The sequence below is a fragment of the uncultured Gilvimarinus sp. genome (assembly GCF_963972205.1).
GTDB classification, from domain to species: Bacteria; Pseudomonadota; Gammaproteobacteria; order Pseudomonadales; family Cellvibrionaceae; genus Gilvimarinus; species Gilvimarinus japonicus.
The window spans coordinates 57,672-115,342 of sequence record NZ_CAXAUC010000004.1; the positions used below are offsets into that span (position 1 = coordinate 57,672).

Here is a 57,671-nt window from a genome sequence, read left to right on the forward strand (position 1 = left end):
TGCGTCCATTGCGTTTTGTAATGTGCGCGCTTGTGACTCGCTGAGCGCTTTTAGTGCGGGAAGACACAGCTCGAGCAGCGCTAGGCGGTCAAGTTCATCGACTTGGGCGGCGTGCTTTACCGTGTTGCGCCACTGCTTTAAGGTCGCTTTGGTGTAGTGGTTTGTCAGTAGTTGCCACTGCTGGTTGCGCATCTCGCTGCTTGTGGGGTCGAGTAATAACCCGATGATAATCGCGCAAGCACCGCTGGGTGAATGTGCCTCATCGCGCAGCGCGTCGCCAATGTCTTCTAGCTGGCCCCGGGCCTGCGCGAGGGCGTCGCTATTGGTGTGGCCGATCTGCTCCACAGCCGCGGCGAGCACGCTGGCCTGAAAAAAGCGCTCGCGGTTATGGTTTGCGTTGTCTTGGGCTGACGCTGTGGTTGGCTGATCAGGCTTGGCGGACGAGTCGTACTCGCCATCCCAGTTGGGTTGCAGGCGTTTAATGCGCTCTGCTAGGGGCGGGTGAGTGGCCATTAAGCTGTTAAACGCGGTGCTTACGCCTTGGCCGAAGTACATGTGACTAAACTCGGCGCTGTGGGAGGCATCGAGTTTACTGCCGGCATCAAGCCCGCCGATTTTTTTTAACGCACCGGCAATGCCGTTATTGTCGCGGGTAAACTGCACCGCCGAGGCGTCGGCCAGAAACTCACGCTGGCGGCTAACGGCGGCCTTAATAATGTTGCCAAAAAAAGTCCCGGCGTAACCGATAATAATTAAACCAATACCGGCGATGGCAATGCCGCTGCCCTTGTTGTCGCGATTAGATCGTCCGACGCTGCTATACATACCGCCGCGCACCATAAAGTGCCCGATCAATCCGAGCAGTAAAATGCCATTTAACAGCGCGACTAAGCGCATGTTAAGCCGCATGTCGCCGTGAAAAATATGGCTAAATTCGTGGGCAATAACACCTTGCAGTTCGTCGCGGTTGAGCTGCTCGATACAGCCTCGCGTTACCCCGATGACCGCGTCTTGCGGCGTGTGTCCGGCGGCAAAGGCGTTAATCGCGGGCTCCTCTAGTAAGTACACGGGCGGTACCGGCGCGCCAGAGGCAATTGCCATTTCTTCGACGACATTAAGCAGCTTGCGCTCGTTTAAGTCGCGAGTATCAATATTAATAAGGTGGCCACCTAAAGACTCTGCGACAACGCGTCCACCGCGCCGTAGCTGCTGGTATTTATACAGCCCACCGATGAGCGCAACCGTTATGACTAGCATGGATATACCGCTAACGGTTTGCCAGTCGAGCAGCGTTGCGAGGCTGGACCAAAACCCCATGCCGGCGGTTTCCAGATGGTGGGCACTGTTGCCGGTTTGCAGGTAAAACATGATGCCGGCAAACAGTACGGTGGTTACCGCGATAAGGGAGATTATGGCAAGTATCAGCAGCATCACCAGACGCTTGGTGTTGCGTCTGGCAATGTCTTGTTGCTCGAAGAAGTTCATTGGCGCTAGGCTTGTATGGGAGGCGATTAAAACGAAACTTTGGGGGCTTCGGCGATTGCCTCGCTGTCGTCAAACTCCAGCAAGCTGGCGTCTTGCGCGTGACCGAACATGCCGGCTAATACTACGGGCGGAAAGCCTTGCTTGTAAGTGTTGTAGTTCATCACTGAGTCATTAAAAGCCTGGCGAGCAAAGGCAATACGGTTTTCGGTGCTGGTTAGCTCTTCGGATACCTGTTGCATATTGGTCGAGGCTTTTAGGTCGGGGTAGGCTTCCATAACCACATTTAAACGCCCAAGTGCGCTGCTGAGTGCACCTTCAGCGCCGGCTAATTGGCCCATGGCCGCCGCGTCGCCCGGAGCCGCAGAGGCGGCTTGTAAACCCGACATGGCTTGGTTGCGTGCCTGAGTTACCGCCTCCAGCGTTTCGCGCTCGTGGGTGATGTAGGCTTTGGCGGTTTCGACCAAGTTGGGGATCAGGTCGTAGCGTCGCTTAAGTTGTACCTCGATTTGGGCAAAGGCGTTTTCAAAGCGGTTTTTAAGTGCGACGAGTTGGTTGTAAACACTGATAATGTAGAGCACCAGTGCGGCGAGAATAACGAGTACAACAATTGTGCTTATGCTCATATGGCAATCCCTTTAAACAATTAGTCGATGTATTCAAATACTCGTACAACTTTTTGGACACCACCAGTGTGACGCGCCACGTCGGTGATGGTTTCGGCCTCGGCGCGAGTCACCAGCCCCATTAAATAAACCGTATTGTTCTCGGTAACGATTTGTACCCGGCCGCTTTCGATGTCGCGATTGGTGAGTAGCTTAGAGCGAATTTTAGTGCTTAGCCAGCTATCGTTGGCACCGGCGAGTAAAGAAATGGGCGCTTGCACTTGCAGCTCGTTGTGCACTTGGCGCACGTTGGGCATTTTGCGCACAGTATTGCCGGCCAGCTCGCGAGCCTCGTTGGTGGGCACTTGGCCGATCAGCAGAACCACGGCATTAAAGCTGTGAACGCTGACGGGGGCGTTGTCCAGCGCCTTGCTGGCTTTGTCGATATTCACCGAAGCGATGGTCTCGATTTGGTTGTCGTCGATTTTTACCCCTAACGAGCGTTTGCCGGGGTCGATTTGGATGGGCTCGTCGGTGGTGGCACTAATGATACTGGTGCAGCCGCTAAAGGCAGCGATAAAGGTGCCAAGCAGTAACCAGCGGGCAAACATGTGAGGCATTATTCGTGGCTCCCAAACAGTTGTTCTTCAATTAAGTCGCACAGGCAAAACAGTGTGAGCAGATGCACTTCGTGGATGCGGGCAAAACTTGCATCGGGTGTCGGGAGTTCGACATCGCGATTGTCCAACAGTGCAATAACGTCGTCACTGTCGCGTCCGGTAAGCGCAATAACGGTGATGTCGCGGTCGTGGGCGGCGCTGATTGCTTGCAGTAAATTGCTGGCACTGCCGGAGGCGCTGAGCAATACCAGCACATCGCCCGGTTGGCCGATTGCACGAATTTGTTTGGCGTAGATCTCGTTGTAGGTGTAGTCGTGGGCGATGGCCGATTGGGTAATAACGTCGGCGCCGATATTAATGGCCGGTAGGCTGGGGCGCTCGTGCTCAAAACGGTTAATCAGGCTGGCGGTAAACGTTTGCGCGAGTGCGCCACTGACACCGTTACCGCAGGTGATGATTTTACCTTCATTGAGCAGTGTTTCGACAATCAATTCGCTGCTGTGGGCAATGAGAGGGGCGAGCTGCTCGCCCGCCTGCATTTTGGCTTCGATACTTTCGTGAAAGAGGGTAATAACCCGCTGATCCATAATGTTCTCTTTATCGTCAGACATTTAAGCGGCGCCAAAGGCATTTTTGATCCACTCGGGCGGCTGCGCCGAGTCCAGTGATTGCAATGCTACCACATCAAATCGACAGGGGACTTTGTCGGTGAGTTTTTCGCGCTGTAGGTAGTGTTGGGCGGCTTGGATAAGTTTGCGCTGCTTGGCGCTGTTAACGCTTTCACTGGCACTGGCAAAGTGTTGATTGCCTCGCAGCCGAACCTCGACAAAAACCACGGTGGTTTGGTCGCGCATAATAAGGTCAATTTCGCCGCCACCACCAGTGACGTTAGCGGCTACAAAGGTTAAGCCGGCGCGCTGTAAAAAGTCGCGCGCCTGCCGCTCGGCCTGTTGGCCGCGATTGGGTTGCGGTTTTAGTGTGCGCAGCACTCGGCTGATCACGGAGCGTTGCCGGCGCGCTGGATGGCGCTGCTGGTGATTGGTTTGGCAATGCCGTCGTCAAACTCGGCCCAAATTTGCTCGCGCACAATGCGGCCATCTTGCAGCATGCTTAGCATGCCCGTCGCGCCCAGCACCCGGGTTTGCGGCAAATGTTTTAACTGCGGTAAGCGCGGGTAAAGATGATAGGCGTCGGCGCCCATGGCGTGCAGCCGCTCATAGGCAGGCGGCGCATCGGTGTTGGCGTCTATCGATTGGGTTTCGACGTTGTCGGCAAACAGCCACGGCAGCGTGTTAAAGCGTATACCGTTTAAATCGCGGTCGGCCTTGGGGCTGTCGGTGCCGTTGTAAATCTGGCTGGTGGCAAATACAGGTATATCGCCGGCGTAGTGAAACGCCAGAGTCGGTTTAATTTGTCGCGCCTGAGGTGGGTTGGCGATTAAAAAAATCATCTCGATATCTTTGCGCCGGCGCGGTTCAAAGTGGCTGTTGGTGTAAATAATTTTGCGCAACTGGCTGTGGCGCTGTTCGCTATCGTCCACCAATAGCGAGCGCTTAAGAACGTCCGAGTAATCGCCGGCGCCAATATAGCGGCTTAGCGCGACGACTTCGCCATCCAGTTGTTGCCACTGCTGAATAAACGCCTCGACACTGCGCTCGGCCCAATCGATATCGGGGGCGATAATCATGGCCCGACGATGGCCTTGCAGGTGTGCATGGCGGGCGATTTGCCGGGCTTCGTCCTCGGCGGCCAAACCAAATTGATAGAGCGCTGGCGCAAACAGTGAGTTGTTGGCTGTCGGTTGATTGCCTGTGAGTGTCGGGTTGCTCGTGTTTATGGGTATTACGCCTGGCAGCTTGGCTTGCAGCGGCGGCACTTTTAAATCGGCAATATTAAGGTTGGTCGTGTTTGCGCTTTTATCGGAGTTTTGCTCGCGATAATTTAAAGCGAGTACTGGCACGCTAAGGCTTGATCTTTGGGCCAGCGCGTCGACATTGTCTTTTGCCAGTGGGCCGATAATTAATTCGGCGCCTTCGCTAACCGCTTGGTCGTATAGCTGATTGATATCACCAGTGTCGGTGTCGTACTGCCGAATAGTAGGGTTTTGCTCAGCGCTGCGCTCGGCAAAGTAGGCCGCTAAAAAGCCATCTCTTACTGCGTTGGCAGCGCCGGCCAGGCGACCGCGCTGGGGTAACAGCAGGGCAATGGTTTGCGGCTGCTGGGCAATCAGCTGACCCAGCAGCTGTAAATCGCTGGGTAGCTCTAAGTTGGCTGGATGGCTGGGGTGCTGCATGCGCCATAGGTCGACCCGCTCAAGCTGGCGATTAAGGTTGGCGGCGCTATCACGCGTTACCTGCGCCAGCGTTGCCCAGCTACTTAGGGTGGCGTTGTCGGCACTGGTGGCCAGCTCGTCCAGTTCGGGAGTTGTTAAGCTCATTAGGTCTTGCCAAATGGCCTCGTTGTTAAGGTAGAGCTCATCGCGGCCTAGGAGGTAGCCCAGCTCCACGCGAGTGGCGAGGCTGGATTGATAATCGCCCAGCAACGAGCTGGTTTGGGCGCGCCGCTCTAGCAGCGTGCGTTGCTGCTCGGGCCGCAGTGTGCTCCAAAGTTGCTTGAGTCGGGGGCTGCTGAGTGCGTCGCGAGCCTCAAAGAAGTGGTCGCTGGCGTAGGCGATAGCACTGTAGCTTTGTAGGTAGTTGAGGTAGACCGCATCGCTCATGGATTGCGCTGATAGTGGTTGCAGCAGTGAGTAAGCCCAATCGGTTTGTCCTTGCTGTTGCAGCAGCTCGGCAGCTTGTAGCAAATAATCGGTACGTTCGCTGGGGCTGCCTTGGCGAGCTTTGTCTACCAGCTTATTAACTTGCCGTTCGAGTGCCTGGCTGCTGGCATTGCCCTCGTCAGTACTGCCTGTACGCGTAGATTGTGGTGCGCAGGCCGTTAACAGTAGGCCCAGGCTTAAAACAGACAAAACTCGTGCTAGGTTGTTGCGCATGGTTCGACTCTTGTTGAGGAGGGCAGCGATGCAGTGCCGGCGGTGTTAAACTGCGCCTTTTGTAACTCAGGTGCAATCATGTCGCAGTCGCTCGGTACACTTTATGTTGTCGCTACGCCCATAGGAAACTTGGGTGATATGGTACCGCGCGCGGTGCAGGTGCTCCAGTCCGTTGCGTTAATAGCGTGCGAGGATACTCGCCACAGCGCTCGATTACTGGAGCATTTTGCCATAACGGGCCGCTGTGTTGCCTACCACGATCACAGTGATGATAAGCGCACCGAGCAGATTTTAGCGCAATTGCAGGCGGGCGAGGAGGTGGCGTTGATCAGTGATGCCGGTACGCCGCTGGTGTCCGACCCAGGCTACCGGCTTGTGCGCGCTGCGCGCCAAAGCGGTATCCGGGTAGTGCCGATCCCGGGTGCCTGTGCGTTTGTTGCCGCCTTAAGTGCCGCGGGCTTGCCTTCTAATCGTTTTACTTTTGAGGGTTTTTTGCCGGCCAAAGCCGGCGCTCGGCTAGCGGCGCTAGAGGCACTCGCTGATGAGCCGCGCACGCTTATTTTTTACGAGGCGCCCCATCGGGTGCTGGCCTGTGTCAAAGACATGGCGACGGCGTTTGGCGCCGAACGTGAGCTGGTGATCGCCCGCGAAATCACGAAAACCTTTGAGACTATCCATACGGCTCCCGCGGCGCAAATGGTGCAGTGGATCAGCGCCGATAGCAACCAAGAGCGCGGCGAGATCGTGTTGTTGGTGCACGGCGCACCCGAGCGCAAAGTGGGGCTGAGCGCTGAAACCGAGCGGGTAATGCATTTGCTGTTGGAGGAGTTGCCAGTAAAACAGGCGGCCGCGCTGGGGGCAAAGTTAACCGGCGCCAAGAAGAACGAGTTGTATCAGTGGGCGCTTGCGCAGCGGCAGTAACGGCCCTTATGGCTCTGTGGGTGTGGGGCCGCTTAACTTTGCTTGACTTTTTGGGGCGCTACGCTAAGGTGTTCGCTCGGAGTCGGCTCGGCAGTCGCTGCTCGCTTTAGCGGGTGGAGGAAAGTCCGGGCTCCATAGGGCAGAGCGCCAGGTAACGCCTGGGAAGTGCGAGCTTACGGAAAGTGCAGCAGAGAGTAGACCGCCTAAGCAACCTCGGTTGCCGGTAAGGGTGAAAGGGTGCGGTAAGAGCGCACCGCGCGTCTGGTAACAGTTCGTGGCATGGTAAACCCCGCTCGGAGCAAGACCAAATAGGAATCCATTGGTGTGGCCCGCACTGGATTCGGGTAGGTTGCATGAGGTGTGTGGTGACACGCATCCCAGATGAATGACTGTCCCAGACAGAACCCGGCTTACAGGCCGGCTCCGAACTACTTCTTTTGAGTTGCGCTTCTATATGTCGCAATCGTCTATAGTTACCCCTCTTTTAATTCTAAACAGTCCCACACTTAAAGTAACTTCTTAAGAGTTGTTTGTATCTCTTTGTAATATAAAGTTATTGTTTGTGTTTTGCTGCATTCTTCTTCGCTAGATGTCTACCAGTTAACGAACTTTTCCCCCGCTTTTGTGAATTTTACCTGCATTTTCCCGCGTGCTTGCTTGACTTTGTTCCTGCCGGATTTATAGTGTGCAATGTGGAAAAAAGTGGGTAATAGTGGTTTTTTGTGGAATCAAACCCCTAATAAGTGGTGAAAAGTGTTTACAGGTAGTCATGCCATCAATATGGACGCCAAAGGGCGTATGGCGATACCGACCCGGGTACGTGAGGGGTTGGTGGAGTCGTGTGCCGGGCGTTTGGTGGTGACGGCTCATACTGAAGACCGCTGCTTGTTGGTGTTTCCCGAGCCCAAGTGGCAGGAAATTCTACCTAAGATTCAAAGCTTGCCCACCATGAATAAGGCGTCGCGCCGGGTTCAGCGTCTGCTGATCGGTTATGCCTGTTCCCTCGAAATGGATGCCAACGGACGAATATTGGTGCCGCCAACGCTGCGTTCTTACGCTGATCTGGACAAAAAACTAATGCTTGCAGGGCTTGGTGACAAGCTGGAGTTGTGGAGTGAAAGCAGCTGGTTTGCCCAGATGGAAGAGCCCGGCGACGACGACATGCCCGAAGAACTGCAGTCACTGGTGTTATAGGAGTCAACATGGGTGAGCAGCCACATATAACCGTGCTTCTCGATGAGGCGGTGGACGCGTTGGTGGAAAATGCGTCCGGCTTTTACGTCGACGGTACATTTGGGCGCGGTGGGCACAGCGACCGAATTCTCGAGCGTTTGGATGCCGATGGCCAGTTGCTGGCGATCGATAAAGATACCAGTGCAATTGATGTGGCGCGTCACCGCTTTGGCAGTGACGCGCGCTTTGCTATTGAACACACCAGCTTTGCTGAGCTGAGCCGTTTAGTAGGCGAACGCGAGAAGGCGGGCAAGGTAGATGGCATTTTGCTGGACCTTGGGGTGTCGTCCCCGCAGCTGGACGAGCCCGAGCGCGGCTTTAGTTTTTTAAATGATGGCCCGCTCGATATGCGGATGGATCAAACTCGAGGCATGAGCGCGGCCGAGTGGGTTAATACCGCCGCTGAATCTGAGCTGGCCCGGGTAATGAAAGAGTATGGCGAAGAGCGCTTTGCCAAGCGCATGGCCAATGCGGTGGTGCGCGAGCGTGAGCAGTCGCCCATTACCCGCACCGGGCGTCTGGCGCACATATTAAAAGAGGCCAACCCGGCCTGGGAAAAAGGTAAGCATCCGGCTACCCGAGCGTTTCAGGGGATTCGCATTCATATCAATAATGAACTGGGCGACCTTGAGAGTGTATTGGATCAGGCGTTGGAGATGCTGGCGGTTGGCGGGCGCTTGGTGGTGATCAGTTTTCACTCGCTGGAAGATCGCTTAGTGAAGCGTTTTATTCGTCGTCATGAAAAAGGCGATCCGGTGCCGCGCGGTGTGCCCTTGATGGAGTCGCAGCTAAACCGACGTTTACGCAGTCGCTCTAAGGCCGTTAAAGCCGGGGGCGATGAGTTGGGTCGCAATGTACGCGCACGCAGTGCTGTGATGCGCGTCGCCGAAAAACTTGCGTAGTTGCTGTGAATCGCGGGCCGTCAAACGGGGCGAGCAACTGGCGCTGGTTAGTGGTGGTGGGCTTGTGGCTCACCAACATAGTGTCGGCTCTGGCGGTGGTGGCGGTGACGCAGCAAGTGCGCCGCGATACCAATGAGCTTGAAACGCTGCGGCGCGAATCGGCCGATTTAGAGGTCCAGTGGGGCCAGTATTTGTTAGAGCAGAGTACTTGGGCGTCGTATACCCGGGTAGAACAACAAGCGGCTGAGCAGTTGGGCATGAAAGTGCCAGATGCCAGCCAAATAATTTTAATTGAGAAGGAGCGTTAAGTGCGGCCACTCACGCTAAAGTCCTGGCGTTTTTACAGTGTGGTACTGGCTTTGCTAGTGCTCGCTGTCGCGCTGCTTGGGCGAATAGCGTCACTGCAAGTGCTGCCCGATGCCGATCGTGGCTTTGAGTTTTTGCAGGGCCAGGGTAACGCTCGCACTTTGCGCACTGAGCCAATCAGTGCTTATCGCGGTGTTATCACTGATCGCAATGGTGAGCCCTTGGCGGTGAGTACGCCGGTAGAATCTATTTGGGCCAACCCGCAAGTGTTGTTGCAAAAGCCGCAGCAGTGGGCAGCGCTGTCGCAAAAGCTGGGCTGGAGTCAGGCCGAGTTAGAGTCGCGCTTGTCGCGCTTTTCTAATAAAGAGTTTATGTATTTAGAGCGCCACTTGCCGCCGCAAGAGGCGCAGGGCATTTTGGCTTTGGGTGTCGATGGCGTTTACTCCCAGCGCGAGTATCGTCGCTATTACCCCGCCGGCGAAGTGGCAGCGCAGTTAGTGGGTATTACCGATGTGGATGATCGCGGCCAAGAGGGTATGGAGTTGGCCTACGATGCGTGGCTGACCGGCGAGAGTGGCGCCAAGCAAGTGATTAAGGATTTGCGCGGCCGCACGGTTAAAGACCTAGGTTTAACGAAAGCGGCGCGCAGCGGCCGCCCTTTGGCGTTGAGTATTGATTTGCGCTTGCAGCACCTTGCTCATCGCGAGCTGAAAAAAGCGGTGCAAGAGTTTGGCGCCAAAGCGGGCTCAGTGGTGGTCCTGGATGTGCGCACCGGTGAAGTGTTGGCGATGGTCAATCAGCCCTCCTACAACCCCAACGACCGGGCGAGCATTAAAACGGCTAGCTTGCGCAACCGCGCGCTGACCGATGTCTTTGAGCCTGGCTCTACCATGAAGCCTCTGGCCATGGTGGCGGCACTTGAGACGGGGCGCTTCGAGCCTTACACCGTGATTGATACCACCCCCGGCTACGTGCAAGTGGGGCGTAAGGCGCTTTATGATCCGGTGGATTACGGCAAGCTGGATTTAACCCATGTTATTTCCAAGTCCAGCCAGGTGGGTATGACCAAGCTGGCTCTTAAGCTTGAGCCGAACATTATTCGCAATATGTATTACCGTTTAGGTTTGGGGCAAGGGACTGGCACGGGGTTTCCCGGTGAGGCCGTCGGTGTGCTGCCTTCTTACAATAAGTGGAAGCCAATCCAGCAAGCGACTTACGCATTTGGCTACGGTCTAAATCTAACCATGGTTCAGCTGGCGCAAGCTTACAGTGTGCTGGCGACAGGCGGCATTAAACACCCTGTGTCTTTATTGCGCAAAGAGGGAGAAGAGATTCCGGGTGAGCAAATTGTGGATAAGCAATACACCCACAAAGTGATGAAAATGCTGCGCAAAGTCGTCGCCACCGGTGGCACTGGCACGCGCGCCAATGTCGACTCCTACAGCGTCGCCGGTAAAACCGGTACCGCCCATAAGGCGGATGCGGGGGGCTACTCCGAGAACCGTTATGTGGGCTCGTTTGTGGGCGTTGCGCCCGCGCAAGATCCGGCCATAGTGGTGGCCGTTATGATTGATGAGCCGCGTGATGATAAATACCACGGCGGCCAAGTGGCGGCGCCAATTTTTTCCAGTATTACCGGTGGCGCTTTGCGGCTTTTGCAAGAGCCCCCCGAGAACGAAGGCGCGCGGGTCAGTGTCAGAAAGCTGGAGTCGACGCCTGCCTTGGCTCAGCACGGAGGGACGTTGCTGTGATGGCTGCCCGCATGAATGAGCGCGCTATGACCCTGGCCCAGGTGCTGGACGATGAATCCTTGCACGAGTTGGATTCAGTGCGTTGGTCCGTGTTGCAGGCTGATAGTCGTCGCATTATGCCGGGCCATGTTTTTGTCGCGCTGCAGGGAGCGACAGTGGACGGGCGCGACTATATCAGTGACGCGATTCATCGTGGCGCCAGTGCTGTGGTCATGGAGGCCGAAGCGAAAGCGCCGGCGGTGGAATATCGTGGTTCGGTGCCGTTAATCTCGGTGGTGGGGCTAAGCGCAAAAATGAGTGCTATCGCCGCTCGTGCTTACGCTGACCCCAGCGCGGAGCTAAACATTATTGGCGTGACTGGCACGAACGGTAAAACTACGTGCAGTTTGTTAATTGCCCAGTTGCTTGAAGCGCTTGGGCAGCGTGCGGCGGTAGTTGGCACGCTCGGTTACGGCCGGGTAGGCGAGCCACTGCAGGCGACCGGCTTTACAACGCCCGACGCCATCTCCAGCCAGGCGTTGTTGCGTGATTTAGCTGAGCAGCGTATTGGCTCAGTGGTGATGGAAGTGTCTTCCCATGCGCTGGCGCAAGGTCGTGTTAAAGCCGTGCGCATGTCGACGGCGGTATTCACCAATTTATCCCACGATCATTTAGATTTTCACGGTGATTTAAAAGCGTACGGCAAAGCTAAGGCGCGTTTGTTAAAAGCGCGTGATTTGCAGTGCGCGATTATCAATCGCGATGACAGTTGGTGTAAGTCACTACTGAAAAAAGCCGAAACGCTGGAGCAAGTGTTCAGTTATTCCCTTAGCTCAAAAAAAGCTGATGTTTATTTCGAGGCGTTAACCTATTGTGCCGATGGTATCACCGGTACGGTGCACACGCCGAAGGGAAGTGCTGAGATTACCTCATCACTGATTGGCGATTTTAATGCCAGTAATATTTTAGCCACGATCGCGGTGGCGATATCACAGGGTTACGCGTTGGATAAAATCGCAGCGGTCGTCCCTAGGTTGCAATCCGCCCCAGGGCGAATGGAACAGGTTCGTTTGCGCGCCGATCAAGGGGTTCAGGTGGTAGTGGATTATGCTCACACGCCCGACGCGCTAGAAAAAACCTTACGAGCACTGCGACGCCACACCGAAGGCAGCCTTTGGTGTGTGTTTGGTTGTGGCGGTGATCGCGACCGTGAAAAACGTCCGGCTATGGGGCGAGTGGCTGAAAAGTCAGCGGACTACACTATTGTGACCAACGATAATCCGCGCGGTGAAGACCCGGCTAGTATTGCCGGTGAAATCGTCCGTGGTATGCATCACCCCGAGCGCTGTCTAGTAATTGCCGAGCGAGATAAAGCGATTGATCTAGCAGTGCAGCAAGCACGTGCCGGTGACACCGTTTTGCTGGCTGGTAAAGGGCATGAGGCGGTGCAAATTTTTGCGCAACGTCAGCTGCCGTTTAGTGATGTGCAGCAAGCGCGTGCCGCCCTAGTGAAGCGCCTTGAAAAAGACGCTCAAGGGGGGCAAGCATGATCGGCAGTATGACGATCGCGCAGCTGCAGCGCGAACTGGCTTATAAGTTGATGACTAGTGCCAGCGGTGAGTCCCGTAGCTTTACCCGGGTCTGTACCGATTCGCGCAAGATTCAAGCGGGCGATTTTTTTGTCGCGCTGCGCGGACCTCGCTTCGATGGGCATCAGTATTTGGCTGCGGTGCAAGACGCCGGCGCCGTCGGGGCTTTAGTGGACACTCCCGTGCCGGGGTGCACTTTGGCGCAGTTGCAGGTAGACGATACCACGCTCGGCTTAGGTGAGATCGCCCGTTTAAACCGCGAGCGCTTTGAGGGGCCGGTCGTCGCCATTACCGGCTCTAGCGGTAAAACCTCGGTGCGCTCCATGGTTGACGGTATTTTGCGTTGCGAGGGGGAGGTTATGTCCACCCAAGGCAACTTTAACAACCACATTGGTGTGCCGTTAACCTTGCTGCGCCTCGAGGGGACGGAGCAGTATGCGGTGATCGAAATGGGCGCCAGTGCTATCGGCGAAATCGCTTATCTATGTGAGCTGGCCCAGCCTGATGTGGCGCTGGTTAACAATGTAATGCCTGCGCACTTAGAAGGGTTTGGCTCGATTGAAGGTGTGGCCGATGCCAAAGGTGAAATCTACCAAGGCGTTGCAGCCGATGGTTGCTGTGTGATTAATCTGGATGATCAGTTTGCCCCTGTGTGGTTAGCACAGCTACACAATCGTGCGCATATTGGTTTTTCGTTGTCCGACTCCGCCGCCGATTGTTACGCCAGTGATATTACGCCATGCGGTATGACCACCCGCTTTAATCTGCACTTGCGGGGCCGGATATTGGCGATAAATTTGCCGGCATTTGGGCTGCACAATGTACGCAATGCTCTGGCTGCTGCCTGTTGTGCTCAGGCGGTTGGCGCGAGCGACGAATCTATTTGTGCCGGGCTAAATGCATTTGCCCCAGTGTCGGGGCGCATGAACGTTAAAGCTGGGGCCAATGGAGCCCGGGTGATCGACGATAGCTACAACGCCAATCCGGGCTCCGTGCGTGCGGCCATCGATGTTTTGGCCGAAATGCCCGGTGACAACATTTTGGTGATTGGCGATATGGGTGAGTTGGGCGAAGAGGCTTACTTGCTGCACGCCGAGATCGGCGCCTATGCGTCTAACAAAAATATTCAAGCGGTATTCAGTTGTGGCTCATTGGCTCAGGCCGTTACCGATAATTTTTCGGGCACCGCTAAACATTTTGATGAGCACGGTGATTTGATCGCGCATCTGCAAGAAGTGACGATAGGTGCCGACCATACTGTTTTAATAAAAGGCTCGCGCAGTGCCCGAATGGATATCGTGGTTCGGGCTTTGACTGACGAGGAGAACCAATAAATGCTGTTATGGCTGGCCGAACAACTACAAGAATACTTTCGCGGCTTTTTCGTGTTTCAGTATTTAACACTGCGCGCCATCCTGAGTGTGATGACGGCACTGGGGATTTCGTTACTGCTAGGGCCCTGGATGATTCGCAAACTGAATCAGTTGCAAATTGGCCAGTCGGTTCGCGATGACGGTCCGCAATCGCACTTGAGTAAATCAGGCACCCCGACGATGGGGGGCACCTTAATTCTGGCAGCCATATTTATCAGCAGTTTGCTGTGGTCCGATTTAAGTAACCGTTACGTGTGGGTGGTAATGGCGGTGACCGCAATATTTGGTGCGGTGGGTTGGGTCGATGACTACCGCAAAGTCGTTAAGAAAAACTCCCGTGGTTTACCCGCGCGGTGGAAATATTTTTGGCAGTCTGTCGGTGGCTTGGGTGCGGCTATTTATCTGTACATGACGGCGACATTGCCGGTTGAGACACAGCTGTTCTTGCCGTTCTTAAAAAGCTTTGCATTACCGTTGGGGATTTTTTACATCGTGCTGAGCTACTTTGTGGTGGTTGGTGCGAGCAATGCGGTTAATTTAACCGATGGTCTTGATGGTTTGGCCATTATGCCCTCGGTTATGGTGGCCGGCGCCCTTGGTGTTATCGCTTATGTCACCGGGCACTACGAGTTTGCCCAGTACCTGCATATTGCCCATGTGCCTGGTAGTGGTGAGTTGGTGGTCTTTTGTGCCGCGCTGTGCGGTGCCGGCTTAGGTTTTTTGTGGTTTAACACCTACCCCGCACAAGTCTTTATGGGTGATGTTGGCGCTTTGTCGCTCGGCGCAGCACTGGGCATTATCGCCGTTATTGTTCGCCACGAAGTGGTGTTCTTTATTATGGGTGGGGTCTTCGTGGCGGAGACAGTCTCGGTGATTTTGCAGGTGGGCTCTTACAAGTTAACCGGTCGCCGAATCTTTAGAATGGCGCCGTTGCATCATCACTTTGAATTAAAAGGTTGGCCTGAGCCACGGGTTATCGTGCGCTTTTGGATCATTACCGTCATGCTCGTATTGTTTGGGCTGGCGACACTGAAGTTACGTTAGGTAAGGCTATATAAACGTGAGCAATTTAATCGCATCCAGCAGAATGATCGCCGTTGTGGGCACCGGAGTCTCCGGTCTGTCTACGGCGCGTTTTCTGCGCGAGCAGAATATGCCGTTTGTATTGTTTGATACCCGGGAAAATCCACCGGCGCAGGATGCTATAGCGGCCGAGTTCCCCGATGTGCACTGCGAGTTTGGTGTGTGGGATGAGGGGCTGTTGCAAAGCGCTGACGAGATCGTTCTAAGCCCGGGGCTGCCGCTGAGTATGACCGCGATTGCCACCGCGCACGATTTGGGTGTGCCGGTTGTCGGTGATATTGAGTTGTTTGTGCGCCATGCTAACGCGCCTATTATTGCTATTACCGGGTCTAACGGCAAAAGCACAGTAACCACCTTAGTGGGTGAGATGGCCAAGGCGGCGGGTATTGATGTAGCTGTCGGTGGCAATTTAGGCACACCAGCGCTGGATTTACTGGCGCAAAATGCTCAGTTGTATGTGTTGGAACTGTCGAGTTTTCAGTTGGAAACAGTGACTAAACTGGGCGCTGATGTCGCCTGTATTTTAAATATCAGTGCCGATCATCTTGATCGTTACGATGGTATGCCGGCCTATCATCGAGCCAAACAGCGTATTTACTATGGCGCTAAACACGTGGTGGTTAACCGTACCGATCCGCTTACCCAGCCGCCGCTCGCCGATGATGTGTTACGCACCTCATTTGGTGGCGGGGCCGATTTTAAAAATATGGGACTGCGCGAGCAAGAGGGTAAAAGTTGGTTGTGCGATGGGATAACAGCGTTAGTGCCAGCGTCAGCTTTAAAGTTACCGGGGCGGCACAATATCGATAACGCTTTAGCGGCACTGGCTATTGGCAAAGCAGCGGGTTTTCCGGTCGATGTGATGCTGTCGGTTCTTACCTCGTTTAGCGGCCTTGCGCATCGCTGCGAATGGGTTGCCGATGTCGCTGGGGTGAGTTATTACAACGATTCCAAAGGCACTAATGTTGGCGCAACGCTGGCGGCTGTTAATGGTCTGGCACGCGAAGACGGAAAACTGGTTGTTATTCTCGGTGGTGTGGCAAAAGACCAAACCTTTGCGGCGCTGTTGCCCGCACTTAAAACGCATGCCCGTAGCTGCGTGTTAATTGGTCAAGATGCCCAATTAATTGCCTCGTTACTCGACGGCGAGGTGAGCTACCAGTATGCCGACTCTATGGCCCAGGCTGTGGCCCAAGCACAGGCTGTCGCCGCGGTAGGTGATGGCGTGTTGTTAAGCCCCGCGTGTGCCAGCTTTGATATGTTTAGCGATTATCAAGCCCGTGGTGATGCGTTTCGTCAGGCGGTAGGAGGGTTGCAATGAAGTCGCAGCCCTTAGCTATTTATTCCCGCACCTCTGTGGATGGCACACTGATTTGTCTATGGCTTGCGCTCTTGTCTATTGGGTTGGTGATGGTTGCCTCGGCGTCGGTGGCGTTTGCCAATGCTACCTACGATGACAGCTGGTACTTTTTAAAACGTCATTTAGTCTTCTTGCTGATGAGTGCCGCAGGTGCCAGTGTGGTTTTGCTGTTGCCGAGTGATACTTGGCGGCGCTTTAGCGTGCCTTTGCTAATTATCGCGGTTGTTTTGTTGGCGGCGGTTTTGATTCCAGGGGTGGGCAAGCGGGTTAATGGCTCGCAGCGCTGGATTAGTTTTGGTTTTTTTGCGGTGCAAATATCAGAAGTCGCTAAGTTTGCGGTATTGATGTTTTTTGCTAACTATTTTGCGCAGCGTTATCCGCAAGGGTTAAGTGGCTGGCGTGAGTTTGGCAAATTAATTTCGTTGTTGGCGCTGGTGTTATTACTGTTGGTGTTAGAGCCGGATTTTGGCAGTACCGTGGTGATTGCGGTTACCGTTATTGCGGTCATGTTTATTGCCGGCCTTAAGCTGCGTTACTTTTTTCCTTTAGCCCTTGGCGCGGTGGCTGTTATGGCTGCTATTGCGATTATGAGTCCGTATCGGTTGAAACGTTTGGTCACATTTATGGATCCATGGGCCGATCAGTTTAACGCCGGCTACCAGCTTACCCAATCCCTGATTGCTTTTGGCCGAGGCGAGTGGCTTGGTATGGGCTTAGGTAATAGCTTGCAAAAGCTTTTTTACCTGCCGGAAGCTCACACCGATTTTATTTTTGCGATATACGCTGAAGAGTTTGGCATGCTTGGTGGGGCTTTGCTGATTGCCGTATTCGGTGCCTTAGTCTTGCGTATTTTAGGAGTGTTTCGTACTTGCATGAGCCGCGACAATTACTTTTTGGCGTTTGCGGTGTTTGGTGTCGCTGTGCTTTTTTCTCTGCAAGTGTTTATTAATATTGGGGTTGCCTCAGGCTTGTTGCCGACTAAAGGGTTAACCCTGCCATTTATTAGCTATGGTGGCAGTAGTTTGATTGTCAGTTGTGCCCTTATGGCGTTTGTCGTGCGCGCTGATATTGAGATGCGTGCGATTCCCGAGAAAAAAACGTCAGTCACTAATCCGTCTCGCGTTAAACACTCTGCACCAGATGCAGCCGAGGTGGGCGCATGAGCCGGGTGGTGATTATGGCGGGCGGTACCGGCGGCCACGTGTTTCCGGCACTGGCATTGGCTCGTCGTTTGAGCGCAGATCAGGTGCAGGTGTCTTGGTTGGGCACGCGCAAAGGGATTGAGGCGCGTGTTATCCCCGACGCCAAGATCGACATTGATTATATCCGTATTGAAGGTGTTCGCGGTCGTGGCGCTTTAGGTTTGCTTAAGGCTCCGTTTTTAATTGTGGCGGCACTCTGGCAGGCCATTAGTGTTTTGCGCAAGCGCCAGCCCGATGTTGTGGTGGGTTTCGGTGGTTTTGCTTCTGGCCCCGGTGGGTTGGCCGCCTGGCTGTTGCGTATTCCTTTGGTTGTCCATGAACAAAACGCAATTGCTGGTACAACCAACAAAATTTTAGCGCGGTTTGCCCGCGTTGTTGCCTCTGGCTTTGCCGATGTACTGCCCGGCTGCCGCTGGGTGGGCAACCCCGTACGCGATGAGATTGTCGCTTTACCTGCTCCGGCTGAGCGCTTTGCCGAGCGTGAAGGTGAGCCGCTACGATTGCTGGTGCTGGGAGGTAGCTTGGGCGCGCGCGCGATTAACGAGCTAGTGCCAAAAGCCTTGGCCGGCTGCGCGCCAGCGCTTACGTTTAATGTTTGGCACCAGTGCGGTGCCCGCCACGAAGAGGCGACGCTAGCAGGTTATCTTGAACATCAAGTAAATGCGCGGGTCGAGCAATTTATCGATGATATGGCATCGGCTTACGCGTGGGCTGATGTCGTTATTTGCCGTGCTGGCGCCTTAACGGTGGCCGAGTTGGCGGCCGTAGGGCTCGGTGCTTTGTTTGTTCCGTTGCCCAGCGCGATTGATGATCATCAAACGCACAACGCGGCCGTTATGGCGGGCGCAGGCGCTGGTATCAGTATTCCTCAGGCTCAGTTAAATGCTGAGAGTCTGGCTCGAGTGCTTTATGAGCGCTTGTCCGATCGCCGCACCTTGGAGCAAATGGCAAACGCTGCTCGGACATTGCATAAAACCGATGCGGCCGGCGCGGTAGCCCAGCTTACCGAGGAGCTTATCAATGGATAAAGTTATGAAGTATTACGAAGTGCCCGAGATGCGCCGTATTCGCCGAATACATTTTATCGGCATCGGTGGCGCGGGTATGAGCGGTATTGCCGAGGTGTTGATTAATCAGGGCTACGACATCTCGGGCTCGGATTTAAAAGAATCTAGTGTGACTCAGCGCTTAGCGGGGCTCGGCGCGCGTATCTTTTTTGGTCACGGCGCCGATAACGTGATGGGTGCCGATGTGGTGGTAAATTCCAGCGCAGTGGATGAGTCCAACCCGGAAATGAAAGCGGCGCGGGATAACCGTATACCAGTGGTGCGACGCGCCGAAATGTTGGGCGAGTTGATGCGTTACCGCCACGGTATTGCGGTCGCAGGTACCCATGGTAAAACAACGACTACAAGCTTGCTGGCCTCGGTGCTGGCAGCGGCTGATCGGCACCCCACCTTTATTATCGGTGGGTTGGTAAATAGCGCCGGCAGTAACGCACAGCTGGGCGAGAGTCGTTACTTAGTGGCTGAAGCTGATGAGAGTGATGCATCTTTTTTGCACTTGCAGCCGATGGTGGCGATTGTTACCAACATTGATGCTGATCACATGGATACCTATGAAGGTGACTTCTCTAAACTGAAGCAAACCTTTATCGAGTTTTTACACAACCTGCCTTTTTATGGTTTGGCGGTAGTGTGTGGTGATGACCCTGTGGTGCGAGATATTTTGCCCGAGGTGGCACGCCCGGTTATTACCTATGGTTTGGGTGAAGATTGCGACTTACGCGCGGTTAATATTCGCCAAGATAAAATGTTTAGCGAGTTTGGTGTGGTGCGTCGCGATGAAGCGGAGGTGTTATCGGTACGTCTTAATATCCCCGGTGTGCACAATATTTTAAATGCCTTGGCGGTAATCGCGGTGGCGCGGGACGAAGGCGTTAGCGATGACGCTATTGTGGCCGGGTTAGGTAACTTTGCCGGGGTTGGTCGTCGCTTTCAGGTTTACGGTGACTTTCCTGTCGAGGATGGCACCGCCATGTTGGTGGATGATTATGGGCATCATCCACGCGAGGTGGGTGCAACGATCAAGGCGATTCGCGATGGTTGGCCTGAGCGCCGTTTAGTAATGGTGTATCAGCCGCATCGTTACACCCGCACCCGTGATTTATTTGAAGATTTTGTCGATGTTCTCTCGGGTGTTGATGCGCTGGTGTTGTTGGAAGTTTACAGCGCCGGAGAAGAGGCGATTCCCGGTGCGGATGGGCGTCAGTTATCGCGCAGTATTCGCAATCGAGGACAGGTGGACCCTATTTTTGTTGAGGGCATCGATGGTGTGCCCGCCGTGGTCAAAGATATCGTTCGTCCAGGTGACATTGTTATCACCCAAGGTGCGGGCAACGTGGGCGCATTGGCGATCGAGCTCGCTAAACGTCAATTAATTCAGTAATGGGTATTAGCGTTAAATGAAAGCTGAAAACAGCCAACTTATTAAACAGTTAGGTCGAGTCGGTGTCTTGTTTGGTGGCCGCTCGGCTGAGCGCGATATATCCCTGCGCAGCGGCGCGGCGGTGGTGTCTGCTTTAGCCGAACTGGGTGTCGATCATGTTGCGATTGATATTGGTGAGCACAGCATTGATCACCTGCAAAAGGCCGGTATTGATCGTGCGTTTATTGCGCTGCATGGTCCCGGCGGTGAAGACGGCCGTATTCAGGCGGTGTTGGAATATTTGGACATTCCCTACACCGGTAGCGATGTTCAGGCATCCGCGATTGGTATGGATAAGCTGCGCACTAAGCAATTGTGGCGTGGTATTGGTGTCGCTACGCCAGACTTTTTAGTACTCAACAAAGATTGTGATTGGTCCGATGTGTTGGCCTCACTGGGCGGTGAAGTCATGGTTAAACCCGCCCATGAAGGCTCAAGTATTGGCATGGCCCGGGTTAGCCACGTTGCTGAGTTGCAAGCGGCTTACGCCGCGGCCGCTAAGTTTGATGCAGTGGTAATTGCCGAGTGTTTAATTCGCGGTGAAGAGTACACCGTAGCCGTTTTGGGCGAGCGAGCTTTGCCGGCAATCAAGCTCGAAACCGATCATAGTTTTTACGATTATGATGCGAAGTATTTGGCCGATGATACGCGCTATTTGTGCCCTTGTGGATTAGATGCAGCGGTTGAGCAAGAGCTACAGGCGCAAGCGTTACAAGCGTTTCGTAGCATAGGCTGCCGTGGTTGGGGGCGAGTTGATGTGATGCGCGATGGGGCCGGAAAGTTTCAGATGTTGGAGGTCAATACCGTGCCGGGGATGACCGATCACTCCTTAGTACCGATGGCAGCGAAAGCCGCAGGGCTGGGGTTTTCAGAATTGATACTGGCGATTTTGGCGGAGAGCTTAGGGTAATGAGCAAGCGGGCGGGGCGGGCCAAAGGTTACCGGCAGGCGACGCCGCGAGGCGCGAGCCGTTCGTCGAGTGCCGCCGTTGTGGCACGTTTGCTCTCGCTTGTGTCACGGGTTGCGCTAGTGGTGTTTATTGGCGGGGTGGGCTTTTCGGTTTATCACTATGGTGGCGCGGCGATCAATGGCGTATTGCAACACCCGGTCGATGAAGTACGGGTCGAAGGTCCGTTTCATTTTGTCAGCCGAGAGGCGGCGACAGATTTGATCAGCTCGGCCATTGATAACGAGTTTGTCGATTTAGATATCGCGCAGCTAAAGCAGAAAATTGAGCAGCACGGCTGGATCGAGCGCGCGGTGATAACCCGCAGCTTGCCCAGTGCCCTGGTGGTTACCTTGGTAGAGCAAGTGCCTATCGCACGCTGGGGTGACAACGGTTTTTTAAACCAACGCGGTGAGGTTATTTATACCCCCGAGACGCAACTGCTGAGTGATTTGCCGGAGCTGAACGGTCGCGAGCAACAGTCTGCCCGCATTATGCAGCAGTACCAAGACCTGTCGCGTTTGCTGCGTTCGCGCAACTTGAGTATTGCCCGGCTCTGGGTCGATGAGCTGAGCACATGGCGTATTACTCTGGCGCGTGGCGCCGAGCTGGTGTTAGGGAAAGACGACTTGGCGGAAAAAATACAGCGTTTTTTGTTGGTGTACGACGAACATTTAATGCAGCAGTTTGAAGCCGTAGTGCGGGTTGATCTGCGCTATACCAATGGCCTTGCGGTAGCTTGGTCCGATGAATATGAAGTGCTGGTGCAAGAAGCCAGTTAACTCACACACTTTTAGCATTGGGGAAGAGGTCCATTTACATGGCGGGCTCAAACGACAACAAAATGATAGTGGGCTTGGATATCGGCACATCCAAAGTGGTTGCCATCGTCGGCGCCATCACCCCTGACGGGGATTTGGAGATTGTCGGTATTGGCTCGTGTCGCTCAAACGGCTTAAAAAAAGGCGTGGTAGTGAATATTGAGTCGACGGTGCACTCTATTCAGCGCGCCGTTGAAGAGGCTGAGTTAATGGCAGGCTGCCAAATACACTCGGTGTATGCCGGTATTGCGGGCAGCCATATCCGCAGCTTGAACTCTCATGGCATCGTTGCCATTAGAGATCGCGAGGTTTTTTCACAAGACGTCGACCGGGTGATTGATGCAGCGCAAGCGGTGGCGATTCCCGCCGATCAAAAAATTCTGCACATTTTACCGCAGGAGTTTTTGATCGATGATCAAGAGGGCGTGAAAGAGCCTTTGGGAATGTCGGGGGTGCGGCTTGAAGCTAAAGTCCACTTAGTGACCTGCGCGGTGAATGCAGCGCAAAATATTGAGAAGTGTATTAAGCGTTGTGGTTTAGAAGTCGAAGACGTCATCCTGGAGCAGTTGGCGTCAAGTTATTCGGTGTTGACCGATGACGAGCGCGATTTGGGAGTATGCATTGTCGATATTGGTGGTGGCACTACCGACATTGCTATTTTTACAGATGGTGCGATTCGCCACACTGGTGTTATCCCGATCGCTGGTGATCAAGTGACAAATGATATTGCCATGGCGTTGCGTACGCCGACGCAAAATGCCGAAGAGATAAAAATTAAATACGCGTGTGCGCTGGCTAAACTGACCGGCCCTGATGAAACCATCAAGGTGCCGAGTGTAGGGGATCGGGCTGCCCGTAATTTATCTCGCCAAGCTTTGGCAGAAGTCGTCGAGCCGCGCTATGACGAGCTGTTTACCTTAGTGCAGGCCGAGCTGCGCCGTAGCGGTTTTGAGGACATGCTGCCCGGCGGCATTGTGTTAACCGGCGGCACCGCAAAAATGGAAGGTGTGGTCGAGCTGGCCGAAGAGATTTTTCATATGCCGGTGCGTTTAGGTGCACCACAAAATATTACCGGCTTGTCCGACATAGTGAACAACCCAATTTACTCCACCGGTGTGGGGCTTTTGCAGTATGCTCTAAAGCAACATCTTGGCGACAACCATGCAACACCGGCCAAAGATAGCGAGCTTGGTTTGCTCGCAAAGCTGAAAAGAATGTTTCAAGGCGAATTTTAATTTCTTATTTTTAACTTTTTAAATTTTACTTTACGGACGAGAGGATAAAGCCATGTTCGAACTCGTAGACAGTATGCCACAAAATGCAGTGATCAAAGTTATCGGCGTTGGCGGTGGCGGTGGCAACGCCGTGAAGCACATGATTGAAAACAACGTTGAAGGCGTAGAGTTTGTGTGTGCTAACACCGATGCGCAAGCGCTTAAAGACGTCGATGCGCGCGTTGCGTTGCAGTTGGGCAACAGCATGACCAAGGGGTTGGGCGCTGGTGCTAACCCAGAGATCGGCCGTCACGCGGCGATGGAAGATCGCGAGCGGATTGCCGAGGTGCTGCAAGGTGCCGATATGGTGTTTATCGCCGCTGGCATGGGTGGTGGTACCGGTACCGGTGCCGCCCCGATTGTTGCCGAGGTTGCGCGCGATATGGATATTTTGACCGTTGCGGTTGTTACTAAGCCGTTCCCGTTTGAAGGCCGTAAGCGTATGCAAGTCGCTGAAGCGGGTATCAAAGAGCTTCAGGAGCGAGTCGACTCGTTAATTACGATCCCTAACGAAAAGCTGCTGTCGGTACTCGGCAAAGCAACTAGCCTGCTGGATGCCTTTAAAGCGGCAAACAGTGTGCTGCAAGGCGCGGTGCAAGGTATTGCCGATCTGATTATCCGTCCCGGCATGATCAACGTCGACTTTGCCGATGTGAAAACCGTTATGTCGGAAATGGGCATGGCAATGATGGGTACCGCTCACGCCACCGGTGATAACCGTGCTCGCGAAGCGGCCGAAGCGGCTATCCGCAGTCCGCTGCTGGAAGATGTTAACTTGCAGGGCGCGCGCGGGATTCTGGTGAATATTACCGCAGGTATGGATTTGTCCTTGGGTGAATACGGTGAGGTAGGTGAGACCATTGCTGAGTTCTCGTCTGACGATGCGACCATTGTAGTGGGAACCGTTATCGACCCCGAACTGTCTGATGAGCTGCGGGTTACGGTTGTGGCGACCGGTCTCGGTGTTGCCGAGCAGGCCGCTAAGTCCCCGACCAAAGTGGTTGTGGATAATACGCGACGCGCGGATGGTCAGTTAGATTACTCTGCGTTGGATCGTCCGACTGTAATGCGTAATGCCGGGGGGCAAGCAGCGGCAGCCGCACCGGCCGCCGATAAGGATATGGAATACTTAGATATTCCGGCCTTTTTGCGTCGCCAAGCCGATTAAGCGGTTGCTCGTATAAGCCCGCCGAGCCGCCTGATACGTAGCTCGGTGGGCGTTGTGCCCGTCGCACCAAGTGTGTGCGACAGGTCGGCAATTGCTGGTGAATTGTGCCTTTTTTTGCTATAGTTCGCCGCTTTACGCAGCCAGAAAAGATGGGCGATATCGCTGTGCCGAGGTTTTGTTGGGGCCTAGTTTGTTGTTTTGGGTCAAAACTGTTGGCAAGTTGCGGGTTAATGTTGGTAATTGTTGTTAATTAACCCCGACCTGTGCGATCAAATATAACGCCTGCACGGGATGTTTGTTTACACCATCTATTAGAGCCATACCCAACAATGATCAGACAGCGTACCCTCAAAAATGCGATTCGCGCCACTGGCGTGGGTCTTCACACCGGCCAAAAAGTGTATCTAACTCTGTTGCCCGCAGAGGTAGACTCCGGAATCATCTTTCGTCGCGTCGACCTCGATCCTGTGGTTGAGATCGAAGCTAAGGCTGAAAACGTCGGCGATACCACCTTGTCGACCAGCTTGGTCAAAGGCGATGTAAAGGTATCGACGGTAGAGCATTTGCTCTCGGCCATGGCCGGGCTCGGCATCGACAATGCGATTGTCGAGGTAAGCGCCCCTGAAGTGCCTATCATGGATGGCAGTGCCGGCCCTTTTGTGTTTTTGATCCAGTCGGCGGGGATTCAAGAGCAGGCGGCTGCGAAGAAGTTTATCCGCATTAAGCGTCCTGTTACCGTTCAAGATGGTGATAAAACCGCCAGCTTTATTCCTTTTGATGGTTTTAAAGTGTCGTTTTCGATCGAGTTTGATCACCCTGTATTTCAAGGGCGGGCGCTCGAGACGTCGGTCGACTTTTCTAGCACCTCGTTTGTGAAAGAGGTCAGTCGCGCCCGCACCTTTGGCTTTATGCACGAGATCGAGTACTTACGCTCAAAGGGCTTGGCCAAAGGCGGCAGCGTCGATAATGCGATTGTGGTGGACGAGTACCGCATCCTTAACGAAGACGGTCTGCGTTACGAGGACGAGTTTGTTAAGCATAAAGTGCTGGATGCGATTGGTGATTTGTACTTGCTGGGTAATAGCTTGATTGGTGAGTTTAAAGCGCACAAATCAGGTCATGCGCTTAACAATAAGTCGCTGCGTCAGTTAATTGCACAGAAAGACGCTTGGGAAGTAGTGACCTTTGATGACGAGAATGCGGCGCCTATCTCTTATATGAAGCCTCTACTCGCGATATAGCCCTCGCCGGTTACTTTAGTGACGCAATCGGCGTCAAAATGAGGCTCGCAGATTGTACTCTGCGGGCCTTTTTTATATAGTTGGCAGAATTTGCAGTGTAAATAACAAAATCGAAATATAAATACTTACGCAATATAACGATGATTTTTAAGCTTCGGTGTATGAGCCTTCTGTTTTTCAGAGGGGTGTGAGGCTAGTAAGTGCTCACTAGTGCTGCGCCGTTGCTACCTGTGTTCGCTATTGCTGCACAAGTTTAGCGAAAAGACATGACATATTGAATAAAGGTTAAATGACAAACACGCCACTATGAAGATTATTCTCGTCAGTAAACGCCACGGTCACGCGCGCAGCATTACGCTGGGCGGCTGGACGCGTGCTTTATTGTCGGTGTGTATTCTGGGCTTGCCTGCGGTAGCGGGGGTTTTGGGTTATCACCTGTTGGTAGCACAAAACAACAGCGATTTATTTACGGCGGAGTCTCGGCGCGCTTGGGATACCGCACTGGCCGAGCAGCAAAGTCAAGTGCAGGAAAGCCGCCAGCGCGCACGGGCTGACGTTGCCGCGCTAACGTTAAAGGTTGCCGAGTTGCAGGCGCGGCTGGTGCGTTTGGACGCGCTAGGTGAGCGCCTAACCAACATAGCCAAACTTGATTCCGGTGAGTTTGATTTTAGCCAGTTGCCGGCGCTGGGAGGCCCAGAAGAAGCGGAGTTTGGTGATGCTTACTCGCCGCCAAGCTTTATTGATGCCATTGATGAGCTGTCTCGCCAGATCGCAAATCGTGAGCAGCAGCTTGAGACGCTTGATGCACTGCTGGTAAATCGGCGTTTAAAAGAAGATATTTTTGTGGCGGGGCGCCCAATCGAAAAAGGCTGGATGTCGTCGCGCTATGGGCGCCGCACCGATCCATTTACCGGCAAAATTGCGTGGCACGGAGGTGTCGACTTTGCCGGTAAAGAGGGCGCCAATGTCGTTGCTGTCGCGGCTGGTGTAGTGACTTGGTCCGCCGATCGCCACGGTTACGGTCATTTGGTTGAGGTAAATCACGGCAGTGGTTTCTCTACCCGTTACGCGCACAACAAAGAAAATAAAGTTAAGGTTGGCGATGTCGTTAAAAAAGGCCAAGTAATCGCTTTAATGGGCTCTACTGGTCGCTCGACAGGCCCACATGTGCACTTTGAAGTGTACAAAAACGGTCGCTCGGTTGACCCCGCCTCTTATATACATCGTACCTTGCGATAACCCCTTTCTGTTTTTTTACTCCTCTCGCACCTGTCACGACAGGTTGTAGCGCTGTTGCCAATGGGCAGCAGCGTTGATGTTTATTGATTTGATGGATTTATTTCATGCTAGCTAAAGTAACCAAATGGGTCTTAGGCTCTAAAAACGACCGTGTGTTGAAACGTATGCGTAAAACGGTCGCACGTATTAATGAGTTAGAGGAGTCGATGCAGGCGCTGTCTGATGCCGACTTACAAGCAAAAACCGCGGAGCTTCAGCAACGCTCTCGCGATGGCGAAAAAGTGGATGCGCTTTTGCCGGAGGCGTTTGCCGCTGTGCGTGAGGCGAGCCACCGAGTACTGGGGATGCGCCATTTTGATGTTCAGTTGATTGGCGGCATGGCGTTGCACGAAGGCTGCATTGCCGAAATGCGCACCGGTGAAGGTAAAACCCTAATGGCTACCTTGCCCAGTTATTTGCGCGCCATTACCGGCGGCGGTGTGCATATTGTTACGGTAAACGATTATCTGGCGAGCCGCGATGCGGCTTGGATGCAGCCTTTATATGAGTTTATGGGGCTCAGTGTCGGCGTTATTCAGTCGGGCCAAGGTACCGAGGCTAAGCGCGCCGCCTACGCCGCCGATATTACCTATGGCACCAATAATGAATTTGGGTTTGATTACCTGCGTGACAACATGGCGATGCGCAAGGAAGACAAGGTTCAGCGCGATTTGTATTTTGCCGTGGTGGACGAAGTGGACTCGATTCTGATTGATGAATCGCGCACGCCCTTGATTATATCGGGACCCACGCAAAACAGTGCCGAGCTGTATCAGCGTATGAACAAGCTGATTGGTAGCCTGAGTCGCCAGCAAGAGGACGAGGATGACGGCGATTATTATGTCGATGAAAAAACTCGCCAGGTAGAGCTGACCGAGCAAGGGCATCAACATGTCGAGCAACTGTTGATTGATGCCGAGATGCTGTCGGAGTCTGATACTTTATATTCAGCCGCGAATTTGGGCTTGTTGCACCACGTAAATTCAGCCCTGCGTGCCCACGCTTTGTTTCATCGCGATGTCGAGTACATTGTACAAGATAGCGAAGTTGTACTGATCGATGAGCACACGGGCCGCACGATGGCCGGACGTCGTTTGTCCGAGGGCTTGCATCAGGCGATTGAAGCCAAAGAAGGTGTGCGTATTCAAAGCGAGAGTCAAACGTTGGCCTCGACCACCTTTCAGAACTACTTCCGTTTGTATCCAACCTTGTCTGGCATGACCGGTACGGCAGACACCGAGGCGTTTGAGTTTCGTGAGATTTACGGTTTGGATGTGGTGGTTATCCCTACCAACCGGCCAACTCAGCGGATCGATAAAAACGATTTAGTGTACTTATCGGTGCCGGAAAAATTTGACGCCATTGTGCGCGATATCGAAGAGTATCGCAAAAACAATGCCCCTATTTTGGTGGGTACAGCGTCGATTGAAACCTCAGAGGAAATGTCCAAGCGCTTAAAAGCCGCCAACATTCCGCACCAAGTGCTAAACGCTAAATTCCACGAAAAAGAAGCCGAGATTATTGCTCAAGCGGGGCGTCCGGGCACCGTGACTATTGCCACGAACATGGCGGGCCGGGGTACCGATATTGTGTTGGGCGGCAGCTGGGAGGCCGAGGTCGCCTCACTTGCTAACGCCACCGAAGCGCAGATAGAAAAAGCTAAAAGCGACTGGAAGGTGCGCCATCAACAAGTGATCGAGGCGGGCGGTTTGCATATTATTGGTACAGAGCGACACGAATCGCGCCGTATTGATAATCAGCTGCGTGGCCGTGCTGGCCGTCAAGGTGATCCGGGTCTGACTCGTTTTTACTTGTCTTTAGAAGACAGCTTGATGCGAATTTTTGCCTCCGATCGTGTGCGTAATTTAATGCAATCACTGGGCATGGAAAAAGGCGAGGCCATCGAGCACCGCATGGTAAATAACGCCATTGAAAAAGCCCAACGCAAAGTGGAAGGGCGCAACTTCGACATCCGCAAGCAGTTGCTTGAATACGACGATGTTGCCAATGATCAGCGTCAGATTGTCTATCAGCAGCGTAATGAGCTGCTGGAGGCCGAGGATATCTCGGAGACGATCAATAACGTGCGTGAAGATGTGGTGGGAGATCTGGTCAGCGCGCACGTGCCGCCTCAGTCCATCGAAGAGCAGTGGGATATTAACGGCCTTGAGAAGCAATTAGAGGCTGACTTCGCCTTGCAGTTACCTGTACAGCAATGGCTGAATGAAGACGACAACCTTCACGAAGAAACCCTTCGTGAGCGTATTCAGCAGACCGTGCAGCAGTCTTATCAAGAAAAGTGCGAACGCATCGGCGAGGTAATGCGCGAGATCGAGCGCCAGGTAATGTTGCAGGTGCTGGATAATTCCTGGAAAGAGCAGCTGGCCAGTATGGACCATCTGCGTCAAGGAATTAACTTGCGCTCTTATGCTCAGAAAAACCCCAAGCAAGAGTATAAGCGCGAAGCCTTTTTCTTGTTTCAAGAAATGCTTGAAACCGTCAAGCGCGAGTCGATTAACTTGTTGGCACGGGTAGAGCCAGTTAGCCGTGAGCAAATGGAAGAGATGGAACGTCGCCGCGTGGAAGAGCAGGCGCAAGCGCAGCGTAAAATGCAAATGACTCACGATCAAGCCTCAGCCATGGCGCCCGAGCGTCAACCGCGCCCGGAAGCGGGTCAAGCTGGCGCTGCACCTGTCACCCGCGAAGGCCGTAAAGTCGGTCGTAATGATCCATGCCCTTGCGGCTCGGGCAAGAAATACAAACAGTGTCACGGTACGCTGACCTAAGAGTGAATTAATAATATGGCTGTAGGTGATTACCCATTTCCGTCGATGCCACCAGTTGCAGGCGTTGCGATTGCCGCCGCCGGTGCCGGTATTAAAAAGCCCGGGCGCGATGATGTACTACTATTTGCCTTGGCGCCGGGCAGCACCGTGGCTGGCGTGTTTACGCAAAATGCGTTCTGCGCTGCGCCAGTTAAAGTGTGCCGCGAGCATTTAGCCCAAAGCGATGTACGCTACTTGATTGTGAACTCGGGCAACGCGAATGCCTGTACCGGTGAGTCGGGTTATCAAAACGCCCTGGCTGTGTGTGCCAGTGTGGCCGAGCAAACATCCGTTGCGCGCACACAGGTGCTGCCGTTTTCAACGGGTGTTATTGGCGAGCCGCTCCCGGTAGGAAAAATCACCGCGGTTATCCCAGAGCTTTGTAGCAGTGCACGGGAAGATGCCTGGGAGTGTGCGGCGCGAGCTATTATGACCACTGATACTCGCCCCAAAGGCGCCACCCGCCAAGTACAGATAGGTGGCACTGCGGTAACGGTAAACGGTATCGCCAAAGGCGCCGGTATGATCAACCCCAATATGGCGACCATGTTGGGTTATATCGCGACCGACGCTGTGGTTGCCGCCGATGTGTTGCAACGATTAGTGCGAGAGGCGGCAGGCCTTTCGTTTAACCGTATTACCATTGATGGCGACACCTCGACCAACGATGCTTGCATGCTGGTCGCCTCTGGGCAGGCGGGAAACCCGGCGATTGTTGCGGCAGAGTCGGACGCTTACCGCGTATTGCGCGAGGCGGTGGTGGCGGTTGCCACCGAGCTGGCTCAAGGGATCGTTGCCGATGGTGAGGGTGCGACTAAGTTTGTCACCATTGATGTTACCGGAGGCGCGAGTCACGACGAGTGCTTAAAGGTCGCCTATGCGGTGGCGCACTCACCGCTGATTAAAACGGCGTTATTTGCCAGCGATCCAAACTGGGGGCGCATTGTCGCCGCCATTGGTTACGCCGGCGTGCAAGATTTGGACGATGAAGCTGTTCGGGTTCATTTGAACGATGTATTGATTGTCGAGCATGGTGGCCGCGCCGCGACTTACACCGAGGCACAAGGCCAGCAGGTTATGAATGGCGACCGTATTACGATCAGTATCGATTTAGGTCGGGGCGACAGTCAAGAGATCCTCTGGACGACAGATTTGTCCTATGAGTATGTGCGTATTAACGCCGATTACCGAACGTAGCCAATGAAGCAGGTTCATGTCGCCGTTGGCGTAATAACGGACGCAAACGGCAAAATATTAATTGCTAAGCGCCCGCAAGTGGCCCATCAGGGCGGTTTGTGGGAGTTTCCTGGGGGTAAGGTCGAGCCGGGAGAGACTGTGCAGCAGGCGCTAACCCGCGAGCTGTTTGAGGAGCTGGATGTACAGTGCAGCGATTTTGTCCCGGTGATTCAAATCTCTCACGATTACGGCGATAAACAGGTGTTATTGGATGTTTACCGGGTCGTCAGTTTTACCGGCACAGCCATTGGCAAGGAAGGTCAGCCACTTAACTGGGTGAGTCCCTCCGAGCTTGGTAGCTACCCATTCCCGGCGGCTAATTACCCTATTGTGAACGCGCTGCAATTGCCCGATCGTTTGGTTATTACTGGAGATTTTGCCTCGCAACCGGAGTGTTTGGCGCGGGTTGATGCGTGTTTGGTGCGCGGCGCTAAGTTGCTGCAGCTACGTGCGCCCGAGCTTGAGCAAGAAGCGTTTATCCGCTTGGCGCAACGTGTTTTGGCGCGCTGCCATCGCGAGGGGGCAAAGTTGGTTATTAATGCCGACCCATCACAGCCTTTTACCGCCGATGGTGTTCATCTAAACGGAAAACGCTTAAGCGAGATGAGTGAGCGTCCTCCGGCGTTAGCGGATCTGTTAGTGGGGGCGTCTTGCCACAGCGCGCAAGATATTCACAAGGCCAATCGTTTAGGGTTGGATTATATTTTTCTGTCGCCAGTGCAGCCTAGCGCCTCCCACCCTAATGCAAAGCCTTTGGGGTGGGCTGCTTTTGCTGAGCTTACGGCTTTTGCCAAAATGCCGGTGTACGCTCTGGGCGGTATGTCGGATGACAACATTTTGACCGCTAAAGAGGCTGGAGGGCAGGGCGTTGCGGGTATTTCGGCGTGGTGGTAGACAGGCAAGCCTAGTGGGTTGGCTATTAAGTCGCGTGGCGCTGTGATTGCACGTTAATATTCATCATCATTTTGTGGCAGGGCATCTTCGCCCGCGATGCGGTGGTTCTCGCTAGCCCATTCTCCCAAGTCAATAAGTTTACAGCGCTCAGAGCAAAATGGGCGATGCGGATACGCCTCGGACCAAAAAACAGTTGTTTGGCACGTGGGGCACTGAAGCTTTATCGGTTGTTCATCATTCATAGCGAGATCGTTTACCTCTACTGTGGGGCGGTAAGGGCAAGATACTGCTGGTGGAGCTTTGCTACCTGGAGTTCCAGCTCCTGCAAGTTGCCATGATTGTGCAAAATATCGTCCGCTAGCTTTAGCCGCTCGGAGCGATTTATTTGCGTCGCCATTATAGCCTCAATCTGCCCAGGTTCAATCTTATCCCGTATTGCGGCACGGTTTATCTGGGCCTCTGGCGGGCAATCAACGACTAAGATTCGGCTCGTTAATTCGTGCTGTGATGTCTCTAGAAGTAGCGGGGAGACAAAAATAACGTACGCTGAGCGAGCGCTGTTGAGTTGCTGGCGTAAACGTTGATTGATTAGCGGGTGAAGCAAAGCCTCAAGCCAAGCCTTTTCGGTTGGGTTGGCAAAAATAATGTGTCTAAGGCGCGCGCGATCAAGCGAGCTATCCGGGTGAAGTATATCGGGGCCAAAATGCTCGGCAATACTGATCAGCGCGCTCGAGTTGGGCTCGACGACTTCGCGAGCGACAATATCGGCATCTACTACGGTAACGCCAAGTGCGGCAAAGCAAGCTGAAGCTGCGCTTTTGCCGCTGCCAATACCGCCGGTAAGACCGATAACCAGCGGCATGTTTGGGGGTGTGAACATCAGCTAAGCGACTTAACCAATATTGGCTAATTGCAGGTATTGTTGGACAATCTCGTCACCCCAGAGCAACGCAATCCAGCCTGCAATCGCTAAGTAGGGCCCAAACGGAATCGGAATATTTTTATCGCGCCCCATAACAATGATCATGCCGATGCCAATAACCGCACCCACCAGCGACGATAAAATAATAATCAGCGGTAGCATCTGCCAGCCCATCCAGGCACCCAGCGCGGCTAACAGCTTAAAGTCGCCGTAGCCCATGCCCTCTTTACCGGTTAGCAGTTTAAACGCCCAAAACACCGACCACAGAGAAAGGTAGCCAAACACCGCGCCCCACAGTGCACTGTGTAAGTCAGTGACTAAGCCAAAATAATTGACGATCAGCCCCAACCACATTAAGGGAAGCGTAATATTATCGGGCAGTAGTTGGGTATCAAAATCAATCACTGTTAGAGTGATGAGCGCCCAAGTGAGCGCTAGTACTGCAGCACTTTGCCAGGTCACCCCAAAGTAAAACACGACCGCCATCGACAGTAGCGCGGTGGCTAGCTCAATCAGTGGGTAGCGGACTGAAATAACTGTTTTACAATTAGCGCAGCGCCCCTTTAATAACAGATAGCTTATAACCGGGATGTTCTGCCAAGGCTGAATGGACGTTTTGCACGTAGGGCAGTGAGAGGACGGAAATGCGAGCCCCAGCTTTTCATCGGTCGGGGTGGGTTGTTCCAGTAGCTCACAGCATTGCGCTTTCCAGGAGGCCTCTAGCATTTTGGGTAGGCGTAAAATAAGGACGTTTAAAAAACTTCCCAGCGCCAATCCAAACAGGCCGGTAAATAAGTAAACAAACCATAAGGGTATTTCTGACATTGTAGGCCTTAGTCTTAAACAACATTACCGAGCTGGAATATGGGTAGGTACATAGCGATCAACAAGCCGCCCACTAAAATACCCAAAACGGACATAATCATCGGCTCTAATAGCGCCGATAGGTTGTCAACTTTATTGTCCACTTCCTCTTCGTAATAGTTGGCGACCTTGTCCAGCATGTCGTCCAGTGCACCCGACTCCTCACCAATCGCTGCCATCTGAATCATCAGAGGCGGGAATATTCCTTGATTGCGAATAGCCGCATTAAGCTGAATACCGGTAGAGACATCCTCACGCACTTTCAGAATCGCATCGCGATAAATGCGGTTCCCCGCGGCCCCCGCCACAGAGGTTAATGCATCAATCAATGGGACGCCAGCGGCAAAAGTAGTCGACAACGTGCGGGCGAATCGCGCCAAAATAGCCAAGTACAAAATCCCCCCAATAACCGGTATTTTTAAGGACATTCGATCGATAAAGTAGGCAAATTTAGGGCTGCGTAATTTAGCCTCTTTAAACACGAAAAAGAACACAAAGAGGCCTACCAGGGTATGCAGCCAATAGGCCTGAGCAACCTCTGATAAGTGCATGACAAATAAGGTAAAGGAGGGCAAATCTGCCCCAAAGCTATCAAAGGTCTCGACAAACGCCGGGACCACTTTAATTAGCAAGACGGCGGTGACCACAATGGCGACCAATACAACTGCGGTGGGGTACGTCAGCGCTTTTTTAATTTTCTTTTTTAGGGCTTCAGTTTTTTCTTTGTAAGTGGCGATCCGTGCCAACATGGTCTCTAGCGCACCTGACTGCTCGCCGGCCTCGACCAAGTTGCAAAACAGATCGTCAAAGTGGCGGGGATGGTTGCGAAGTGCCGTTGCAAAGCCTCCGCCAGCTGCTACATCGTCACGTATTTTATAGATAAGTTCTTTCATCGATGGGTTATCTAGGCCATCAGCGACAATTTCAAATGCCTGTACCAGTGGCACACCGGCTTTCATCATGGTGGCCATTTGCCGTGAGAATACGGCGATATCGGATGCTTTAATTTTCTTTTTGCCGCCACCAAACAAAGGCTTTGGTTTTTTCTTAACCGATTTAACTACCATGCCTTGTTTTTGTAGCTGGGCGCGCACCAACGCGGGGCTAGCACCTGACATCTCGCCAGTTAAGGGTTTGCCTTTGCGATCAGAGCCTTTGTATACGTACGTTTGGTTGGTCGATATTGTTGATTTGCGCTTTGCTTGCGTTGTTTTTTGCGCAGTTGCAGTGGCCATAGTTTAGTCCTTGGTGACTCGGTTGGCTTCTTCCAGGCTGGTTAAGCCTTGTGCAGCTTTTCGTAATGCTGAAACTCGCAAATTGTTAAAACCGGCCTGCTTAGCGGCTTTGGCAATTTGCAGAGAGTTCCCCCCCTCCATTATAAGGGTTGCAATGTCGGGGGTGATGCGAACCACTTCATAGACCCCGACACGGCCCTTATAACCTTTTAGACAGGCCTCGCAGCCCACTGGGTGGTATAGCTCAAACTCATCGCGAGGAATGCCTATATCGTCAAACCCTTCTTCGGTCAAAATATCATCGGGTATATCGTTTGCTGGCTTGCGGCACTTGGTGCATAACCGTCGCGCTAGACGCTGGGCAATAATTAAGCTAACGCTGGTCGCCACGTTAAACGCAGGCACACCCATATTTAATAGTCGCGTCAGGGTTTCGGCAGCGCTGTTGGTGTGCAGTGTAGACAGCACCAAGTGCCCGGTTTGTGACGCTTTAATGGCAATTTCGGCGGTTTCCAGGTCACGGATCTCGCCCACCATGACGATATCCGGATCTTGGCGCAAAAAGGAGCGTAGCGACTCAGCAAAGGTTAAGCCGATTTTAGTGTGCATTTGTACTTGGTTGATGCCCTCTAGGTTGATCTCCACAGGGTCTTCGGCGGTGGAAATATTGCGCTCTTCGGTATTTAAGATATTGAGGCCAGTATAAAGCGATACGGTTTTACCGCTACCTGTAGGTCCGGTCACCAATATCATACCTTGGGGTTGCTCCAGTGCCTCTAAGTACATTTGTTTTTGTGCGTCTTCATAGCCCAAGGCATCAATACCTAGCTTGGCTGAGCTTGGGTCCAGAATTCGCAGGACGATTTTTTCGCCGAACAGAGTAGGTAGCGAATTTACCCTAAAGTCGATGGCACGGGTTTTGGATATTTTCATTTTAATGCGCCCGTCTTGAGGCATGCGGCGCTCTGATATGTCCATCTGCGACATCACTTTCAGGCGGGCCGCTAAGCGAGTGGCCAAGTTGATTGGCGGCTTAGACACTTCGCTTAAAATACCGTCGGTGCGAAACCTTATCCTATAAGCTTTTTCGTAGGGTTCAAAGTGAATGTCCGATGCGCCGGTTTTAATGGCGTCCAACAATATCTTGTTAATAAACCGTACAATAGGCGCTTCGTCAGCTTCGTTGGTGGCCTCCTCTTCGGCCTCGGCCGCACCCGCCTCTACACCGGCTAAATCATCGTCTTCAAGCCCGCCTAATGCGTCGCTTAAGCTTTCTTCGTTGGCGTTAATATAAGCTTCAATGGCTGCGGTAAGTTTGTCTGCCTCTACTAACACCGCCTCGGTGTTAATGCCGGTATTAAACTTAATTTCATCCAGCGCGTGTAGGTTGGTCGGGTCCACAACCCCCACAAATAACCGGTTGCCTCGGCGCATTAGGGGTAAGGCGCGATGTTTTTCTATCAGCTTGGCGTCAACCAGCTTATTGGGCAGCGCTTGCGGGTCAATGGCTTTTAGGTCAAATACAGGTGTGCCAAACTCATCGGCTGCTACCTGTGCCAGTGTTTTGGCGTCCAAAACCCCATTTTGGACCAAATAAACCACAAATGGCAGTTTTTGCTTGTTGGCCTCCGTTAGGCCGCTCCCAGCTAAGGTCTCGTCCAGCAGGCCATCATTAACCAGCCGTTTTGCCAATCCGTTTAGTGCTGCCATAGGCTTAAGCGCTTTTGTTCGTGTAATTGCTAAGGTTGCTATCTTAACGCCTTGAGCATAAAGGCGGTTATACAAGTATTTACTTTACGAACTGTTGAGCGCGTTGGCAATGTTTGTGTGCCTGCATCCGCATTTTTGTATGATCACTGACGTTATTTGTCACTATGGGGCGGGAATCGGCAGTGTGAGGGTTTGCTTGTAGCTAGTGGCCAGCAAGGTATGGGCGGTAATGTTGGCCCATACCTTGCTGGTGTGAGTGTAGGCTCGCTATGGGTCAGCTGTACACACATAATTTTACTTTGAGCATTTTTGGAGGCTCTGATGAAAAAACAACAAGGTTTTACATTGATCGAACTGATGATCGTGGTAGCGATTATCGGTATTTTGGCTGCCATCGCATTGCCACAATATCGCGATTATACCCAGCGTTCTGCTAATGGTGCCTGCTTGGCCGAAGCTAAATCTTATATGAGCACTGCTGTGGCGGACATGGCAGACAACAAAGATCCGACTACTTATGAGACCTCGGCGTGTACTGCGATATCACCTACTCTGGCGACTGGCTCATACAGTGCGGGTACTAGTGTTACATTCACTGCGAAAACACAGGGTAACGCGGACATTCAGGCAGATACTATCTGTGATGCTGGGAAAGGTTCTTGTCGTTTAGATGAATAATTTTTGATTCTGAGCTAAGTGTTGTAAATAAAAAGCGCCTTTCGGCGCTTTTTATTTAAGTTAATTTTGCTTGTGGTTGAGTGTTTGGAGCTAAGGTTGCAGTTTTTTATTGTTAAAGATTGGCTGTGCCGGCCAGACCATATAAAAATAGAGGCCTGAATGTCTTGAAGTATTTAAACTGCCGTTCCTTTTATTGGCTCGCTGTCGCAATTGCATTATTAGCCACGCTTTTATTTTTACCAGGGCTCTCCGGTAGTTTTCTATTAGATGATTGGCCTAATATTCTACAAAATACGGCCTTACATCTCTACGAAATCAACACGCTTGATGATTTGCTTTACGCGGCTTACAGTTTCGAGCCGGGCGGTAGCTCGCGTCCACTGGCTATGCTTAGTTTCGCGCTCGATTTTAGGCGCGCAGGGCTGGACCCGTTCGCGTTCAAGTTGACCAACCTCATTATTCATGGCTTGAGTTGTTTGGTCTTGGCGTTGTTTCTGCGTCAGCTTTTGTTGTTGGCAAGTTGGTCGCACAAGCGTGCCGCTAATGCTGCTTTACTGTTGTCACTACTGTGGGCCATTCATCCTTTACAGGTTTCCTCTGTGCTGTACATTGTGCAGCGCATGCAGACTCTTAGTGTGCTCTTTGTCTTGTTAGCCTTGTGGGCCTATGTGCGTATGCGTGCTTTGCAGATAGAGGGGGCGCGCAGTCAGCTGTATGCTGTGTTGGCCCTGCTATTTGCAGTGCTGGCATTTGCTAGTAAAGAAGATGCAGCGCTAATACCCTTGTACTGTTTGGTTATGGAATTGACGGTTTTGCAGTTTCGCGCGGCGCAACCGAACTTGGCAAAGTGGCTTCGCTGGGCATTTGGCGTCTTGGCTTTGCTTGGCGGTGTTGTATATTTCTTTGTGGTGGTCCCGCACTATTGGCATTGGGGTGCCTATCCAGGGAGGGATTTCTCTAGTGTAGAGCGATTGCTTACTCAGGGGCGCGTGTTAGTGATGTATTTAGGGCAGATATTCTTACCTATGCCCAGTTCCATGACTTTTTTTTATGATCATATCCCCGTGTCGCGTAGCTTATGGCAGCCTTGGACAACGCTGCCTGCGATTACGCTGATTGTAGTGTTGTTGGCCTGGGCTTGGCGTTGGCGTTGTGCGCACCCAGTGTTTTCTTTTGGGGTTTTATTATTTTTTGCTGGCCATTTTATGACGAGTAATGTCATTAATTTAGAGCTGGCTTACGAGCATCGCAATCATTTGCCGTTGGTTGGCGCGTTGCTGGCGTTGGGGGATGTGGTTTTTGCTCTGCTATACGGCAGAGTATTTGCTAATGGTGTGAAGACAGTTTGTGTGATCTCTTTGATCGCGATGGTAAGTGCCGCGACGCTATTTCGTGCTTATATATGGGGTGATAACCTCCGCTTGGCCGAGTATAGTTTGGCTATGGCGCGAGATTCAGTGCGTGCTTGGGCAACTCTATGTACGACCCATTTTGAACTGAGCGGTAAGAAGGGGCAGGAACATCACCTTGATTTGGCTATCGAGACCTGTCAAGAAGGTGCTGAGCACCTGCCTCAGTCTGCTATTCTTATGAATAATGTAGTGATTTATAAAACTAAAAAAGGTAGTGTCACAGACGAAGATTGGCAGCTATTCCTCGAGCGTTTAAAAGGCTCAGTGATGAGCGTGCAGAATAAAGGGATACTTTGGGTGACGCTTGATAACGCTGAGCGTCATATGTACAACAACGAGCGCGCAGTGCTTAAAACAATAGATATTATTACCAGTAAAACAACGTTACGGCCCGAAGAGTATTTACGGGTTGGCGCGTATCTCTTTAACGACACCCATGAGCCAATAAAGGCTTTTGACCATTTAAAGCGTGCAGTTGAGCTGGCGCCAGTGGGAGACCCGGCAATTCAAAAAATGTTGAATGAGCTAGCTATTGCAGGACGACAGGATTGGGTGGCGCGCCTGAAAGAGGTTCAAGTTAAGACACACGGTGAAGCGTTATGACAATATCTGTAGTGCTCCCTGCCAAGAATGAAGCCATTGCTATTGGTGATACCGTTGCGGGCGTGCGGCGGTACTATCCCGCCGCCGAAATACTGGTGGTTAATGATGGTTCTACCGACGATACGGCGGCCGTGGCTGAGGCAGCGGGAGCCAAGGTGCTGAACCAGCCCTACAGCAAAGGCAATGGCGCCGCCATAAAGGCGGGGTTGCGGGCTGCCAGTAACGATATAGTGGTGTGTATGGATGCCGATGGGCAGCACCGCCCGGAAGATATAGCTCCTTTATTAGAAAAGCTAGAGTCTGGCTACGATATGGTAGTCGGCGCCCGCAGCCGCGAGGGGCAGGCGGGCGTGCACCGCTCATTAGCCAATGGTCTTTACAATAAGTTCGCCAGCTGGATGGTAGGCCACAAGGTGGAAGATTTAACTTCTGGGTTTCGTGCAGTAAGGCGTGAGAAGTTTTTGGAGTTTATTAGTCTGTTGCCCAATAAATTCTCGTACCCTACTACCATTACCATGAGCTTTTTCCGTGCGGGATACTCAGTCGGTTATGTACCTATCAACGTGCTAAAACGAGCCGAAGGTTCTAAAAGCCATATCAACTTATGGAAAGACGGTGTTCGTTTCTTGCTGATTATTTTTAAAATTGGAACTTTGTTCTCGCCGCTAAAGTTGTTTTTCCCGATTTCAATGGCGTTGGGTGGTGGCGGCGTGGCCTATTACGCTTATACATATTTTACGGATGGCCGTTTTACTAATATGGGGGCGCTCTTGTTTACGACTTCTATCCTAGTGTTTTTGATGGGGTTGGTGTCTGAGCAGGTGACGGCTTTACTGTATAAAGATAAATGACCCGAGTGAAATATGTATAAAGAATTTTATGACTCCAGCCGTTATGTAAAAGCGCCAGTCGTTACCGTAGTAATGCTTGCCTATAATCACGCCGATTATATCTCTGATGCAATTCGAGGTGTTTTGGAGCAAAAGTCTGATTTTGAGTTTGAGTTAATAATAGGTGAGGATTGCTCGAAAGATGAGACAAGAAAGGTTGTTCTTTCCTATCAAGAGCAATACCCAGAAATAATAAAAGTTATAGGCTGGCACGAGAATGTGGGAATGAATGCCAATTCTCGTAAAGTGGTCTCCTTAGCAAGAGGAGAGTTTTTGGCATATTGCGAAGGCGATGACTATTGGGTTGACGAGTATAAACTTCAGGATCAGGTTCAGGTTTTCAGAGATAATCCTAAAGTGGGAGTAGTTCACACGGACTGGGTTAGGTCGAAGCTTAAGCGTGGCGAATGGAAGAAGGGCCACCCTGTTCATAGGCATCTTCCCAAAAATATGCTTCAAGGTGATCTTTTTAATATTTTTTATCACCCTAAAATATTACGAACATGTACCAGAATGAGTAGAAAGTGTTGTATAGAAAATTGTTTTGGATCTGAGTTGGCGAGCGTTTACTACCCGTTTGGAGACACTCTTCACGCCGCCTATACTTCGTCGAGTTGGGGTGTGGGGTACGTTTCTCGTGTTACGGCAGTATATAGACACAGTAAGCAATCAGCTCTTAGGTCAGGGGTGAAAAAAAGAATTCAGTTTCTGCTGGGTTGTTTGGAGTTTGATTCGAACGCGAGATGCTTTTTTAACGGTAGGCTCGATTATCCAGTAGGTTACCGCCTTGAGATGTTAATTGGTCTGTTTCTTTGGAGTATTCGGGGAGGCGAAGTTAGGTGGGCTATGTGGTCGCTAAAAGATTTTTGTAGATCTTATGGTGTTAAATCTTTTATTTCTGCGGTGGCATATTTGGTGTGGAATCGGACGTTTTTTGTCTTATTTCGAAAGTGGCACCAAAAGTTCGTCCCTGTAGAAAGGTGAGTAATCTTATCAACGAAGGGGCGTTAAAAAGAGTAATATCGCTAGCAAAAGAACCTTTATTTCGAAGTTCCTTCCTTTCTTTTCTTGGCTTGATCTCTCGCGCGCTTGTACAGTTTCTATATTTTATTGTGGTCTCGAAAAGCCTGGGTGTTGAGCAGTATGGCGTGCTCTCTGCAGGTCTGTCCGCGTGCTTGTTGCTTTTCCCTCTTTCGGGTTGGGGTGTTTCGAATATATTATCAAAACGTATATCTCAAACAGCTGCGGTCAATGGGGTGGTGCCTTTTTTGGTGCTTCGCTTGTTGGCTACGTCCATACCGTTGTTTGCTCTGGTATTAGGGTACTTTGCTCTACTGGGCTCTGATTTAAAAATCATTGAAATTCTGCTGTTGCTATTATCGGAACTTGTTTTTTTGGCAATAATGCAGAATGTCAATGTGATATTGATGGCAAGTAAAAAGCCGGCTCTAGCAGCGGCTTCGGTTAATGTTATTCCGATTATTCGATTGGTGCTTGTCTCGCTGTTGTGGGCGATGGAATTGATTAATTTATTTAATGTGATTTCTGTCAATTTCATCGGCTCAATATTGGGTTTTTTATGTGGCTTTGGGATGCTGTACCAATGCTTTGGTGGACTTGCTTTTCAGGTGTCGAAAAGAGAAGTGGGATCTCCATTTTTGGGTGGAAGCTACGCTGTAGGCAACTGGATTGGTAAATCCTATCAGGAACTGGATAAGCTGCTTATCTATGCATTGATCGGAGCGGGGGCGCTAGGTAATTACATGATAGCTTTTCGTTTGGTCAGTGTGTTCACTCTTCCCGTCACAGCTTTAATGTCGGCTGCACTTCCCGCTTTTCACGAGGTTCAGTCGACCAATGCATGGTGGCGTAGCGTCAAAAGAGTAGCATTGGTTGTGATTTTATACTCCCTGTTGGCATCCTTGGTATCCATTGTCGCTGTTACTTTTGTGATTGATCATTTCTTTGAGCAGTATCGGAGTGCTGGATCTTACGTGTTCCTAATGGCTATTTGGCTTTTGTTCTATGGGGCTAGACAGTTAGGGGGTGTTGCTATGGTCACCATTGGTAGAGAGCGCACTCGAATGTCGATTGAAGTGATCGGAGCCCTACTTCTACTTGCGCTGGGTGGTATGTTGGTTGGAGCTTATGGTGGTCTTGGTGTGGCATTAGCGCTCGTTCTTTCGGAGTTTTCAGTTGCTGTTTTTTTATGGTTATATTTGTTTGGCGTGGCGCGTAAAAAAGTTCATACCTCAGGTGAAAGCGCCTAAAACCCCTGTAAATAATTCTGCCAAACGTCTGGTTTATTGTAAGCGACCTTCAATGCAGTTTCATCGCTTGGGAACAGTGTGCGCTGTTTGGCCCCTTTACGTTTTGTGCCGTTCAGTGTGGTCCCGCCTTGTCTTTCTCAGGGGTAGCTTACGCTTACAGTTCTAAAGCCGTGGTTGCGACATCCGCAAGAACACCGGACATAAATCTACAGTCTCGATTTTCCATATAGTTTAGACTTCATAATGAATAATGGTCTATTAAGGAACTCCCCTAAAGAATCGTTGCGCTGGATATTGTTAGCTCCGGCTTGGTTATAAAATACTTTGCCATCTGTTGTTTCAGCAACACCTACTTTTTCAATTGTCCAGAAGTCATTTACACCATTTTCAATGAAGTCGATCTGCTCTTTCTTTGATCCTCCGTCGAATAACGGAAAATTTATATCCCCTTTCCAGTTGAATCCGAGTTGTAAAACAAGATATTTTGTTCGGTAAGACAAATTTAACAACGAATGTAGAATACTGGCTTTAGCCTCTGATATAGATAAGGAGCTGTCACCATAGTCATCGCCAATATGATGTAGTACATTTAAGACTAGGGTAATATCAACATCAATGAGAGTGATGTCATCTTTGAATATCATGTAGCTGGAGTGAGTTTTTATCTTATCTTGCAGATTGAGAATGGATACTGCTTCACGCACAAAATCACTGTGTGTTTTATTGCCTTCGATGAATAATGCGTTTTTAGCGCCCCTGTGAATTAGCTCTAAAGTAAAATATCCTGTATTCCCTCCAATGTCGGCTATTGAGGCATCTTTGCACGGTAAGTGCCGCATTATGAAGCTTAGGCGCTCATCCTCCCATTTGGAATTTTTTTTCTCGGGGTCAGCAGAAATAATCTTTCTGAGAGGTGTGGCTAGCAATTGATAGTGGCTATGCTTGCTCGTTTCATTGTACAGCTCGAGGAGATGTGAATTACTCATAATTAATACTCATTATTCCGATTCTTTCAAATATAATTCAATCGTATCTTTTCTCGCGAAAATATCTTGACGTCTGAGTTTGTCGTAATCGATGGCGAAATCGCTGGGAGTGTAATTGTAATAAGCCTCCGGATGAGAATCCTCGGAGGTCCCGCCAGACCAGAAGTAATGTTCCGTTGGGGTAAATGAATGCTGTGTTTTCGGTGTTTTAATGCCGTGGTCTCTCAGCATGCCGCCAAATAAGTCAACATTATTATCAATACAGAACTGTATTGGCCCCCAAAGGCGCGGGTTTGCTTCAATCATATAGTAGCGATTTCTATAAGGGTCGAAGCGCACTTCAATCATAATCAATCCAAAAAAATTCTGGTCATGCAGCATTTCCACATACCGCCTAGCAACCTCGGTTTCATGGAAGCTGGAGCGTCTCGCTAGAATAATTGAGCCGCCCTTGGCTTGCTGTATTAAGTTTTCCTGCGAGAATATACTAGTGTTGCTTTCTACGTCTCTCGGAATATGGGCTAACAAATACAAGCTCCGGCCAAACACAAACTCCTGGAAGAAGTAATCACTTTCATCTTCGCTCTTGCGAAACGCTTCTAATTCACTGGTATTTTGTATGAGGTGCGGAATGAGTTGCCCGCCTCCGGAAGAAAAGTAAGATCGTGGCTTTGCAACAAACGGCAAGCACTTTGGAGCTTCGTCATACTCAACTGGAATATCCAGCCCATATAGGGCGCAGAGTTTAGAAAAGCTATGTTTGTCTGAGATTGTGCGGTACAACTTCTCATTAACTAGCGGGATGACGCAATTTTCAGATTCAATAGATGTTCTATTTTCGAGCAAAAATCGATTAAGGTATTCAGTCGAAGGTAAAATTAAAATTCTCTCGTACCCATGTCGACGGCACAGTGTATCAGTCCATGTGCGAATTTGGTCATAATGCAATCCTGACGAGTTTCTTGTGATACTTAAGTGATGCTTGTAACTCGTCAGAAGAATCGGGTCTTTCTCGTTTCTAGCAATAATGTGAAAATTGACAGAATTCTTAGTAGCCCATCTACAAAAAGCAATAACCGCTCTAGAGTTGTAACCAGATATTATCATTACAGCCTGGCTAATCATTTCATCTCATCTCCTTTCCTCTCAGATGGCGAGTCTGTAGAGTTTCAGTCTAATTAAAGCTGTGATTTATTGGTTGCTCTTTTGTATTGGTGCTGAACTAAGCGAATTCTCGTGGCGTCAGCGAGTGTTATCTAGGTGTTGCATGGCGCAGGCTGAGATGAATCTGAGGGGGCGAATGACACCCCCGTAATCACCAACGTTTCAATGCTATTTAAGCACTACTAAATATGGGGCTTGTTTATAGGGTCCTCTATTTGAGTTAGATTGTACCCGCTTGAGCGTCTAGCCAAGCCTGAGGGGGGCCTATAGGCCTGCTGATTCTTTGATGATGTCGGTTATCAATTCTACATCCTCTGAGGATGTATTTGATGAAATGGGCAGGCATAGTATGCTATTTGCTGTTTTATTTGCAATTGGTAAGTTTTTTAAGTGGCTTGACGGTAGCTCTTTATACATTTGGAGCTGGCTTATAAGTGGGTAAAAGTACCGCCTAGGGAAAATGTTGTGTTCTATTAAGTTGTTATAGAGTTGATCCCGGGTAATATGAAAATCATTTTTTATCAAAATGGGGAAGTAGCAATAGTTGTGGGTGGTCTCTTCTTTTTCTAACTCAGGAATCTCTAAGCCCTTAATTCCTTTTAGTTGTTGCGTATATTCATTATGGGTTTTCTTTCTTTTTTGGATGTTTTCTTTATGTGTCTTGATTTGCAAGATTCCTATCGCTGAGTTTATTTCACTCATCTTTCCATTGATGCCGCAAGTAGATATAGTTGTTTCGTTTATAAATCCAAAGTTCTTTAAATTATCTATGTATTTTTTGGTTTTCATGTCGTGACAAACGATGGCACCACCTTCAAAGGTGTTAAAAACCTTTGTGGCGTGAAAGCTAAGAATGCTAAGGTCACCGTGGTTTAGGATACTTACCCCATCTTTTTTAACGCCAAAGGCATGCGCAGCGTCATAGATAACTTTTAAGTTATAGTCGTCGGCGATTTTCTGAATCTTTTCTGTGTTGCATGGTGTTCCGTAACAATGCACTGGAAGTATCGCGCTAGTATTTGAGGTTATCGCCTCCTCAATTCTGTTTGGGTCCATGTTGAAGGTGTCTTTTTTAATATCAACAAAAACGGGCTTTATTCCATTCCAAAGTAATGCGTGGGATGTTGCCACAAAAGAGTAGGGTGTGGTGATAACCTCGCCTTGAACCTTTAATGCTTTGAAGGCAGTCAGTAAGGCGATTGTTCCGTTATTAAACAGCGAAATATACTTTACCCCAAGCATGGAGCATAACTTGTCTTCTAACTCTTGATGTAGTGGGCCACCGTTGGTAAGACGTTTAGATTCCCAGATTCTTTCTAATAGGGGAATTAATTCATCCAGTGGTGGTAAATCCGGTTCGGTGACGTAAATTGGTTTTTTGCTCATTGCTATGATCTTTGAAGAGTCGTCGTTAACTTTGATAAGAAATTATTCCAGCTAAACTGTAAAGCGAACTCTTCGCATCCATTTTGGTTAGATTTTATAGTTTTAAGAGTTTCGATTATGGACCCTGCGAGCTCTGAATAGTTGTCGTTGTCTATTAGGCACCCTGATCTGGTGGAATCTACCGCGTCTACAATGCCTCCCGTTTTAAATGCGACTGTAGGTGTACCCTGAGCAGCCGCCTCTACTGCTACCATACCAAACCCCTCTGGGTCGCCGGGTATCTCTCTCACCGGAAAAATATGAATATCACTGGCTGCATAGGCCGATTGCAATATCTTAAGTTCCGTAATGTTTCCGGTAAATATCAGGTTTGATTTTAATCCGTGCTTATCAGCTGCTTGCAGGATTTCCTCTTTCGTCTGTGGTGTGGCGTAAAGTGAGTTTTTGGGGGCTTCGCCAATAATCAATAATTTAACCGTGGGAAACTCGTTAGCGATATCGGGTAATGATTGGGCGACAAATTCTTTTAGCCCTTTACGGGTGGTTAAACGGCCTACCGATAGCAGTATGGGGCCTTGTTCAAGTCCATACTGTCGTTTAAAGTCGTTTACTTCTTGCTCGGTGGGCGGATGCTTGGGTATGTCCACGCCGGGGTGGATAATAACGATACTCTCTTCGTTAACGCCGCGCTCCAGGAGTAAGTTTTTGGTTGGTGTGCTATTGGCAATAACCGTATCCATTCGCCTAAAACAGGGTGTCCAAAAAGCTTTGTAAAGCGGATGATCGACGGCAACGTCCAGGCCATGGGTGTAAGTAATGGCTTTTGCGCCGATTAACTTGGCGCAAATTAAGGTAATAGGTGCGGTTAATCCGCTGCCGGCAATTACGTGTGTTGGCCGACACTTTAAAGCTTGAAATATGGCTTTAATCTGGGCGCACATTAAAAACAGCCATAAAGGCTTTAACGGCACCCCGGAAAACTTAACACCTGTCGGGATGCTTTCTTGTGAAATGCTAGGGCCGACGACGGTCACTTGAGAGTGTTCTGCCAAGCCCTTAGCCATATTCCAGTTGAGCCTCTCCATGCCTCCGACTAGTGGCGGAAGGTTGCGGGTGATTAGCAAAACTTTAGTGGCATTAGGCTTTGACAATGTTTGCACCATTAAAACGGTTGCGCGTATCCACAATCACCGGGCTGCATTCTTGCAGTTGCGCATAGTCGTAATCATCGTGGTCTGTCGCTAACACTAAACAATCGTATGATCGGATGGTGCCTGGAGTAAGCGTTACGCTTTTTAAATCAAAGTGATAGTCTCGCTTATTTGGGAATATGGGCACATAGGGGTCTGAATAATCAATTAGGGCCCCCTTATTTTGCAGTTGCTGCATTATTTCTACGGCGGGCGATTCGCGGGTGTCGTCTATGTTCTTTTTGTAGGCTAGTCCGAGCACCAGTATGCGGCTGCCGTTTATTGCTTTTCTGTGTTGATTGAGTGCCTCGGCCACCTTGTTGACCACCCACTCGGGCATATGATGGTTTACCTCGCCAGCTAATTCAATAAACCGTGTATTAATGCCATACTCTTTAGCTTTCCAGGTCAAATAAAAGGGGTCGATAGGGATGCAATGTCCGCCTAAGCCGGGGCCGGGAGCGTATGGAACAAAGCCAAAAGGTTTAGTCGCTGCGGCCTTTATCACTTCGTGAATGTTAATGCCCATTTTGTCGGCGACTATTTTCATCTCATTCACTAAACCGATATTAACGGCGCGGTGAATGTTTTCCAGTAGCTTTGTCATTTCGGCGACACGAGTGTTGCTAACGGACACCAATGTTTCGATAGCTAGCCCGTAAAGTGTCTGGCCCAGTTCTAGGCAGCTCTCGGTGATGCCGCCAATCACCTTAGGGATTGTGGCTGTAGTATAATTTGGGTTGCCTGGATCTTCACGTTCAGGGGAGTACACCAACGCGCAGTTGCTGCCAGGATTAAAGCCCATATGTTCAAGCCTGGGTTTTAGCAGCTCCTCTGTGGTGCCGGGCCATGTTGTACTTTCTAAGCACATTATTTGCCCTTCACGAAAGTAGGGCAAAATGGCGTCTACAGTATCTGTGACAAAAGATAAATCAGGTTGATGGTGTTGGTCCAATGGCGTGGGGACACAGATTATTTGCGCGTCTACGTGGGTGCTTTGTGCGAAGTCTGTAGTGGCGCTAAAACCGTTGTTTAAGGCGTCCTCGATATGCTCGCCGGTAATGCGTTTGATGTAGCTGTTGCCCGCATTGAGTTGTGCGACTTTATGCGGGTCAATATCAAGCCCAGTGACTTTTATGCCCATTTCGGCAAAGCGCAGTGCCAATGGCAAGCCCACATAGCCCAGCCCATAAATACCCACATGACAGTCGCGGGATCGCAGGCGGGTTTGCAGTTGTTTAAGGGCTTCGCTCTGAATAGCGGGCATGGGTAACTCTTTGAGTTTACAGTTATTTATTGGTTCTTCGATCATCGCAGAAGTTAATGCCGTGGGCAAGAGGTAGTGCTAAATGGCTACTATTTTTCCTGTTGCAGATCTGCCGCCTTCTGGTTGGATGGGTGAAGCCAGTAAGATAAAAAAGTTGTTGCGTCTTTACAGAACCCGCATCGACAAATCCACCGCCCGACAGTGTTTGGTTAACGCTCCCACCGAAATCCGGCTGATATTTTTAAATAACACTTTTTGTGCGTTAATTTGCGCAATATCTACACCACCCGATAGCTCAAGTGATGCCGTAACGGTTGCGCTATCTAAGTGCTGATTGACCTCCGTTAAATCCATCTCATCCAGCATAATAATATCCGCGCCGCTGGCCAGTGCTTCATTCAGCTCGGTGAGGGTTTCTACTTCTACTTCTAAAGGTTTTTCCGGGGCGATCTCGCGGGCTTTGGCTACGGCGGCTTTGATGCTGCCAGCGGCGGCTATGTGGTTTTCTTTTATCAAGAAAGCATCAAACAAGCCGATACGGTGGTTGTGGCAACCGCCGCAGGAGACGGCGTATTTTTGTGCGCTGCGCAGGCCCGGTATGGTTTTGCGGGTATCTAGGATTTTGATGGGTAAACCCTTCACCAAGTCGGCGTATTCGCGGGCAGTGGTGGCGACGCCTGAGAGCAATTGTACAAAGTTTAAAGCGGTGCGCTCGCCGGTGAGGAGGCAGCGTGCGGGGCCCTCCAGCTCAAATAGGGTGCTGTTGGCGGCGGCTTGTTCGCCGTCTTCGATGTGCCAGGTGATCTTTACGTCGGGGTCTAGCTGACGGAAGGTCTCCTCTACCCAGGCTTTGCCGCAAAAGGTACAGTCTTCCCGGGTTATAACGTGGGCACGAGCGGTTTGTTCGGCGGGTATTAGTAGGGCGGTAATATCGCCGCTGCCGACGTCTTCTTCAAGAGCTGCGGTGACGTTTTTAATGATGTCACGACGCAGAGAGGGAATGTTGTCGGCGTATTGGGCGAGCATATCAAAGTCCTGTGCGGGTAAAGTCCGTTATTGTATGTGAATTGACGCTGGTTGTGGTCGATTTGTCGCCTATCGGCCTGAAGACACTTTGCGCGCCAGTCGTTATAACTAAAAACTCATGTTTCTTTTGGTTGAGCCGATAAAGTTATAGTTGCCGGGTGTTTTTATCCTTAAATGTGATAGACAGCGCATTACCGGCGTTTGCAATTTGGAGTTTGTGTCCGCGAGCATATAATAGAAGCTCAGAGTTCCCCCTTATGGGTTTTCAATCATGTCCGAATCGTCTAACCATGAAAATGTTGTGTCGCTCAGGACCGAGCGTGATGTAAAAGCAACCCAGGGACGAGAGCCTCAAGCTGTGTTGGCGCGTATGCCGGCGGCTATGCACCTGCTGCGCGAAAAAGCGCGACAGACGTTGCAGGGACTGCTGCGAAGCTTATTTGATAAAGCCGATGACGCGCTGTTTGAGCTGGCTGATCAGGCGACCAATAATCACGAGCAAAACCTTTATTTTGATTCAATGCGCCAGGTTCGCTTGCACCGCAAAGATACCGAATCGGCCTTTTTTCAGCATATTGACGTTAACTTCGCGCGTCTTATGGATTCAGGTGCTTTTCCCGAGGCCTCGGCTGAAGAGGCTCCCGCGAGCCTCGACAACCTTTCTCTGGTTGGGAACGAGGAGCTAGAGGAGATGGTGGCCAGTGAGACGATGGTCAACCGTGCCAATGAGCAGTTTGCCGAGCGTGTTCAGCATCTGACCTTGCGTATCGATCATCTTGTTCCTATTAAGGTGTACCAAAAGAACAATCCGGTTGGCTGTGACGCGGTGTGTGCCGCTTTTATTGAAGCCTCGGGCGATATTGATATCGATGTTAAGGCACGTCTAGTGCTGCTTAAGTTGTTTGATCGTGCGGTGATGTGTCAGTTGGGTGAGTTGTATGATCAGCTCAATCAGCACTTAATCGAAGCTAATATATTGCCTTCACTGCGCGGTGGTGTAGGTGCACGAGGTGTGAAACCGACGGCTAGCCGGCGGACGGCGCAATCAGAAACCCATGAGGCCAGTGGCAATGAATCTCCGGTGGCCGATGAAAATGCCGAGCAATTACTCGGTACACTGCGTGAGCTATTAAAGGCGCAGGGGGCCGGCGCCGCTCAAACGCATGCCGCTGCAGCTGTGGGGCCGAGCCTCTCATCGCAAGATTTGTTGAGTATTTTAACCTTGGCGCAGCAGCGCTCGGCGCCGCAAACTGAGCGGGCGCATACCGTCAGTGCCGAGGATATTAAGTCGCAAGTGGGTCATTTGCTGGCTCGCGGCGGTGCCGGGGAGCGACAAATTAACGATATTGATGAGGATGTGATTAACCTTGTCAGTATGATGTTTGAGTTTATCTTGGATGATCGCAGTCTGGCTTCGCCTATGAAGGCGTTGTTGGCTCGGCTGCAGATCCCCATGATTAAAGTCGCCATTGCCGATAAATCGTTTTTTGGTAAGGGTGGTCATCCGGCGCGGCGCCTGCTGAATGAGATGGCGACAGCGGCGTTGGGTTGGCAGGACAGCGGCGAAGAAAATCGCGGCAAAGATATGCTGTATCGTCAGATTGACCAGACGGTAGGCAAGGTGCTGAGCGATTTTAGTAAAGATGTCGCAATTTTCGATGCCTTATTGCTGGAGTTTCGTGCATTTCAAGAAAAAGACAAGCGACGGGCAAAAATCCTTGAGCAGCGCACTATCGATGCGGAAGACGGCAAAGCTAAATCGCAGCGCGCGCGCGCCGAGGTTGACGCAGCACTCGAGGAGATTACCGCAGGCGTCGAGTTGCCGAGTGCCGCCGCCGAACTGCTGGCTAGTGCTTGGTCTAACGTACTGTTTATTACCTGCTTAAAACAGGGCCCCGACAGCGAAACCTTTGCTCAGCAGCTTCAAGCCGGCCGCGAGTTGGTGTGGAGTGCGACGGCGCCTATGACTGGCGATAACCGTCAAAAGCTTCTGAAGTTGGTGCCGCGGCTATTAGCGCAGCTGCGTGGCGGACTGGAAGATATTGCGTTTAACCCCTATCAGATGGGGCAGCTGTTTAAAGCACTGGAAAAACTCCATTTAGATATTTTGCGGAGTAAGGTTAAGGCAGAGGCCCCAGTGCCTTTGGTCGAAGCCCCCGCTGTTCCAGCGTCTTCTATGTCGGAGGCTGAGGCTGTGGTGCCAGAGTCACCCGTTGCAGACATTGAAGCGCCTGCGGTGGTTGGTCAGGCTGGCCTTGAGGTCGGTGCGGCTAGTTCGGACGTCGCAAATGAAGAGCTTGGCGAGCGAACTGAAGAGGACGATATTGATGGTCAGCACTTGGCGTTGGTGTCAAACTTAACTCAGGGAAGTTGGTTTGAGATGTCTTCAGCGGCCGGCGAGACCTACCGTTGTCGCTTGGCGGCGATCATTAAGCCTACCGGTAAATATATTTTTGTGAATCGCACCGGAATGAAGGTCGCCGAGGAAGACAAGCCCGGTTTAGCCCGCGCATTAAAAGAGGGCCGTATTCGTGTGCTGGATGACGGCATGTTGTTTGATCGGGCGCTGGAGTCGGTGATTGGTAGCCTGCGCCAACCGCGAGGTAAGCGAGGGGGGTAAGCCCTTGCATTGATCCAAGCAACGGCAAGCCTAGGCTTGCCGTTGTCGTATCTGGGGCGCGCATTGATTATACTGGAGCGCTTTAGGGGCCGATAGAGTCGTCGTTTTGTTGCATACTCCACAGACCATTAGCATTGATGAATCCGGCTGGATGACACCAGCGCGGCACTGCTGCTCGCCTAATTATGGTCCGCGGCCAGAGGGCGCTGAGGTAAGTTTGCTGGTGGTCCACAATATTAGCCTGCCCCCTGGTGAATTTGGCAATGGTTGGGTCGAGAAGTTTTTTACCAATCGGCTCGATCCGGATGCGCATCCGTATTTCTCGAGCATAGCCTCGATGCAAGTCTCATCTCATGTGTTGATTACCCGCACCGGGGAATTGGTGCAGTTTGTCTCTTTTAACGATCGCGCCTGGCATGCGGGCCGTTCGTGCTTTGCCGGGGTTACAGAGTGCAATGATTACAGCGTTGGCGTCGAGCTGGAGGGGACCGACACGCTGGCTTACACCGAAGAGCAGTATTGGGTGTTGGCGCGTCTGACAGATACATTATTGGCTTACTTTCCGGCACTTAGCCCTGAGCGGATTGCTGGCCATTGCGATATTGCGCCCGGACGGAAAACCGACCCAGGCGAAGCGTTTGATTGGAGCAAATATTACTCACAGATAACATCCAACTAAAGCAGGTCTGCCCGTGACATTAATAAGTTTGGTGATAGTGCTATTGCTGGTGCAGTGGTGGGGGTCGGGTAAGCCCTTGCACCGGGATCAATGGTTTTTTAGTGGGTGGCAATTACTCAACGCAAACACTCGTGCGCAAAGTGCCCCCTGGTTATGCGCCGTCGCCGTCGCTGTGCCAGTTGTTGTGCTGCTGGCGGTCGTTCTTGCCGTTATTGTTTGGCTGCCTGCCGGCTGGCTCATTGTTCTGAATATTCCGGTGTTGCTGTACAGCTTAGGGCGTGGGGATTTCTCTGGGGCGGTGCACACTTATGTCGAGGCCGCCCATACGGGGGATTCGGTCAAAGCCGTGAATGTCTTGGATGGTATGAATCTCGACCCGGATTTACGTGGTGGCCGTAACAATGGTGATTGGACGGCTCTTAATCGTGAGGCGTTGCGGGTGTTTACCTATCGTGGCTTTGAGCGAATGTTTGCGGTTATTTTTTGGTTTGTAGTGGCCGGTGCGCCAGGGGCACTGGCCTACCGTCTGAGTGTGTTGTTGTGGGTGCACTTGCTAAAGGTTAATGATAAACGCGCGGCTGTTGTAGCGCGCGCGGTGACGTTAATTGAGTGGCCCGCGGCGCGTTTATTGGGTTTAAGCTGGGCCCTGGTTGGGCATTTTGACCTTTGTATGGTGCGCTGGCGCCACTTGTGGTTATCATTGCACACCTTAACACCGGTATTTTTGGTGTCGGTGCTGCTCGGGGCTATGGGCGAAGAGGGTGAGTGGGCTAAATCTGGTGACTCGCGTCGGTTCCAGCCTGCAGCGCGTATCGAGCCGAGTTATTCGCTGCACTTGGTCGAGTCCACTGCGAGTATGTTCTCCCGCGCACTTTTGCTCTGGGTGTTTGCCGCAGCCGTCGTAACGCTATTGATTTGAGGAAAAAGCATGCCTTCGTTTGATGTGGTTTCGGAAGTAGAAAAGCACGATTTGACCAATGCGGTCGATCAAGTAAAGCGAGTGATTGTAACGCGCTATGATTTTAAAGGAGTCGATGCCGACTTCGAGTTAAAAGACTATGTTGTTACTATGACGGCCGAGGCCGAGTTCCAGCTGCAACAAATGCGCGATATGCTGCAAAGTGCATTGCTAAAAAATAAGATTGATATTGCCTGTCTTGAGATGAAGCCTCCGCGGGCCAGCGGTAAAAAGTCCATTCAAGATGTGGTGGTGCGCACTGGCGTAGAGACCGAGCTTGCCAAAAAAATCGTCAAAATGATTAAAGAGCAAAAGCTTAAAGTGCAAGCGCAAATACAGGGTGATCAGCTGCGGGTTACCGGTAAAAAGCGCGATGATTTACAGGGGGTTATCGCCTTTTTGAAGTCGTCTGATATCGAATTGCCACTGCAATTTACTAATTTTCGCGATTGATGCGCTGGCGGCGCTTGGCATTTTAGTCGGCGACGTTTATGTGCCTAAGAGATTCCACCCAATACACCGTTGCCCCTGCTACTGCGATGGGCATGGCAAAAATATTAATGATTGGGAACATGCTGGCGAGCATAATCATGCCGCCAAAGGGGTAACTTGTCAGTGGTGCACGGCCCAGCAGGTGGCGCATGCGAACGAAGGTTGTCTGGTGGTTGTCGGCGGGGTAATCAATATACTGGACGGCCATGCACCACGCCGACCACAGTGCACCAATAAGCAGTACTACAAGGTTCAGGCCGGGAATAAACCAGCTGAGCAACACCAGCAATAAAATAAGCAGACCACGGGTTATAAAATACCAAATCTTAACCAGCTCGCGACCAAGGGTGCGGGGTATAAGCTTGCCCCAGCTCTCTTCTGGCGGCTTGATGCCGGTCAGTTTTTGCTCGATTTTTTCGGCTAAAATACCGTAAAAGGGGGCGGCTATTAAATTGGTAATGACGTTAAAGCTGTAGCCATAAATAAATAGTACGGCAAAGGCAAAAATTGCCCACAGTAACCACGCTAAAAATTCGAGCCAGCCGGGCAACCAACCCATCAGAAGCGTCAAAAAATCACTAAACAGGTGAATGAGTGCCAAGGTGGTAAAGACAAATACCACCACGTTGGCCAAGAGCGGCACAATAATAAACCGCTTAAGCCCGGGGCTGGCGAGTAGTCGTGCCCCCTGGCTTAGATGGTTAAGTGCGCTGACAGGGTTGCCCTTCATACGTTTGGGCTAGTGGGCCCCGGCTTGCTCAAGCGCCGCAATATAGTCATCCGACAACCGGTGGCTTTTAATGGTTTGTAAAAAGGTCCTATCGTTAGGGCCTTTGGCGTTTAGATCGTAACCGGCCTGCTTAAAAAAGGTCAGGAATGTTTCAAAGTTTTCTTCACGCATGCCTCGGTAGGCCTTTTCCAGCAAGTGGAAGTCGCGGCTGATGCCTTCGGGGGCCGGGTATTGTAAAAAGCCTTCGATGCGTTCGTTATCAAAAACTTCCCCTAAAACTTTTTGCTTGTCTTTTTTTAGTGTCATTGCTCGTTCAACTTTTTAAGTAGGATTTCGTTTACCGCTTGCGGGTTGGCCTGACCTTTACTGGCCTTCATGATTTGACCAACAAAAAAGCCCAGCATTTTAGGGCGTTTGGCGTCATCGGCATTGACGTAGTTTTGCACTTGCGTTTGGTTGTTGGCGATTACCTCGTCAACCATTTTTTCTAGGGCGCCGGTATCGCTGACTTGTTTAAGTCCGCGCGACTCAATAATACTGTCGGCATCGCCTTCGCCATTGCACATGCCTTCAAATACTTGCTTGGCGATTTTTCCAGAAATGGTGCCATCTTTGATGCGGACGATCAGCCCGGCTAATTGCTCTGCGGTAAACGGGCACTCGCTTAGCGAGGCGTCAGATTTGTTGAGGTAACCTGCTAAGTCTACCGTTACCCAGTTGGCTGCGAGCTTTGGCTCACCCGAGGTTTTTGCCACAATTTCAAAAAACTCGGCGGTGCGGCGGTCGCTGGTTAATACATTGGCATCGTATGACGATAAATCGTACTCACTAACAAAGCGATCGCGCTTGGCGTCGGGTAGTTCTGGCAAGGTGCGCTTGATGGTGTCGATATATTCGTCATCTAAAATAACCGGCAGTAGATCCGGGCAGGGGAAGTAGCGGTAGTCGTTGGCGACTTCTTTGCTGCGCATAGGGCGCGTTTCATTCTTGTCGGCGTCGTACAGGCGGGTTTCCTGAGGGATCTTGCCGCCGTCTTCGATGATCTCGATCTGCCGTTCGGCCTCAACATTGATAGCCTTCTCGACAAATTTAAATGAGTTGATGTTTTTGATCTCGCAGCGGTTGCCGAGCTTCTCTTCACCTTTCAAGCGCACTGAGACGTTCGCATCGCAGCGCATGGAGCCCTGCGACATTTCACCGTCCGATATGCCCAGGTAGGTAATAATCGAGTGGATTTTTTTCAGGTAGGCTACAGCCTCTTCGGCTGAGCGCATATCGGGCTCCGAAACGATCTCGATCAGTGGCGTGCCGGCGCGGTTTAGGTCGATACCGCTCATGCCTTGGTAATCTTCGTGGAGTGACTTGCCGGCATCTTCCTCTAGGTGGGCGTGGTGCAAACGCACGGCCCGTTGGCGGCCGTCTGCCAGTTCGATATTGGTGACCCCAGGGCCGACAATGGGCTCTTCCAGCTGCGTGGTTTGGTAGCCTTTGGGCAGATCGGGGTAAAAGTAGTTTTTACGCTCAAATACCGAGCGCTTGCCGATGTCGGAATTCATTGCCAGGCCAAACATAATGGCAAAGCGAAACGCCTCTTCGTTAGCGACTGGCAGGGTGCCGGGCATGGCTAAATCAATCGCGCAGGCCTGTGTGTTGGCGGCGGCACCAAAGGCGGTGCTGGCGCCGGAGAATATTTTTGACTGGGTGGCGAGCTGAACGTGAATCTCAAGCCCGATTACAATTTCCCATTCCATCGTGTCGTCCTCTTAGGCGGTGGCCGGTGCCAACTGCTGGTGAAAGTCAGTCGCGAGCTGAAATTGATGTGCGACATTCAGGAGCTTGCCCTCGGCAAAGTAGTTGCCGATTAACTGCAGGCCAACCGGCTTGCCGTCGACTAAACCGCAGGGGATAGATAGCCCGGGCAATCCGGCTAAGTTGGTGGCGATGGTGTAAATATCCTCTAAATACATGGCGACTGGGTCTTGGGTTTTGGCGCCAAATTCAAACGCTGGTGACGGCGAGGTGGGGCCAAGGATAACGTCGACATCGGCAAAGGCCTCGACAAAGTCCTGTTTGATCAGGCGACGCACTTGTTGTGCTTTGTTGTAATACGCATCGTAATAACCGGCACTTAACGCGTAGGTACCTACTAAGATACGGCGTTTTACTTCATCCCCAAAGCCTTCGCTGCGCGAGCGTTTATAAAGATCGGCGAGATCTTTTGGGGCGTCGCAGCGGTGGCCGTAGCGTACACCATCAAAACGCGATAAGTTGGCTGAGCACTCTGCGGGCGCAATAACGTAGTAAGCGGGCACCGCTAGATGTGTGTGTGGCAAGCTAATTGAGCGGGTTTTAGCGCCGAGCGACTCATAGGTTTTGATCGCCTCTTGGACGGCCCTGGCCGTGTCTGGGTGAAGGCCTTCGCCAAAGTACTCCTCTGGGATGCCAATCGTTAGCCCGGCCAGTGAGTCGCCGAGGTTTGCCGTGTAATCTTCTAGTGGTTGATCGACGCAGGTGGAGTCTTTGTCGTCAAAGCTCGCCATAACGTTTAGCATCAGGGCGGCGTCTTCGGCGTTGCGCGTTAAAGTGCCGGCTTGGTCGAGGCTGGAGGCAAACGCAATCATGCCCCAGCGCGACACCCGGCCGTAAGTTGGCTTGATGCCGGTAAGGCCGCACAGGGCGGCAGGCTGGCGAATCGAGCCGCCGGTGTCGCTAGCGGTGGCGCCGGGCGCAAGCAGCGCGGCTACTGCAGCGGCAGAGCCGCCAGACGAGCCGCCGGGCACGCAGTTGGTGTTCCAGGGGTTTTTAACCGGGCCGTAGTAACTGGTCTCGTTGGAAGAGCCCATGGCGAACTCGTCCATATTGGTCTTGCCCAGCATTACCGCGCCGGCTTTTAAATAGTTCTCGACAATGGTGGCATCGTAAGGTGCGATAAAGGTATCGAGCATCTTAGAGCCGCAGCTGGTGCGCACCCCTTGCGTGCAAAAAATATCTTTATGGGCAATGGGGATACCGCACAGCGGC

50 protein-coding genes, 1 other RNA gene and 1 pseudogene (2 of these 52 cut by a window edge) are annotated in these 57,671 nt (G+C 51.5%); 31 read left to right on the plus strand and 21 right to left on the minus strand.

The genetic code is table 11. The annotated features are described in order from the left end of the window. The 6 genes in view from AACY82_RS08655 to AACY82_RS08680 are tightly spaced (at most 26 nt apart) and all read right to left on the minus strand, a layout consistent with a single transcriptional unit that may run on beyond the window. Nucleotides 1-1,485: the 5' portion of a M48 family metallopeptidase gene (locus AACY82_RS08655; RefSeq protein ID WP_339616400.1), read on the minus strand. 441 nt of this gene lie to the left of the window's left edge; the window shows 1,485 of its 1,926 coding nt (coding positions 1-1,485); its start codon is at nt 1,483-1,485; its stop codon lies off the left edge, out of view. 26 nt (nt 1,486-1,511) lie between these two features. After that, entirely contained in the window at nt 1,512-2,108 is a 597-nt protein-coding gene (locus AACY82_RS08660; protein WP_339616401.1) for a LemA family protein, read from the minus strand. Between the two features lie 20 nt (nt 2,109-2,128). Beyond that, nucleotides 2,129-2,707 (minus strand): BON domain-containing protein, encoded by a 579-nt coding sequence (locus AACY82_RS08665; RefSeq protein WP_339616402.1) that lies wholly within the window; start codon nt 2,705-2,707, stop codon nt 2,129-2,131. Continuing rightward, nucleotides 2,707-3,294 (minus strand): SIS domain-containing protein, encoded by a 588-nt coding sequence (locus AACY82_RS08670; RefSeq protein WP_339616580.1) that lies wholly within the window; start codon nt 3,292-3,294, stop codon nt 2,707-2,709. The genes AACY82_RS08665 and AACY82_RS08670 overlap by 1 nt, the downstream gene beginning before the upstream one ends. 24 nt (nt 3,295-3,318) lie before the next feature. Beyond that, nucleotides 3,319-3,708, minus strand: a complete 390-nt coding sequence (locus tag AACY82_RS08675) for a YraN family protein (protein ID WP_339616403.1) — start codon at nt 3,706-3,708, stop codon at nt 3,319-3,321. Then, complete coding sequence (locus tag AACY82_RS08680) at nt 3,705-5,699, minus strand: penicillin-binding protein activator (RefSeq protein ID WP_339616404.1); 1,995 nt, start codon at nt 5,697-5,699, stop codon at nt 3,705-3,707. Before AACY82_RS08680 ends, AACY82_RS08675 begins: the two co-directional genes overlap by 4 nt. A gap of 78 nt (nt 5,700-5,777) precedes the next feature. Between AACY82_RS08680 and rsmI the strand changes: the two genes are divergently transcribed. From rsmI to AACY82_RS08790, 22 genes are all read left to right on the plus strand, one after another. Next, complete coding sequence (rsmI, locus tag AACY82_RS08685) at nt 5,778-6,620, plus strand: 16S rRNA (cytidine(1402)-2'-O)-methyltransferase (RefSeq protein WP_339616405.1); 843 nt, start codon at nt 5,778-5,780, stop codon at nt 6,618-6,620. Nucleotides 6,621-6,698: 78 nt separating this feature from the next. Further along, nucleotides 6,699-7,049: RNase P RNA component class A (gene rnpB / locus AACY82_RS08690), an RNA gene on the plus strand. 324 nt (nt 7,050-7,373) lie between these two features. Then, the gene (gene mraZ, locus AACY82_RS08695) at nt 7,374-7,814 is read left to right on the plus strand and encodes a division/cell wall cluster transcriptional repressor MraZ (protein ID WP_041522469.1); all 441 of its coding nucleotides are present in this window, start codon (nt 7,374-7,376) and stop codon (nt 7,812-7,814) included. Between the two features lie 8 nt (nt 7,815-7,822). Beyond that, nucleotides 7,823-8,755 carry a 16S rRNA (cytosine(1402)-N(4))-methyltransferase RsmH gene (rsmH, locus tag AACY82_RS08700; RefSeq protein ID WP_339616406.1) on the plus strand — a complete coding sequence of 311 codons (933 nt, stop codon included), beginning with the start codon at nt 7,823-7,825 and terminating at the stop codon, nt 8,753-8,755. A gap of 5 nt (nt 8,756-8,760) precedes the next feature. After that, nucleotides 8,761-9,063: a cell division protein FtsL gene (ftsL, locus tag AACY82_RS08705; protein ID WP_339616407.1), complete on the plus strand. Its 303-nt coding sequence runs from the start codon at nt 8,761-8,763 to the stop codon at nt 9,061-9,063. Next, nucleotides 9,064-10,812, plus strand: a complete 1,749-nt coding sequence (locus tag AACY82_RS08710; protein WP_339616408.1) for a penicillin-binding protein 2 — start codon at nt 9,064-9,066, stop codon at nt 10,810-10,812. Between the two features lie 26 nt (nt 10,813-10,838). Next, nucleotides 10,839-12,341, plus strand: a complete 1,503-nt coding sequence (locus tag AACY82_RS08715) for a UDP-N-acetylmuramoyl-L-alanyl-D-glutamate--2,6-diaminopimelate ligase (RefSeq protein WP_339616409.1) — start codon at nt 10,839-10,841, stop codon at nt 12,339-12,341. Then, on the plus strand, nt 12,338-13,714 hold the full coding sequence (gene murF, locus AACY82_RS08720) for a UDP-N-acetylmuramoyl-tripeptide--D-alanyl-D-alanine ligase (RefSeq protein ID WP_339616410.1): 1,377 nt from the start codon (nt 12,338-12,340) through the stop codon (nt 13,712-13,714). Before AACY82_RS08715 ends, murF begins: the two co-directional genes overlap by 4 nt. Beyond that, on the plus strand, nt 13,715-14,797 hold the full coding sequence (gene mraY / locus AACY82_RS08725) for a phospho-N-acetylmuramoyl-pentapeptide-transferase (RefSeq protein WP_339616411.1): 1,083 nt from the start codon (nt 13,715-13,717) through the stop codon (nt 14,795-14,797). It begins immediately after the preceding gene. A 16-nt stretch (nt 14,798-14,813) separates the two neighbouring features. Continuing rightward, nucleotides 14,814-16,157, plus strand: coding sequence for a UDP-N-acetylmuramoyl-L-alanine--D-glutamate ligase (gene murD, locus AACY82_RS08730; RefSeq protein ID WP_339616412.1), 1,344 nt, complete (start codon nt 14,814-14,816; stop codon nt 16,155-16,157). After that, nucleotides 16,154-17,359, plus strand: coding sequence for a putative lipid II flippase FtsW (gene ftsW, locus AACY82_RS08735; RefSeq protein WP_339616413.1), 1,206 nt, complete (start codon nt 16,154-16,156; stop codon nt 17,357-17,359). The genes murD and ftsW overlap by 4 nt, the downstream gene beginning before the upstream one ends. Continuing rightward, nucleotides 17,356-18,426: an undecaprenyldiphospho-muramoylpentapeptide beta-N-acetylglucosaminyltransferase gene (gene murG, locus AACY82_RS08740; RefSeq protein ID WP_339616414.1), complete on the plus strand. Its 1,071-nt coding sequence runs from the start codon at nt 17,356-17,358 to the stop codon at nt 18,424-18,426. Before ftsW ends, murG begins: the two co-directional genes overlap by 4 nt. Then, nucleotides 18,419-19,846, plus strand: a complete 1,428-nt coding sequence (murC, locus tag AACY82_RS08745) for a UDP-N-acetylmuramate--L-alanine ligase (protein ID WP_339616415.1) — start codon at nt 18,419-18,421, stop codon at nt 19,844-19,846. The genes murG and murC overlap by 8 nt, the downstream gene beginning before the upstream one ends. Before the next feature lie 16 nt (nt 19,847-19,862). Continuing rightward, nucleotides 19,863-20,795: a D-alanine--D-alanine ligase gene (locus AACY82_RS08750; protein ID WP_339616416.1), complete on the plus strand. Its 933-nt coding sequence runs from the start codon at nt 19,863-19,865 to the stop codon at nt 20,793-20,795. Next, nucleotides 20,795-21,613 carry a cell division protein FtsQ/DivIB gene (locus AACY82_RS08755; RefSeq protein WP_339616417.1) on the plus strand — a complete coding sequence of 273 codons (819 nt, stop codon included), beginning with the start codon at nt 20,795-20,797 and terminating at the stop codon, nt 21,611-21,613. The genes AACY82_RS08750 and AACY82_RS08755 overlap by 1 nt, the downstream gene beginning before the upstream one ends. Nucleotides 21,614-21,651: 38 nt before the next feature. Next, nucleotides 21,652-22,887: a cell division protein FtsA gene (ftsA, locus tag AACY82_RS08760; protein ID WP_339616418.1), complete on the plus strand. Its 1,236-nt coding sequence runs from the start codon at nt 21,652-21,654 to the stop codon at nt 22,885-22,887. A 52-nt stretch (nt 22,888-22,939) separates the two neighbouring features. Continuing rightward, the gene (gene ftsZ / locus AACY82_RS08765) at nt 22,940-24,094 is read left to right on the plus strand and encodes a cell division protein FtsZ (protein ID WP_339616419.1); all 1,155 of its coding nucleotides are present in this window, start codon (nt 22,940-22,942) and stop codon (nt 24,092-24,094) included. Between the two features lie 329 nt (nt 24,095-24,423). Continuing rightward, nucleotides 24,424-25,335 carry a UDP-3-O-acyl-N-acetylglucosamine deacetylase gene (gene lpxC, locus AACY82_RS08770; RefSeq protein ID WP_339616420.1) on the plus strand — a complete coding sequence of 304 codons (912 nt, stop codon included), beginning with the start codon at nt 24,424-24,426 and terminating at the stop codon, nt 25,333-25,335. A gap of 306 nt (nt 25,336-25,641) precedes the next feature. After that, entirely contained in the window at nt 25,642-26,574 is a 933-nt protein-coding gene (locus AACY82_RS08775) for a M23 family metallopeptidase (protein WP_339616421.1), read from the plus strand. 104 nt (nt 26,575-26,678) lie between these two features. Next, a complete protein-coding gene (gene secA, locus AACY82_RS08780) occupies nt 26,679-29,399 on the plus strand; it encodes a preprotein translocase subunit SecA (RefSeq protein ID WP_339616422.1) in 2,721 nt (906 codons plus the stop codon). 15 nt (nt 29,400-29,414) lie between these two features. Continuing rightward, a complete protein-coding gene (gene argJ / locus AACY82_RS08785) occupies nt 29,415-30,635 on the plus strand; it encodes a bifunctional glutamate N-acetyltransferase/amino-acid acetyltransferase ArgJ (RefSeq protein ID WP_339616423.1) in 1,221 nt (406 codons plus the stop codon). Between the two features lie 3 nt (nt 30,636-30,638). Then, nucleotides 30,639-31,568, plus strand: coding sequence for a Nudix family hydrolase (locus tag AACY82_RS08790; protein WP_339616424.1), 930 nt, complete (start codon nt 30,639-30,641; stop codon nt 31,566-31,568). Between the two features lie 53 nt (nt 31,569-31,621). Here AACY82_RS08790 and yacG read toward each other — a convergent pair whose 3' ends face one another. The 5 genes from yacG to pilB are packed head-to-tail and all read right to left on the minus strand — an operon-like array spanning nt 31,622 to nt 36,299. Then, the gene (yacG, locus tag AACY82_RS08795) at nt 31,622-31,810 is read right to left on the minus strand and encodes a DNA gyrase inhibitor YacG (RefSeq protein WP_339616425.1); all 189 of its coding nucleotides are present in this window, start codon (nt 31,808-31,810) and stop codon (nt 31,622-31,624) included. A 17-nt stretch (nt 31,811-31,827) separates the two neighbouring features. Then, on the minus strand, nt 31,828-32,448 hold the full coding sequence (gene coaE / locus AACY82_RS08800) for a dephospho-CoA kinase (protein ID WP_339616426.1): 621 nt from the start codon (nt 32,446-32,448) through the stop codon (nt 31,828-31,830). A 12-nt stretch (nt 32,449-32,460) separates the two neighbouring features. Beyond that, nucleotides 32,461-33,315, minus strand: a complete 855-nt coding sequence (locus AACY82_RS08805; protein WP_339616427.1) for an A24 family peptidase — start codon at nt 33,313-33,315, stop codon at nt 32,461-32,463. A 14-nt stretch (nt 33,316-33,329) separates the two neighbouring features. Continuing rightward, the gene (locus tag AACY82_RS08810; protein ID WP_339616428.1) at nt 33,330-34,589 is read right to left on the minus strand and encodes a type II secretion system F family protein; all 1,260 of its coding nucleotides are present in this window, start codon (nt 34,587-34,589) and stop codon (nt 33,330-33,332) included. A gap of 3 nt (nt 34,590-34,592) precedes the next feature. Next, nucleotides 34,593-36,299: a type IV-A pilus assembly ATPase PilB gene (gene pilB, locus AACY82_RS08815; protein ID WP_339616429.1), complete on the minus strand. Its 1,707-nt coding sequence runs from the start codon at nt 36,297-36,299 to the stop codon at nt 34,593-34,595. A gap of 321 nt (nt 36,300-36,620) precedes the next feature. On the opposite strand from pilB, the pseudogene AACY82_RS08820 reads away from it, so the two are divergent. The 5 genes and pseudogenes from AACY82_RS08820 to AACY82_RS08840 all read left to right on the plus strand — a co-directional run. Next, a pseudogene (locus AACY82_RS08820) lies at nt 36,621-36,731 on the plus strand (prepilin-type N-terminal cleavage/methylation domain-containing protein); the annotation flags it as partial. Between the two features lie 410 nt (nt 36,732-37,141). Continuing rightward, nucleotides 37,142-38,992 carry a hypothetical protein gene (locus AACY82_RS08825; protein ID WP_339616430.1) on the plus strand — a complete coding sequence of 617 codons (1,851 nt, stop codon included), beginning with the start codon at nt 37,142-37,144 and terminating at the stop codon, nt 38,990-38,992. Further along, on the plus strand, nt 38,989-39,843 hold the full coding sequence (locus AACY82_RS08830; RefSeq protein ID WP_339616431.1) for a glycosyltransferase family 2 protein: 855 nt from the start codon (nt 38,989-38,991) through the stop codon (nt 39,841-39,843). Before AACY82_RS08825 ends, AACY82_RS08830 begins: the two co-directional genes overlap by 4 nt. Nucleotides 39,844-39,855: 12 nt before the next feature. Next, complete coding sequence (locus tag AACY82_RS08835; protein WP_339616432.1) at nt 39,856-40,866, plus strand: glycosyltransferase; 1,011 nt, start codon at nt 39,856-39,858, stop codon at nt 40,864-40,866. Further along, nucleotides 40,863-42,152 (plus strand): oligosaccharide flippase family protein, encoded by a 1,290-nt coding sequence (locus AACY82_RS08840; protein WP_339616433.1) that lies wholly within the window; start codon nt 40,863-40,865, stop codon nt 42,150-42,152. The genes AACY82_RS08835 and AACY82_RS08840 overlap by 4 nt, the downstream gene beginning before the upstream one ends. Before the next feature lie 206 nt (nt 42,153-42,358). Here AACY82_RS08840 and AACY82_RS08845 read toward each other — a convergent pair whose 3' ends face one another. The 6 genes from AACY82_RS08845 to nadC form a co-directional block, all read right to left on the minus strand. Continuing rightward, nucleotides 42,359-43,138: a hypothetical protein gene (locus AACY82_RS08845; RefSeq protein ID WP_339616434.1), complete on the minus strand. Its 780-nt coding sequence runs from the start codon at nt 43,136-43,138 to the stop codon at nt 42,359-42,361. A 12-nt stretch (nt 43,139-43,150) separates the two neighbouring features. Next, complete coding sequence (locus tag AACY82_RS08850; RefSeq protein WP_339616435.1) at nt 43,151-44,263, minus strand: hypothetical protein; 1,113 nt, start codon at nt 44,261-44,263, stop codon at nt 43,151-43,153. A 303-nt stretch (nt 44,264-44,566) separates the two neighbouring features. Beyond that, nucleotides 44,567-45,688 carry a DegT/DnrJ/EryC1/StrS family aminotransferase gene (locus AACY82_RS08855; RefSeq protein ID WP_339616436.1) on the minus strand — a complete coding sequence of 374 codons (1,122 nt, stop codon included), beginning with the start codon at nt 45,686-45,688 and terminating at the stop codon, nt 44,567-44,569. Between the two features lie 2 nt (nt 45,689-45,690). Beyond that, nucleotides 45,691-46,839: a glycosyltransferase family 4 protein gene (locus AACY82_RS08860; RefSeq protein ID WP_339616437.1), complete on the minus strand. Its 1,149-nt coding sequence runs from the start codon at nt 46,837-46,839 to the stop codon at nt 45,691-45,693. Continuing rightward, nucleotides 46,826-48,145, minus strand: a complete 1,320-nt coding sequence (locus tag AACY82_RS08865) for a nucleotide sugar dehydrogenase (protein WP_339616438.1) — start codon at nt 48,143-48,145, stop codon at nt 46,826-46,828. Before AACY82_RS08865 ends, AACY82_RS08860 begins: the two co-directional genes overlap by 14 nt. 165 nt (nt 48,146-48,310) lie before the next feature. After that, entirely contained in the window at nt 48,311-49,171 is an 861-nt protein-coding gene (gene nadC / locus AACY82_RS08870; RefSeq protein WP_339616439.1) for a carboxylating nicotinate-nucleotide diphosphorylase, read from the minus strand. Nucleotides 49,172-49,442: 271 nt separating this feature from the next. Between nadC and AACY82_RS08875 the strand changes: the two genes are divergently transcribed. The 4 genes from AACY82_RS08875 (at nt 49,443) to AACY82_RS08890 (ending at nt 53,881) form a co-directional block, all read left to right on the plus strand. Next, a complete protein-coding gene (locus tag AACY82_RS08875; protein WP_339616440.1) occupies nt 49,443-51,791 on the plus strand; it encodes a DUF1631 domain-containing protein in 2,349 nt (782 codons plus the stop codon). A 106-nt stretch (nt 51,792-51,897) separates the two neighbouring features. Beyond that, entirely contained in the window at nt 51,898-52,470 is a 573-nt protein-coding gene (ampD, locus tag AACY82_RS08880) for a 1,6-anhydro-N-acetylmuramyl-L-alanine amidase AmpD (RefSeq protein ID WP_339616441.1), read from the plus strand. Nucleotides 52,471-52,483: 13 nt separating this feature from the next. Continuing rightward, entirely contained in the window at nt 52,484-53,389 is a 906-nt protein-coding gene (ampE, locus tag AACY82_RS08885; protein WP_339616442.1) for a regulatory signaling modulator protein AmpE, read from the plus strand. Nucleotides 53,390-53,398: 9 nt separating this feature from the next. Then, nucleotides 53,399-53,881 (plus strand): YajQ family cyclic di-GMP-binding protein, encoded by a 483-nt coding sequence (locus tag AACY82_RS08890; RefSeq protein WP_339616443.1) that lies wholly within the window; start codon nt 53,399-53,401, stop codon nt 53,879-53,881. A 22-nt stretch (nt 53,882-53,903) separates the two neighbouring features. Here the strand turns inward: AACY82_RS08890 and cysZ are convergent, their stop codons facing one another. The 4 genes in view from cysZ to gatA are tightly spaced (at most 12 nt apart) and all read right to left on the minus strand, a layout consistent with a single transcriptional unit that may run on beyond the window. Continuing rightward, on the minus strand, nt 53,904-54,650 hold the full coding sequence (gene cysZ / locus AACY82_RS08895) for a sulfate transporter CysZ (protein ID WP_339616444.1): 747 nt from the start codon (nt 54,648-54,650) through the stop codon (nt 53,904-53,906). A gap of 9 nt (nt 54,651-54,659) precedes the next feature. Continuing rightward, nucleotides 54,660-54,956 carry a PA4642 family protein gene (locus AACY82_RS08900; RefSeq protein ID WP_339616445.1) on the minus strand — a complete coding sequence of 99 codons (297 nt, stop codon included), beginning with the start codon at nt 54,954-54,956 and terminating at the stop codon, nt 54,660-54,662. After that, nucleotides 54,953-56,401, minus strand: a complete 1,449-nt coding sequence (gene gatB, locus AACY82_RS08905) for an Asp-tRNA(Asn)/Glu-tRNA(Gln) amidotransferase subunit GatB (protein WP_339616446.1) — start codon at nt 56,399-56,401, stop codon at nt 54,953-54,955. The genes AACY82_RS08900 and gatB overlap by 4 nt, the downstream gene beginning before the upstream one ends. A 12-nt stretch (nt 56,402-56,413) precedes the next feature. Further along, nucleotides 56,414-57,671, minus strand: the 3' portion of a protein-coding gene (gene gatA / locus AACY82_RS08910; RefSeq protein ID WP_339616447.1) for an Asp-tRNA(Asn)/Glu-tRNA(Gln) amidotransferase subunit GatA. 197 nt of this gene lie beyond the right edge of the window; the window shows 1,258 of its 1,455 coding nt (coding positions 198-1,455); its start codon lies off the right edge, out of view; it ends in the stop codon at nt 56,414-56,416.

Bases quoted from the DNA above. Each gene is read 5' to 3' on its own strand.
- AACY82_RS08660 (WP_339616401.1), bottom strand. From the start codon at position 2,108: ATGAGCATAAGCACAATTGTTGTACTCGTTATTCTCGCCGCACTGGTG.
- AACY82_RS08665 (WP_339616402.1), bottom strand. From the start codon at position 2,707: ATGCCTCACATGTTTGCCCGCTGGTTACTGCTTGGCACCTTTATCGCT.
- AACY82_RS08670 (WP_339616580.1), bottom strand. From the start codon at position 3,294: ATGGATCAGCGGGTTATTACCCTCTTTCACGAAAGTATCGAAGCCAAA.
- AACY82_RS08680 (WP_339616404.1), bottom strand. From the start codon at position 5,699: ATGCGCAACAACCTAGCACGAGTTTTGTCTGTTTTAAGCCTGGGCCTA.
- rsmI (WP_339616405.1), top strand. From the start codon at position 5,778: ATGTCGCAGTCGCTCGGTACACTTTATGTTGTCGCTACGCCCATAGGA.
- rsmH (WP_339616406.1), top strand. From the start codon at position 7,823: ATGGGTGAGCAGCCACATATAACCGTGCTTCTCGATGAGGCGGTGGAC.
- AACY82_RS08715 (WP_339616409.1), top strand. From the start codon at position 10,839: ATGACCCTGGCCCAGGTGCTGGACGATGAATCCTTGCACGAGTTGGAT.
- murF (WP_339616410.1), top strand. From the start codon at position 12,338: ATGATCGGCAGTATGACGATCGCGCAGCTGCAGCGCGAACTGGCTTAT.
- mraY (WP_339616411.1), top strand. From the start codon at position 13,715: ATGCTGTTATGGCTGGCCGAACAACTACAAGAATACTTTCGCGGCTTT.
- ftsW (WP_339616413.1), top strand. From the start codon at position 16,154: ATGAAGTCGCAGCCCTTAGCTATTTATTCCCGCACCTCTGTGGATGGC.
- murG (WP_339616414.1), top strand. From the start codon at position 17,356: ATGAGCCGGGTGGTGATTATGGCGGGCGGTACCGGCGGCCACGTGTTT.
- murC (WP_339616415.1), top strand. From the start codon at position 18,419: ATGGATAAAGTTATGAAGTATTACGAAGTGCCCGAGATGCGCCGTATT.
- AACY82_RS08750 (WP_339616416.1), top strand. From the start codon at position 19,863: ATGAAAGCTGAAAACAGCCAACTTATTAAACAGTTAGGTCGAGTCGGT.
- AACY82_RS08755 (WP_339616417.1), top strand. From the start codon at position 20,795: ATGAGCAAGCGGGCGGGGCGGGCCAAAGGTTACCGGCAGGCGACGCCG.
- ftsA (WP_339616418.1), top strand. From the start codon at position 21,652: ATGGCGGGCTCAAACGACAACAAAATGATAGTGGGCTTGGATATCGGC.
- ftsZ (WP_339616419.1), top strand. From the start codon at position 22,940: ATGTTCGAACTCGTAGACAGTATGCCACAAAATGCAGTGATCAAAGTT.
- lpxC (WP_339616420.1), top strand. From the start codon at position 24,424: ATGATCAGACAGCGTACCCTCAAAAATGCGATTCGCGCCACTGGCGTG.
- AACY82_RS08775 (WP_339616421.1), top strand. From the start codon at position 25,642: ATGAAGATTATTCTCGTCAGTAAACGCCACGGTCACGCGCGCAGCATT.
- secA (WP_339616422.1), top strand. From the start codon at position 26,679: ATGCTAGCTAAAGTAACCAAATGGGTCTTAGGCTCTAAAAACGACCGT.
- argJ (WP_339616423.1), top strand. From the start codon at position 29,415: ATGGCTGTAGGTGATTACCCATTTCCGTCGATGCCACCAGTTGCAGGC.
- AACY82_RS08790 (WP_339616424.1), top strand. From the start codon at position 30,639: ATGAAGCAGGTTCATGTCGCCGTTGGCGTAATAACGGACGCAAACGGC.
- yacG (WP_339616425.1), bottom strand. From the start codon at position 31,810: ATGAATGATGAACAACCGATAAAGCTTCAGTGCCCCACGTGCCAAACA.
- coaE (WP_339616426.1), bottom strand. From the start codon at position 32,448: ATGTTCACACCCCCAAACATGCCGCTGGTTATCGGTCTTACCGGCGGT.
- AACY82_RS08805 (WP_339616427.1), bottom strand. From the start codon at position 33,315: ATGTCAGAAATACCCTTATGGTTTGTTTACTTATTTACCGGCCTGTTT.
- AACY82_RS08810 (WP_339616428.1), bottom strand. From the start codon at position 34,589: ATGGCCACTGCAACTGCGCAAAAAACAACGCAAGCAAAGCGCAAATCA.
- pilB (WP_339616429.1), bottom strand. From the start codon at position 36,299: ATGGCAGCACTAAACGGATTGGCAAAACGGCTGGTTAATGATGGCCTG.
- AACY82_RS08830 (WP_339616431.1), top strand. From the start codon at position 38,989: ATGACAATATCTGTAGTGCTCCCTGCCAAGAATGAAGCCATTGCTATT.
- AACY82_RS08835 (WP_339616432.1), top strand. From the start codon at position 39,856: ATGTATAAAGAATTTTATGACTCCAGCCGTTATGTAAAAGCGCCAGTC.
- AACY82_RS08845 (WP_339616434.1), bottom strand. From the start codon at position 43,138: ATGAGTAATTCACATCTCCTCGAGCTGTACAATGAAACGAGCAAGCAT.
- AACY82_RS08850 (WP_339616435.1), bottom strand. From the start codon at position 44,263: ATGATTAGCCAGGCTGTAATGATAATATCTGGTTACAACTCTAGAGCG.
- AACY82_RS08855 (WP_339616436.1), bottom strand. From the start codon at position 45,688: ATGAGCAAAAAACCAATTTACGTCACCGAACCGGATTTACCACCACTG.
- AACY82_RS08865 (WP_339616438.1), bottom strand. From the start codon at position 48,145: ATGCCCGCTATTCAGAGCGAAGCCCTTAAACAACTGCAAACCCGCCTG.
- nadC (WP_339616439.1), bottom strand. From the start codon at position 49,171: ATGCTCGCCCAATACGCCGACAACATTCCCTCTCTGCGTCGTGACATC.
- AACY82_RS08875 (WP_339616440.1), top strand. From the start codon at position 49,443: ATGTCCGAATCGTCTAACCATGAAAATGTTGTGTCGCTCAGGACCGAG.
- AACY82_RS08890 (WP_339616443.1), top strand. From the start codon at position 53,399: ATGCCTTCGTTTGATGTGGTTTCGGAAGTAGAAAAGCACGATTTGACC.
- cysZ (WP_339616444.1), bottom strand. From the start codon at position 54,650: ATGAAGGGCAACCCTGTCAGCGCACTTAACCATCTAAGCCAGGGGGCA.
- AACY82_RS08900 (WP_339616445.1), bottom strand. From the start codon at position 54,956: ATGACACTAAAAAAAGACAAGCAAAAAGTTTTAGGGGAAGTTTTTGAT.
- gatB (WP_339616446.1), bottom strand. From the start codon at position 56,401: ATGGAATGGGAAATTGTAATCGGGCTTGAGATTCACGTTCAGCTCGCC.